The organism is Antricoccus suffuscus, from assembly GCF_003003235.1.
Taxonomy (GTDB): domain Bacteria; phylum Actinomycetota; class Actinomycetes; order Mycobacteriales; family Antricoccaceae; genus Antricoccus; species Antricoccus suffuscus.
On record NZ_PVUE01000016.1, the window covers coordinates 56,837 to 113,852 of the forward strand.

Below are 57,016 nucleotides of genomic sequence, written 5' to 3' on the forward strand. Positions count from 1 at the left end.
CGGGTTCTCGTCGTACTTCGCCGCCGGCAACCGTGGGAAGCGCTCGCTAGCCGTGGACTTCTCCAGTCCCGACGGCCTCGAGATCATCAGGCGGATGGCCAAAGAAGCCGACATCCTCGTCGAAAACTACAAGGCCGGCACGCTGAACCGGTATGGCCTCGGCTACGAAGATCTGAAGAAGATCAACCCACGCCTGATCTACTGCTCGATCACCGGCTACGGCCAGACCGGACCCATGGCGCCAAAGCCCGGCTATGACTTCGTCTTCCAGGGCGCCGGTGGCCTGATGAGCTATACGGGGCAGCCGGATGGCCGGCCCGGTGCCGAACCGCTGCGTTGCGGGATATCGGTGATGGACATTTCCACGGGCCTGTATGCCACCTCGGCAGTCCTCGGCGCGCTGTTCCAGCGCGGCCGGACCAACGAGGGCCAGTACATCGATTTCGCGTTGCTCGACGTCGCCGTCGCGATCAACGCCAACCACGCTCAGAACTACCTGATGACCGGCGTTCCGTCTAAGCGGTTCGGTAACGCGCATCCGACGATCGCGCCGTACGAAGTCTTCCCGACCTCGGACGGGTTCATGATTCTCGCGGTCGCTAACGACTCACAGTTTGCCAAGTTCTGCGAGTTCGCGGGCCGCCCGGACGTTGCCGCGGACGAACGGTTCGCGAAGAACGCGGGCCGGGTCGCCCACCGCGAGGAGCTGCGGCCGATCGTTGCGGAGATCATGCAGACCCGCAGCCGGGACGAGTGGGGCAAAGGCCTTGAAGCAGTTGGCGTGCCGTGCGGGCCGATCAACGACCTTGCGGACGTGTTCAACGACGAGCAGGTCGTGCATCGCGGAATGCAGCAGACTTCGGTGCATCCGATCACCGGTCCGATCCCGCAGGTCCGCAACCCCATGCTGTACGGCGCGCCGTACAAGGTCGACTCGGCTCCGCCGCTCAACGGTGAGCACTCGGTCGACGTACTCAAGGACCTGGGCTACAGCGACGACGAGATCAAGGCGCTGGTCGATTCTGGCTCCGTCGGCGTCTGGTCATAGGGCAACGGCGGCGGCAATAACGCGTTAGGCATACTGCGTTAATGACTGAGACGACTGATATTCCAACTGAGGAGCGCGTGACCTACACGGTCACCGACGGAATCGCCGACGTACGTATGGTGCGCGCGGACAAGATGAACGCTCTCGACGACGCGATGTTCGACGCGCTCATCGAGACCGGTAAGAAGCTGAAGAACGACCCGACGGTGCGCGTCGTGGTCATCTCCGGTGAAGGGCGGTCGTTCTGCGCCGGACTCGACGCGAGCCGACTTAGCGGCATGGGCGACGGCACGGCAAAGGCGCGCGATCTGGACGGGATCGAGCCGGTCGGACCCGCCAAGGCAAAGGGCCAGCAGGCGGCGTACGTCTGGATCGACCTGCCCGTCCCGGTCATTGCAGCAGTTCACGGCTACGCGCTTGGTGGCGGTCTTCAAATCGCGCTCGGTGCCGATATCCGGATCGCGACACCGGACGCGAAGCTGTCGGTCATGGAGACGAAGTGGGGACTCATCCCCGACATGATCGGCACGACGATCCTGCCCGAGTTGGTTGGGCGCGACGTCGCTAAGGAACTGACGTATACGGCGCGGATCATCAGCGGCGAGGAAGCCGATCGCATCGGACTGGTGACGCGGCTTTCCGACGACCCGCACAAGGCCGCCCTCGAGTTGGCTGCCGAGATCAACACGCGTAACCCGCACGCCGTACGGCTGGCGAAGGAGCTCCTTGAGTCGTCCGGTCGAGTGAGCGTCGAGGAGCAGCTCGACGCCGAGCAGGTCGCGATCAAGGCGCTGATCGGCACGCCGAATCAGCGTGAGTCGGTCGCCGCGGGCATGGCGAAGCGCGCACCGAAGTTCGCCGACGTCGAATAAGCACTCCGCACGAAGAGAGCGGTGCTCGCCACGGATCCCCGTGGCAGCACCGCTCTTCTCGTGCGTGCGTGATTAGCGCGTGCTCGAGCGTATCTCCGCGAGCTCTTCGGCGCTCCTCCGATCGTGCGCTGCGAGCAATTCCCGGGCCTTCTTTGGACTCCATGGACCGCGCAGCAGCGGGGTCACGATCATGAAGAAAACGGTACCTGCGACGCAGATCCATAGCCAGGTCTGCCACTCGCCATGGACATCAATCGCGGCCTTCGCGACGGCGGCTTTAGGTTGCGTCGCCGCTTCGAGCAGTGTCGTCGCCGAGGTCACGATGTGCGGAATGATCAGGAACGAGATGAACGCGATAACCCGGATGATCCAGCCCCAGATCGCGAGGCCGGTCGCCATCAGCGCGGGGTTGCGCTCCTCGACTGTCTCGGTGAAGGCGGCGTAGAACGCGACAGCGGCAAATCCGAACGAACCGGACATGAACGCCATGATGACCGACAGCTGAGTGAAGCTCAATGCCGTGTTCATGTTGAACAGCAAGATCAACTCGAAGATGATCGTCAGCACGCAGCCGATAAGGATCCACGGCTTGCGGATCTTGCTCCAGTCGAACAAGAACCCGATGAGGACAGTGACCACGACATTGGCGCCCCATGCCCAGGCCGCAATGCCGTTTGCTTGGCTGGCGTTGAAGCCGAATGCCGTCGCGTAGAGCACCGGTGAAAACCCGACGAGGGTGAAGTAGAGCAGCAGCAGCGTGCCGAAGCCGACCGACGGCCAGATGATGTCGGCCTTCCACATCTGCCGGAACGGCTTATGCAAGTTGACGGCGACTTGGCCGCTCGCCGCACGGGCCTCGATCAGCTCGCGGTCTTTAGGGTCGACCATCAACTGGTCGCGCAACTTCGGGGACAGTTCCTTCAGGAACAGCAGCGCGAGCACGAACATGACCAGGCCGATGATGCCGGCGATGACGAACTGGCTGGTCCAGTGGTTGTGGAAGTGCTCAAGGGTCGCGGAAGCGATGATCGCGACGACGAGTGAGCCGGCCACCGGACCGACGTTCCAGATGCCCATCGCGGCCGCGCGGCCGACCTGCGGGCTGTAGTCGCGGACCAGGGCGGGGGTCGCAACCAAAAGCATGCCCTCGACGAAGCCGATTATCGCCAGGATGATGCCTAGCACGAGTTTGTTGGTGACGGCTGGTACGACGAACGTGGTGAGGAGGCCGACGAGCAGCAGACCCCAAATGACCATGTTGGCCCGGCCGAGGCGGTCGCCGATACCCGCGACCAGCGATCCGAACGCGCCAATCAGATTGACGATGGCGAGCATCGTTACGAGGTAGATAAACGAGATCCCCAGTTGCTCGGACAGCAGTGTTGAGACGCCACCAAGTGCATAGTTCTCGATGTAGAGAACGATCGTTGCGAGCACGGAGAGTGCTAGCAAGAAGTATCTGTGCGGTCCTCTGGGATAGCTGTAGAGCTTGCGGTCCCACAGCCAGTTGCCCTTTTTGTCAGGCTCCGCGGGCGCGGCGGGACGTTCAGAAGTCGTAGTCACTGAGCACACTTCCTCTCGTGAGGTCTGCTGATCGCACCGGGCCAGCGAGAGGAGGCCGGAGTGCATCCGCGTGATATCGCAAACGTACGCCGGAGGGATGTTTAGTTTCTGTAACGAACGGACCCGTACCGTCGCGATGTTTCCGAGATGTAATCTGTCAATTCGCGCGTGTGCGACATGCAAAGCGAGCGGCATTGCCGACGCTAAAGGGATGTTCGTGATTCTAAGGCCGCAAATTAACCACGGGATTTGAGGGGTTAATTCGAGGCTTCGATGGGCGTTGGGAGGGCGCGGCGTGGTCGGTAGATTCCTAGGAGGAGCGTTACGTAATCACCAACCGGGGAGCAACCAAAACATGACGTCGATTTCGAAAGTACTGATTGCTAACCGCGGAGAGGTCGCGACGCGCGTCGCTCGCGCCGTCGCGGGACTGGGCCTGCGTTCGGTCGGGATCCATTCGGCCGACGATGGCGACTCGCTTCATTTGCGGCACTGCGATGAGATAGTCGCGCTCGACGGCAGCGGGCCGTCGGCGTACCTCGACGGTGAACAGATCGTGCGGCGCGCGGTCGAGATCGGTGCAAGCCACATCCATCCCGGTTACGGGTTCCTCAGCGAGAACGCAGACTTCGCGCGCGCCTGCGAAAAGCACGGAATCGTGTTTGTCGGCCCTGCGGCCGACGTACTTGAGGAGTTCGGCGACAAGAGCAAGGCTCGGGCGCTCGCGTTGGCGCATGATGTCCCGATCCTGCCCGGTACGCCGCACGCCGCGACCAAAGAGCAGATGCGCGATTTCATCGACGGGCTGGGCGCCGCCTTTACCGAGGGCAAGGTTGCCGCCCTGATTAAGGCGGTCGCCGGTGGCGGCGGCCGCGGGATGCGGATCGTACGACGGCTCGACGAGCTTGAGGCGGCGTACGACCTCTGCGCCGCCGAGGCGCAGGGTGCGTTTGGGTCACCCGACGTCTATATAGAGCAGCTGCTCCCGAGCGCGCAGCACATCGAGGTGCAGTTGATCGGCGACGGCACGGGGGCAGTCAGCCACATCTGGGACCGAGACTGCAGCATCCAGCGACGCAACCAGAAGCTGATCGAGATCGCGCCGTCACGAATCGTCGATGCCGAACTGCGCCAGCGCATTCTGTACGCCGCCAAGCGGTTGGCCGGAGCTCTCAACTACCGCGGCCTCGCGACGGTCGAGTTCCTCGTCGGCGAGGACGGCGACTACTACTTCATGGAGACCAATCCGCGACTACAGGTCGAGCACACCGTCACCGAGGAAGTGACCGGTCTCGACTTGGTCCGCGCGCAGATCCAGGTCTGCTGCGGACTTACGCTCGATGATCTCGGCCTCGAGCAGGAGCAGATTCCGGAGCCTCGGGGCTACGCCGTACAGGTCCGGCTCAACGCCGAAATCATGCAGCAGGATGGTACGACGATCCCGCAAACGGGTCGTATCAGCGCCTTCCATCTCGCGTCCGGCCGCGGCATCCGGGCCGACGCCAACGCGTACGCCGGCTACAGCGTCAATCCGCGGTTCGATTCGCTGCTGGCGAAGTTGATCGTGCACAGCAACCTGGATGACTTCGAGAGTGTCGCGGCCATCGCCGACCGCGCCCTTGCCGAGTCGCAGATCAGCGGTGTTGAAACCAACATCAGCTTGCAGCGTGCCATCCTCCGCTCGGCCGAATTCCGCAGCGGTACGGCGCGGACTAACTTCGTTGACAGCAACATCCAAACGCTTCTTGAGGCCGTACCGGTCGCACCGGCCCTGTTCGCCGACCACGCGGCTACCGGGCAAGTCACGCACGCGGCGGTCGCGGTGCCCGAAGGCGTGATCGGTGTCGAGTCGCCGATGAGCGGCGCCGTCGTGTCGGTCGATGTGGCTCCCGGCGACACCGTACGCGCCGGTCAGACATTGCTGGTCTTGGAGTCGATGAAGATGCAGCACGTCATCGCGGCGCCCGAAGCCGGTGAGGTGCGCGAGATCTATACGAGCACGGGCGATGTCGTGGATGCCAACGCGATCGTGGTGGCTTACGAGCCGCGCAACGCCTCCGGTGGTGATACGGCCGAACAGCGGCAGATCGACCCGGACTACATCCGACCCGATCTCAACGCGCTCATCGAGCGTAAGAAGTTTCTCTGGGACGAAAATCGGCCGCGTGCGGTGGAGAAGCGGCACAAGCTGGGCAAACGGACCGTCCGCGAAAACGTCGAGCGCCTGGTCGACCCTGGCACTTTCGTCGAGTACAACTCGCTGGTAATTGCCGCGCAGCGCAAGCGTCGTAGCCTCGATGACCTCATCGAGAACACCCCCGCCGATGGGTTGGTCACCGGACTCGCGCGGGTGGGTGAAGCGACGTTCGGCCGCGAAAAGTCGATGTGCGCGGTGTTCGCGTATGACTACACGGTATTGGCAGGCACCCAGGGCTACTGGAACCACAAGAAGACCGACCGCATCTTCGATGTCGCGTATCGCCAGCAGCACCCGGTGATCTTGTTCTGCGAAGGCGGCGGCGGCCGCCCGGGCGACGTCGATCCGGACAAGGTGTCCGGACTAAGCAACCCCTCCTGGCTGTGGCTCGGCAAGCTCAGCGGAACGGTCCCATTCGTCGGTATCACGTCGGGCCGCTGCTTTGCCGGCAACGCCGCGATGTTGGGTGTCTGCGATGTCGTCATTGCGACCTCCGACTCCAACATCGGCATGGGTGGCCCGGCGATGATCGAAGGCGGTGGCCTAGGGGTGTTCGCGCCGGAGGAGATCGGCCCGATCGACGTACAGACTCACAATGGCGTCGTCGATATCGAGGTCGAGGACGAGGACGAGGCCGTCGACGTCGCCAAGAAGTACCTCTCCTACTTCCAGGGCGACCTGCCCGACTTCCAGGCGCACGACCAACGGCTGTTGCGGCACGTCATCCCCGAGAACCGCAAGCGGGTGTACGACGTACGCCAAGCCATCGAGTTGCTGTTCGACGTGGACTCGGTGCTAGAGCTGCGACCGAAGTTCGGTACGACGATCGTCACGGCGCTCGCGCGTCTCGAAGGCCGCGCCGTCGGGGTTATCGCCAACAACCCGAAGGTGCTCGGCGGCGCGATCGACTCGGACGGGTCCGACAAAGCCGCCCGCTTTATCCAGTTGTGCGATGTTTTCGGTATCCCGATCGTCTCGCTGTGCGACACCCCCGGCTTCATGGTCGGTCCCGACTCGGAAAAGACGGCGAGTGTGCGTCACATGAGCAGAATGTTCTTACGCGGAGGCAATGCGTCCGTTCCGATCGCGATGGTCGTGCTGCGCAAGTGCTACGGCCTGGGTGGCATGGCGATGGGCGGTGCGAGTACCTTCGTGCCAATGATCGGCTTGGCCTGGCCGACATCGGAGTTCGGCGGAATGGGGCTGGAAGGCGCCGTGCGATTGGGGTTCCGCAAGGAACTCGAAGCGATCGACGATCCCGGCGAGCGCGAGACGCGCTACCAGGAACTCGTCGACGGGATGTATGAGTGGGGCGGGGGCATCAACACTGCAACTCACCTGGAGATCGACGATGTCATCGATCCGGCCGACACTCGCCGGTTGCTGACGCTGTCGCTTGGTGATGTGGAAAAGGGAAAGTGGACCAATAGTCACTCGAACCCGCTGATTGACGCCTGGTAGTAATACTGCGGCGAGTATTGCAATCCAAACGAGAAGGATCGGTTAATGACACTCGACGAGACGCGCAACCAGGGGGTCCAGGAACACGTGGAACAGCACGCAACACAGTCAGAAGAGCAGATCCTGGCCGACATTGCCCGCCGTCAGCAGGAGTCCTGGCCGGCTAGCGTTCCGCGCGAGGTGACTTACGAACTGGGCGAGATCCCGCTGTCGGACTATGTGCGGGAGCGGGCACGGCTGACTCCCGACGCCATCGCGATCGTCTTCTACGGCTACGAGATGACCTTTGCCGACCTCGACCGCCAGAGCGACCAGGTCGCGGCGTACCTCTTGGCCAACGGGCTGGTCGGGGGTGACCGGGTCGCTGTCATGATGCAGAACTGTCCGCAGTTCATCGCGGCCTTTTACGGAATTCTCAAGGCCGGCGGCGTGCATGTACCGGTCAATCCGATGTTCCAAGAGGCGGAGCTGATCTACGAGCTCGAAGACTCCGGTGCCGAGATCATGTTTGCCCTCGACTCCGTAGCCGGGCTGGTCGCAAAGGTCCAGGACCGCACCCCGCTTCGCATGGTCGTCACGACGTCGATCGACGAGTTCGTGCCTGACGAACCGTCGATGCCTTTGCCAGCAGGGTTTACCGATGCGGTGCCGCCGGTGCACGGAATGGGTCGCTGGGCCGACGTACTCGCGACGCCGTTGCCCGAGTCCTGGCCCAAGATCGACCTGGATGCGCTCGCCGCGCTCAACTACACCGGCGGTACGACGGGCATGCCGAAGGGCTGTGAGCACACGCAGCGCCACATGCTCTATACCGCCGCGGCGAGCAAGTCGAGTCGCTTCTTCGGTGAAAACGAAAACTCCGCGACCGTGAGCTTTCTACCGGTGTTCTGGATTGCCGGCGAGAACGTCGGCGTGCTCAATCCGGTCTACTCCGGCACGACGTGTGTGTTGCTGACGCGCTGGGATCCGCTGGCCGTGCTCACCGGCATCGACCGCTACAACGTCGGTGTCACGATTGGTACCGTCGACAACTACATCGAGCTCATGGAGCATCCTCGGTTCGGCGACTTCGACCTGAGTTCGGTCACTGCGCCGATGGCGATGTCGTTTGTGACGAAGATGGGTCCGGAGTTCCGTGACCGATGGCGCGACCTGGTCGGTGGGCAGAGCGTGCTGCACGAGGCGGCGTACGGGATGACCGAGACGCACACCTCCGACTCGTTTGTGCACGGTTTCCAAGACGGCAACTACGACTTGAACCAGCGACCGGTTTTCTGCGGTCTGCCGATGCCGGGTACGGCGTTCAAGATCGCCGACTTCGAAACCGGAGCAGCGCTTCCGGTCGGCGCCGAGGGCGAAATCTGCGTCAAGACGCCATCGTTGCTGACGAGCTACTGGAACAAGCCCGAGGCGACGGCCGCCGCGCTACGCAACGGCTGGCTGCACACTGGCGATATCGGTCAGATCGGTGAAGACGGTTGCCTGCATTTCCTCGGCAGAAGCAAGGAGATGCTCAAGGTCAACGGGATGAGCGTGTTTCCGTCCGAGATCGAGGTACTGCTCTCGAAGCATCCGGACATCGAGGCCGCGGCCGTCATCGGTACGCCGGACCCCAAGCGCGGCGAGATGCCCGTCGCGTTTCTTTTGTTGGCCGACGGAGCCACCGCCGACCCGGAAGCGATCAGGGCATGGTGCAAGGAGAATATGGCTACCTACAAGGTGCCGCTGATCGAGATCGTCGACAAGATGCCGCTTACCGATACGGGAAAGATCAAGAAGCACGTCCTCGCCGAGCGCTACAACGCCCCCGCGTGACGAGCCGCGATCGTCGTCCCGTTATGCCTCACCGCCGAACGGTAGGCTTCGATGCGGCACGAAAGGAGCCCGCATGACAAGCACCGGCCAGCAGACGCTCGCCAGCAACGGAATCGCGATCGCTTACGAAGTGCGCGGACCCGAGGACGGCCAGCCCCTGCTGCTCGTCAACGGACTCGGCTCGCAAATGATCGGCTACCGCACCGAGCTATGCGACAAGTTCGCCCGGCGCGGCTTCCGCGTGATCCGCTTCGACAACCGCGACGTCGGCCATTCCACGTATTTCGACGATCGGCCGCTGCCCGATATCCGCGCGATCTTGAAGGGCGATCTGTCCACGGCGGCGTACACGCTGTCGGACATGGCCGCGGACGCCGTCGGCCTGCTAGACGGGCTTGGCATCGAGGCCGCACACATCGTCGGGATGTCGATGGGCGGCATGCTCGTGCAACGGATCGCGATCGATTTCCCCGAGCGGGTGCTGTCGATGACGTCCATTATGTCGACGACGGGCGAAAGGTCGGTCGGCCGCGCGACGCCGGAGGCAAATGCGCGGCTCATGCAGCCGCTGCCGGCAGACCGGGAGGAGGCGCTCGACAAGCTCACCGAGGACAGCCGTGTCATCGGCTCGCCCGGGTTTGTCTTCGACGCGGCGAAGATCCGCGCGCAGCATGTCGAGGCACTCGACCGGGCGACACACCCGGCGGGCACGGCGCGTCAGCAGGGCGCCATCTTCGCCGACTCCGATCGCACTCCGGCGCTGCGTGAGCTGAGGTTGCCGACCCTCGTAATCCACGGCGCCGACGACCCGTTGATCGGCGTTTCCGGGGGTGAGGCGACCGCGGCCGCAGTATCAGGAGCGCAACTCAAGATCTATCCGGGCATGGGCCACAACTTGCCCGAGGACCTGTGGGATGACTTCGTAGCAGATATCGCCGGTATCGCAGGAATGCCGCCTGCATAAGGCGCCGCCGCAGCGACGATGACCCCGAGATTGGTGTCTACGTCGTACCGGCCGCAGGCGACCGCGCGATCCAGGCCTTGAGTATCTGCACTAGCTCATCGGGCACGGTCATCGGACCCATATGTCCGGACCGGGTCTCGGCGTACTCGATATGCGGGGCCTGCAGCGTGATCGGCGGCATCGAACGATCGTCGGTACCGCTGACGAACAGCACCGGGATATGCGGGTGGGCCAGGATTGCTTCGCTGCGGTCGGCGCGGTCACGGATTGTCATCAGCGCGAACCGCGCTGCGTCCACGCTCGCAGACTTGGTGATCTGCACGGTCTCTTCAAAGATCTCCGGCGGATCGTAGTCAGCGACGTACACCGGGAACAAGTCGCGTACGACGCTCTCCCACGGCTCATTTTCAAATCGGCTGATAGCTTCGCTGCGAGCCTGTTGCTTCTCCGGTGGGTCGGCGTACGGCTGAGAGTAGATGATCGCCGCAGCACTCAAAGTGTGCGGGAAGCTTGCGATGAGCTCCGCGGTGACGTAGCCGCCCCACGAATGGCCGACGACAATCGGGTCAGTGAGACTGAGCCCGGTAATCATGTCGGCAAGCTCGGCGGCAGCGTCGTACATCGTATTGGCGCCGCCCGGGAGGTCACTTCCACCATGCCCGGGCAGGTCCACGGTGACGACTTCGTATTCGTCGGCCAGCAACGGCACGACTCGCGAGAATATCTGCTGTGATCCCAGCAGTCCGTGGATAAGCACGATGGGTCGTCCGGAGCCGGTGCGCTGATGCTGAAGCATGACCGACTATAACTTGCGCGGATCGTCGGGCAGGTTTTCGCGGATCGTGAGGTTAATGGACGCGACGTTCGAGACGGTTGCGCTTTTTGAAGTGATCGCTCATCGCGCGTTCGATCTCGCGGTTGGCGTCTCGGGCGGCGAGCGTCTGCCGCTTGTCGTACGCGGTCTTGCCGCGGGCGAGCGCGAGCTCGATCTTGGCGAGTCCGTCGAGGAAGTACAGGCTCAGGGGGATAAGTGAGGAGCCATGATCTTGCAGCGCGAGGCTCAACTTGGTGATCTGCCTGCGGTGCAGGAGAAGTTTGCGTTTGCGCCGAGCCGAATGATTGGTCCACGTGCCCTGCGAGTATTCGCTGATGTGTACGCCGTACATCCAGACTTCGTCGTTTTCGATCACGGCGAACCCGTCGACGAGCGACGCCTTCCCCTCACGGAGCGCCTTGACCTCGGTGCCGGCCAGTACGATCCCAGCCTCGTAAGTGTCCAGGATCGCGTAGTTATGGCGTGCCTTGCGGTTGGCGGCGATCTGTAGACGTCCTGAGCGGTCTCTCATAGCTCCTATTTTGCAGTGTGCAGGACCGCGCTGCCGAGGAACTGACACGCCTGTAGTGCCACCTCGACGTCGAGCCGGTCGACGGTCAGTGGTCGGCCGCGTTCTTCGAGCGCCTTGGCGACTCGGTATTTGACCGAGTTTCGATGCAAATGCAGCAGCTCGGAGGACTGGGTGTAGCTGCCGCCGGTGCGCAGGAAGCATTGCAGGGTCTCGCGCAACCGTTCGTTACTAGGGGTGTTATCGGCGAGCGGGCCGAGCACCTCATAAATCCAGGACCGCGTGGTATCCAGATCTCGGGTGAGCACCGAAACTATCGCCACGCCCGGGTCGCCGTAGCTGACCGGATTGGGCACGTGACCCGCCGACGCAAGGCTGAGGATCTTGGTGGCCTCGGCCTCTTCATGAGTACGTCGAAACCCGGACACCCCGTAGCCGGGGAGCCCGATCGAGACTCGTCCACCGTTGGTGCGCTCGACGAGGTCGCCGATCTCCGCCACCGTGACTGTCTTAGCCGTCTTGCCCATTGGAAGCCACGCCCACCCGGTGTTTCGATCGATGGCGGTGAAGATTGGCGGTGAAGAAGTCTGAGCCTGAGTGGCGAGATCGCGCGCAAATCTCTCGAGCATCATGACCTCCTCATGCGCCGGGTCGGCACCAGGCGTCCACAGCACAATGCCCACGTGGAACTGGTCAAGCGAGTAGCCGGTTTCTTTGGCGAAGGTGGCCACGTTGACCGCCTCATTCGACAGAATCTTGTGGATCAACGAGGCGCTGACGTTGCCGGTCGTCGTACTCCACCGGCGTTGCTCCTCCTCGTAGACATCGAGCAGGTAGACGCAGATCCAGTCGATGTACTGATAGAGCACGCTCGAGACGTAATGCATGACTTCGACCTTCAGGTCGGCATCGCAGTCGAGCCGCTGTGACTCGTCGAAGAACGCGGCGAGCAAGTTGTCCTGGCCCATGTGGTAAGCGCGAATCAGCGAGTTAGCGGAGATGCCGCGCTGCGCCAACCTCAACGCATATTCGACCGCGGCAGTCGAAGCCTGCAGATGATCGATGGGGATCTGATTGGCGATCACGTGGAAGATCGTCTTGACGTTGCCTTCGATGCTGGCCTGCATCAAATCGCGCAAGTGCTGGTCGGCGACGAGATACTCGATTCCGGCGAGCAGCTCGGTCATCGAGTCGGTGATGTCGGTCTGGCGCGCGTTGAGATTGCCGGCAGCCTGCGCGGCAAGTCTGAGGATCTCCGGCGGAGGATCGCCGCCCAAACTGATCTGACCGTCGTCTGTCGTCGTCATCGCCCAGCCCCCTAATCGCGCACCCGAACGAGTCAAACCTACCCGAGGGCCGCCAAAGCGGCGTTCGCGCCGCACATTCCGTGTACGCCGCCGCCAGGTGGACTGGCCGATGAGCACAAAAACACCCCGGGAACCCCGGTTGCGTACGGATTCGGTGCGATGCGTGGCCGCATCAGGATCTGAAGAGCGTCGTTGCGTCCGGCGCTGATGTCACCTCCGACGTAGTTGGCGTTGTAAGCCTCGAGATCAGCCGTGCTGCGCACGAATGTGTGCCGGATCCGGTTACGAAAACCTGGGGCGAACCGCTCCACCTGCGCGATGATTGCCTCGGTCGCGTCGCCGGCGTACCCGTGCGGGACATGCGCGTAGGCCCAAAGAGGGTTTATATCGCCGACCGAGCGCGAAGGGTCGGCGAGATATTGCTGTCCGATGAGGACAAATGGTTGTGCAGGCATGACATGTCGTGCGATCTTGGCCTCCGCGTCCGCGACTTCGGCGAATTCCCCTGCGACGTGGACGGTGCCGGCGCGGCGTACGAGTTCGTTGGTCCACGGCACGTCGCCTTCGATCGCGAAGTCGACCTTGAACGCCGCCGGTCCGTACCGAAATCGTGAGTATGCGTGTCGCACGTGTGCCGGCAACCGATCGCCGAGGATGCGGATCGCGGCATCGGGCGCGGTGTCGAGCATGACGATATCTGGATTGTCGAGTTCGGCAATGTCTCGGACGGTGACACCGGTTTCGATTGTGCCGCCGAGGGTAGTCAGCTTTTTGGCCATGGCCTGGGTAATCGCGCCTGTCCCTCCTTTAGCGACCGGCCATCCATAGGCGTGCGCCGCGGCGGTGAGCAGCAGTCCTACCGAGCTCGATAGCGGCGTCGTCAGGGGGTTGAATGCGTGCGCGGCGACCCCGCCAAACAGCGCCCGCGCCTCTGGGGTTTTCCAGCGGCGTACGAACAAGGACGCCGGCAGCAGAGACCGCGCACCGAACCGGGCCAGTTTCAACGGATGCGCCGGGATGTGCACGATGGGGCGGAAAATGTCCTCGGCGAGGTCGTCGAAATCGCGGCCCAGTGCACCGAATAGTCGTCGCCACGACGGGCCGTCCGGGCCGAGGCGTTGCGCCGTACGGTCGACGTCACGCCACAGGATGCCCGCGCGGCCATGATCGAGCGGGTGTGCGAGGTCGATTTCCGGCCAGCACCATTCGAGTCCGAACTCGTCCAGGCCCATCGACTGCATGACCGGGGACCCAGCACCTGTCGGGTGAAACGCGGAGCAGTCGTCGTGAATCAGGCCGGGGATCGTGTTTTCGCTGGATCTGGCGCCGCCGCCAATCGTGGGGCGGGACTCAAGGATCCGGACATCAATGCCATGCTCGGCGAGGGCGATGGCGGCAGTGAGCCCGTTAGGCCCACTGCCGACCACTACTGCGTTTGTCACGCATCCACCCTTGCACTTCGCTCGGGGGCGCGAAGTGGCCGGGTAGTTCATACACGGACTTGTGGTCCGGCTGAGACTGCAATCCACTGGCCGGCACCCGCCCTCGGGGGGAGTGTCACCAAACTGCGCGGATGACAAGGCGGGGCCGAAGTCCAGCAGGGATTGAAGTCCCAAAACAAAGCGTAAGCGCGTCGGTCTACGAGACCAACGTGCGCGCGATACGAAGAAGTCGACCAGCTTTGTGCGACGCAACCAACCGTGGTGCGACCGGCACCAAACTGGGGTGATTCCTTGTTCGTTCGGGCCAACGCGGTGTGCAATTCGGACGCTACGACCCGGTGAGAAACCGCTGCACTTCGCGATCGGTGAGTTGTGGAAACTTCTCGTACCACCGGCCAACCGAGCCAAAATGCTCCGGCGTGTGTAGGCACAGCACGCTGTCGGCTAGCCGATCGAGCATCTCGCGCGAGTCGCGAGCGCCCACCGGCACCGCTGCGACCAGCTCTTGCGGGTGTTGTTGCCTGAGCAAGGTGAGTGCCGCACGCATCGTCGAGCCCGTCGCGAGTCCGTCGTCGATGACGATTACCCGGTGGTCTCGAATCGGAGGAGCGAGTCTTTCGCCGCGGTACTCAACTTCCCTGCGTCGTAGCTCCGCAAGCTCGGCACGGAAGACCTCATCGAAGGTCGCCTCAGTCACCCGGGCCCGATCAAGCACAAACTCGTCGCGGACGATCGTGACCGAACCACCGACGGCAGCAATCGCGCCCATGGCAAGTTCGGGTTGCTCGGGCAGTCCCAACTTGCGTACGACCAGCACGTCCAAGGCGGCTCCGATTGCGTCCGCGACGACCGCGGCAACTGGCACGCCGCCGCGCGGAAGCCCCAGCACGAGCACATCGTCGAGCCCGGCGTACTGCTTGAGTTTTTGGCTCAGCAGGCGCCCGGCTTCGGTGCGGTCGGCGTACGTCGTGCTCTCGGGTTTCATCGCCATTAACGCTACCCTCGGGCGCCGTATCGATGACCGTTCCGCGGAGGCGTCCGCCCGGCGAGAGGCTACCTGCACATGTCGACGACGTCGGCGGCGCCGCCCCAGGAAAGCATGACGCCGACGCCGCCGTGTCCGTAATGGTGGATCACCCGGCTGGAGCCGATCGTGGCTTCTTCGAGCCGGATCGGGTCGCGCGCGGGACGGCTACCGACCTCGATGCCAAGTACGTCGGCCTCGCCGAGACGTGGTTCGATGCGGATGCATCGGGCCCGGATCTGCTCGGCGACCGCGGGGTCCGGCTCCCGACTCGAATCGCCCTCGAGGGAGATGCCGCCGAGCAGGACGTGGTCGCGGTGCGACACATAGCTCGTCCACTGTCCTTCGGTGCCGCCCTCGAAGAAGAAGTCATCGATTCCGGGGTTGGCAACCACGACGTGCATCCCTTTGACCGGCCGCACGAGCGGATCGTCGGCGAGGTCACGCGCCGCTACGCCGGTGCAGTTGACGACAATCGATGCGCTCGCCGCAGCTTCAGACAAGCTTGCGACGGGATTGACTTCGAGCAGACCACCTGCGGCGGCGTACCGATCGGTCAAGTAGCGGAGATAGATCCGCATGTCGACGATTGGCAGTTCCGACCAGAATGCCAGTGTGTAGCCGTCCGGTTTGTCCTCGCCCGCGCATGGCACAAACCCCGGAATGTCCGCAGCCCAGGGCGGAAACTCGTCGCCGAAGTTGCTGACCAACCGGCCGCGGGCAATTCGTACGCCGACGTCGCTCGCGGACACGGCAAGTTCGCGGAATCGCTTGTCCGATGTACGCGCCCAGCGGTCCAGCCGTTCGTCACCGGACGGGATGAGTGGCCCGCACAACGCACCGGCCACGGCTGAGGTCGTCGCTTCTGGCAACTCGCGGGTCCGGACTAGAACCTGATGCCCCGCCTCGACGAGCCCAATCGCTGTGGTGAGGCCGATGACGCCTGAACCGAGTACGAGCACATCCGACATGACTTCCTCCAATTACCGTGACAGTTTCATCATGGCGTCTCGGGGTCGCCCCGGCTTGGACGAATGGGATCGCCAGCCATAGCCGTGGTCGTTATGGAGTGAGTGTGAGGACAACGATGTTGGATGCCGTGCGCACTTCCAGGGTCGAGATTTGGTCGCTGGTCAGGGAGGTCGACGCTTCGACCACGGCCTCCTTGTCCGGTACGACGTTCCACGTCGCGATCTGCTGGTTGCTGCCCGAGGGGTCGATGATGACGAGCCGGTACGGGCCGAGCGGGTACGCCGCTGCGCCGCTATACATGCACTGCAGCTTGATCTGCGTGCCCCAAGCGCGTTCGGTGAGTTGTGCGGAGGCGGTGAGCGGTCCGGACGCCGCGCTGATCGCGGACGACGTCGGAGTGGCGGCCAATTGCGCTGCCGGGGGCTGGGGACCGAGGCCGACGACGAGCGCGAGCGCCAGGCACGCGGCCGCGGCGATTCCGCCGACCGCAGCGAGCCAGCGGCGTCTTCGGCGACGGCGCTCGACCGCATCAAGTAGTCGGGGAAGGAGTGACTCGGGGACGGGAGGAACGTCGTCCGACGTGAGAGTGTCGATGTCGGGCATCCGAGTCAGCAGTCCTGGCACGCCGGAAATCTGTCCGAGCGCCGTACGGCAGTCGGGGCAGCCGATCAGATGTTGCTCGTAGTCGCGCCGATCTTCGGGCGAGAGTGCGCCGATGAGGTACGCCGCGTCGTACGTCGAGTACTTGTCGCTCATTGCCCAAACCCCATCTCGTTGAGTATCAGCCGCAGAGCGTGCAAGGCGTAGTGCAGTCGTGACTTGACGGTGCCCGCCGGTACGCCGATCCGAGCAGCGGCTTGAGTAACGGTGCGTCCGGCGAAGTAACACTCGACGAGCACTTCGCGATGCGCAGCCGAAAGCCGCGAAAGCGCGTCGCGCACGACCCACGCCTGCACGATCTCGTCGGTGCCGTCGATGGCCGACTCGAGGTGGTCTTGGCCGAGTATCTCTGGCCTGGCCTTACGCCCGCGCCACTGGTCGATCGCCACGTTGTGCGCCACCGTGTAGAGCCAACCGCGCGCCGATCGTTGCGACTGGTCGAGCACGGCCGGCCGCCGCCACGCGCGTAGCAGGGTCTCCTGAACGATGTCCTCAGCGCGTCCTTGATCCCCGCCGGACAACCGCAGGGCGTACGACATCAACGCGGGCGCATGCTCGTCATGGAGCGCCCGCATCAGGTCGACCTCGTCAGTCGTCACCGCGTCCTCCGTGATCATGATCCACCCTCGCGCCTGCCATTTACACGCGTGCGCGATCGAAAAGGTTCACGTCGGGAGACTTGTGTCGCCAGGGTCCATGAGTCGCTAGGGTCAAAGGGTGGCAGTCGATCAAGTGGAGCAGAAGTCCGGGATCTCGCTGACCGTCGTCATTGCGTTTGCGGCCAACCTGCTTATCGCGGTGGGAAAGTCGATTGCCGCTGTGGTCACCGGATCGGCCTCGATGACTGCCGAGGCGGCGCACTCTTGGGCCGATGCAGGCAACGAGATCTTCCTGTTTGTGGCCGAACGCCGCGGGTCGAAGCCGCGCGACGAGCGCCACCCGATGGGCTATGGCCGAGAAACATACGTCTGGTCGATGTTTGCCGCGTTCGGGCTGTTTACCGTCGGCGCTGTCCTGTCGATCCAGCATGGAATCGAGTCCCTCACCGCGGACCCTGGCCCCGAGAACTACCCGGTCGCATACATCGTGCTGGCGGCGGCCGCGCTTCTGGAGGGAACGTCGTTTGCGCAGGCATTCCGAGAGGCACGACGAGGTGCCCTTGGGGCAGATCGGGGCACTCTTGAGCACGTGCTCGAGAGTTCCAATCCGACGTTGCGGGCGGTATTTGCCGAGGATGCGGCCGCGCTAGTCGGGCTCGCGATTGCCTTCCTCGGAATTTTCCTGCACCAGATGACCGGTATTGCGGCGTACGACGCGGTCGGCTCCATCCTGATCGGCGTACTGCTCGGGGTGGTCGCGGTGATCTTGATCGACCGCAACCGACGGTTCTTGATAGGCGAAACCTCTGGCAAGCGGTCCGAGCAAGCGGCCGTACGGTTCCTGCTTGAGCGCGCGGAGATCGACCGAGTGACCTACGTGCACTTGGAGTTCGTTGGGCCGAGTCGGGTCTATCTGGTCGCGGCCGTTGACATCCGAGGCAACAACGATGAAGAGCACGTCTCGACGGACTTGCGTCGGGTCGAACGAGAGCTCGAGACACACGAGTTCATCGAGGAAGCCGTACTGACGTTGGCGACGAAAGACGAAAAATCACTGCCCATCGGTTGAGCGGCTATTCCGCGAGGTTGTCGCTGACGACTTCCAGTGTGATCGACTTGGCCTGTGCCGCCACGTCGCCGAGATGGATCGTCAGTGCGGCGACAAGACCTTCGAGCAAGATGACCTGCGGGATCCGCGTGGTCACGGTGATCTCGTCCTTAAACGAAAGGTCCGGCATGCCGACCACCAGAGTGATATCGGCGAGTGAAACCAACGGCGAGTGCGAGAACGACGTGAGCAGTACGACGGTCGCGCCAGCCTCGTGTGCTGCTATCGCCGCCTGCATCGTCGAGCGGTTTGCGCCGCTGCCGCTGACGACGAGCAGTACGTCGGCGGCGCTGAGCTGACGCGCGGTCACCTGCTGTCCGATCGCGTCGAGCAATACTTCGGCGGGACGGCCGATTCCAGACATTCGGGCTGCCGCGTCGGCGGCCACCGGTGCGGAAAAGCCGTTGCCGATGAGCACCACCCGGCGTGCTTCGGCAATCGCGATGACCGCGCGGTCAACGTCGGCCGGATTGAGTAGCGCGGTCATTGCGGAGACCGACTCCCGCACATGCGCGAATGTGCCCGCGACGACGGCGGCCGACCCGTCTAGATCGAGCACCGGACTTTCGTTGGCGGCGACAGCGTCGCGCGCGATGAGGACCCGCAGCTGTTGGTATCCGCTGAACCCCAGGCTCTGGCAGGTGCGTACGACGGTCGGCCGCGACGCCCCGGCAAGATCGGCAACCTGCTGCGAGGTGAGTTCGACAATTTCACTGCTGTGTTGGAGAAGTACGTTGGCGACCGCGCGTTCGGTCGGCTGCAGAGACGGGGCCTGGGCGCGGATGCTTGCGATGACCCCGCCCGGGCGGTGGTCACTCACCGGTGGCCTCGGCAAGGCGCTGCTCCCAGTCTGGCGAGCCGAGATTTCGCGCTATACCCGCCATTTGTTTGCGCGTGAGCAGGTTCAGCACGTGGTCCTCTTCCGTGCCCGGGACGTGAAAACTGGTCGCACGGAAACCCGTCGCGGCGAGCTCGACGAGCGTGCCGCCGCTGGCGACGAGGGTGCGTTGGACGTTGGGCGCGGCCGTGGGATCTGTGCAGTTCGCGACGCCCGGCGCGACGAGGACCGGCGTACCGCGCAATGAGCCGGCGAACTGATGGTGGAAATGCCCGGCCAGGATCAATTGCACGTCGGTGCCGTCGAGTGCGTCGGCCAGCAAGTCGGGGTTGAATAACTCCATCGTGCGCAGCAACGGCGTGCACGCCGGGACCGGTGGATGGTGCAGGACGACGATGCTGCCGCGAGGCGCCGGAGTCGAGAGTTGAGCGGTGAGCCAGGTGATCTGCGCGTCGCGTAGCTCACCGTAGGCCTTGCCGCCCGGCACGGAGCTATCGAGCGTAATCACGCGCACGCCGTCGACGTCGCTTATGCCGTCGATCGGACCTTCGACGCCGTCGTACACCGCAGCGGCACGGTGACCATCGCCGAGGACAGCGCGGAATCCGGCACGTGCGTCATGGTTGCCCATCGCGTAGATCGCCTGTGCGCCATGTGATGCGGCGTACTCCCCGACGGCTTCGGCGAGGATGCGGTACGAGGCCGGCGTACCGTCGTCCGAGCAGTCTCCAGAGACGATGACCAGGTCGAGCGGTCCCAGATCGGCGGCGTGTTTCAGCACTCTATGCAGCGCACCGGTCGTGTCGACGCGCCCGTAGTGCAGCGTGGAGTCACCGAACAGGTGCGTATCTGAGATATGCAGGATGCGCAGCACGTCGTTCGTCACTCGTTTAGCCCCTCTCGCGTCGCGTTGTTTTTCGTGGCCACGTTAAGTGACTTGCGGCGGCGTCCGAAACCGACGATTTTCCAACTGCCGTAGATGATTCTGTGCCGGATCGCGCCCGAAATCTGGTCGATTATCATGGTGACCACGATGACGATGATCAGCAGAATACCGACCGCATTCCAGATCCGGTACTGAGTGTTGTCGGTGAGCATCTTTCCGATCCCACCGGCGCCGATGAGGCCCAGGATCGCTGAGGCGCGAACGTTGATCTCAAAACGGTAGAGCCAGAACGCGAATACCTCGGGCTGAGCCTGCGGCCATACTCCCCAGCGCATGATCTGCCAGCGTGACCCTCCGCTGGCGCGGACCGCTTCGAGCGGACCGGGCTCAACGGACTCAAACGACTCGTAGCCCCATTTACCTAGCGTGCCAATGGATCCGACGCCGAGGGCCAGCGCACCTGTGAACGGTGTCAGCCCGGTGACGGACAAGATCAGTACGGCGATCACGACTTCCGGTACGGCGCGGATGATCGCGAACAGGCCGCGCATCGGCCAGCGCACAAAGATTGGCGCTAAGCCGCGGGTGGCAAGGAAACTCAACGGGAAGGAGACGATGATCCCGATGACCGAGCCGATCCACGCCATCTGCACCGAAAGCAGGGTGGCATCGAGTGCCTGCCCGGTCTTGGACCAGTCCGGCGGCGCGAACAGTAGCTTGAGGTACTTCCACGCGTTGGCAGGGAAGTTGGTCAGCGACGCCCAGTTGATGTCGACATTCCAGAACGCCACGACGACGATCACCGTGACGACGAGCCAGACGATTTTCGTGCCCCACCGGCGCGGCTTGACGGGCCGCTCCATCGGGGAAGCCACGTTCCGTTCCGGCTTGAGTGCGGTGCTCATCTGGCCAGCCTGTTGCGCAGCGTCGAGGACACAAACTCGATGACGACGACGAGGATCAGAATCTCCAAGATGATCAGGCTCAGGTAGTGATACAGGTAGAACGTCCGGACGTTGTCGATCAGGACGCCGAGGCCGCCGGCGCCCACGAGCCCGATCACGGTGGAGGCGCGGATGTTGAGCTCAAACGTATAGAGCGTCTGGGATACGAAGGCGGGCATCGCGAGCGGCAGGATCGCGACTCGGTCGGCTTGCACCCAGGTGCCGCCGGCCGCGAGGGAGGCTTCCTGTGGGCCGCGATCCAGGCCGTCGAGAGACTCCGAGACGAGTTTGACGATGATCCCGATGTCGAAGAGGATCAGCGCGATCACGCCGGAGATCGCGCCGGTACCGACGACGGACACGAGGATCGCGGCGTAGAGGATGTCGGGTACGGCGCGTATGACGTTGATGACCAGGCGGGTCGCGGCCAGCAGCGGACCGTGCGGGTTGGTCGCGCGGGACGCGAGAAATGAGATCGGTAGCGAAATAACTGCGCTGACCGCGGTCGCGATGACCGCCATCTCCACCGTCTCGCCGAGAGCGGTGAGCGTCTTGGGGAAGAATGCGTAGTCCGGCTGGGCGAGTTGCAAGAGCGTGCCGCTGGCGTTGTTCCAGTTACGCGCAATCGCGCCGAAGTCAACCCCTACGCCAATCGCGCACCAGACCGTGATGACGGCGAGCGCGATGAGGGCGAGCACGGCTTTCCATGCAGAGCGGGGTTTTTGCGGTCGCTGCAAGGCATGGTCCGGCGTACGCCGCGTCGGGGTGCTCATGATCAGGATTCGTCCAGCACCGGTTTGGCATCCATGACGTCTTCGGCCGTGAGCGAGCGTCCGTAAATGCTCTCGAACACGTTTTCATCGGCGTCGGCGCCGATGCCGTCGAAGACGAGTTTTCCTGAGCGCAGGCCGACCAGTCGGTCGCAGTAGCGCCGCGCAAGGTCGAGGAAATGCAAGTTGGTGATGACGGTGACGCCCAACTCCTGGTTGATGCGCTGTAGGTCGCGCATCACGACGTGTGAGGTGGGTGGGTCCAGCGAGGCGACCGGCTCGTCGGCGAGGATGACGCTCGGGCGCTGCGCCAATGTGCGGGCGATCCCCACGCGTTGCTGCTGGCCACCGGAGAGCTCTGATGCGCGCGTGTAGGCCTTGGGCAGGATCTCCACCCGCGCCAACGCGTCCATCGCCAGTTCAACGTCGTCCTTCTTCCAGGCGCCGATCAACGTGCGCCAGGTCGACGTGTGGAAGAGCCTTCCCACGAGCACGTTGTTGAGGACCGTCGTGCGCTTTGCGAGGTTGAAGCCCTGGAAGACCATGCCGACGTTGGAGCGCAGCTCGCGCATCCCGGCACCTTTGATCGTCGAGAGCTGTCGCTCGCCGACGGTGATCTCGCCGCCGGTAATGCGCACGAGACCGTTAATCGACCGGACAAGAGTCGACTTGCCGGCACCGGACAGTCCGACAACCCCGACCATCTCGCCCGCGGGTATGGACAAGTTGATGTCGTCGAGCCCCTTGAAACCGTTGGGGTAGACGACATCGACGTGCTCGAAGCGGATGTCAGCCTTGGGCGGCGTACCGACGCCCAAGGCTGCATCCGTGGTGCTGGGGGTCATCGTGGTTACTTACCCACGCCGATGGTCGCGGCGACGTCGGCCGTTTTCTGGAGCGCCTTCGGGTTAGCCGGCTGCAGGCCGGTGATCTGGTAGATGTCACCGAGCGCGGCGGCGCCTTCCTTGGTGCCTGCATATTTCAGCATCGCGTCCTTGATTTTCGTCTGCCACTTGGGGCTGAGCTTCGAGGAAAGCGAAACGCCGTCATTGGGGATCTCGTCGGTGAGCGCGAAGACGACGACCTTCTGGCCGACATCCGGGGTGTCCTTGGCGACTACTTCACGGGCATCCCAGTACGACGTGCCCACTTCAGCATCACCGTTGTAGACGGCGAGGACCGACGCGTCGTTGGCGGTGACTTGGATCGGGTTGACATCGGCAGGAACGTTGATGCCGTCCTTCTTGAGCGCGGCAACCGGGAAGATGTAGCCGGCGGGGGAAGCGGGCTGCAGCAGGGAGATCTTGGCGCCCTTCACCTTCTTGATGGAGTCCAGCCCGGCCGGACCGTTGCCGGACTCGGTGCCGTTGCAGTAGAGCATGCCATTAGGGCCTGCCTTCGGCTTGTCGGCGCAGTACTTGTCTGGGTTGTTTGTGAAGAACTGTGCGGCGTAAGAACTCTTGTCCTTGCGGACCGTCTGCAGCGCTGGCACGGCACCGTACTTGTCGCAAGCCTGGCTCATCTGCAGCGACGGCAGCATGCCGATCTGCACCTGCCCGGCGCCAATGCCTTCGACCGCGGCCTGGTAGTCAGCGGTGATCACTCCTTTGACGGGGATGCCGAGCTCTTTGGTGAGTGCATTCTCGAGCGGCTTGACCGACTCAACCAGTTTGCTGGCATCGCCGCTGGGTACGAGAGCTAACGTCAGTTGAGTGGGGTCTTTTGCGGATTTATCACCGCTCCCGGTGCAGACTTTGCTGCTGTTGCTCGACGACGCCGAGTCCGAGCCTTGGGTGGCGCCGCAGGCGCCGAGTGCGGTGGTCAGCGCGACGCTGATCGCGGCGACCGCGAACGCCGACTTGCGGGTGATCTTCATGGCTGGTCCTTTGCTGGTGCGGTGGCGCTGGGATGGGGTTGGCGCGCGTAAGGGGTGGGCAGGGGACGCGACCGCAGGAATTGCTCAGGGTCGCGCGCCCAGGCGTGGATGCCGTCGTACATCTCCTCGAACCGGGCGCCATGCAGGTGCGAGGGCCCGGGATTGTGTCCGAAGCGGTTAATGAAGGCTGTGGCGCAGCCACTTTCGAGGGGGATCGCGATGTCGTTGTCGTAGACGTCGCCGACGCTGAGCAAGTGACTTGCGGGCCGGCCGTCCCGCAGCCGTGGGAGCAGGTCACGAAATCCGGCGGGTTTTTTGGCATCGGCGATGATCGCGTCGATGACGTCCGTCAGGCCGAGGGTTGCCAGCGTCTCGGTGACCCCGTCGTACGGCGCATTGGTCACGAGCACCCGTGCAACGTTGTCGAACTGGTCAAGGAAGTCATGCAGACCCTCGGGTGCGCGTACGTCGCCCGGCAGGGTTGCGAGGGCCTGACGACTCTCGGCGTACGCCGCGTCGAGAGCGTCCGCGTCGAGATGGGCCGCGGCCAGATCCGCGACCGCGAAGTAGCCGTCCTTGTACGCGGCGGCGCGAGCGCCAGCGGACAGAAAAGTGGTGAGACGTTCGCGCATCTGGTGAGTCGCGCGAACGTCATTGATGCGGCCGAACGCGGCATTCGCGTACGCCCACACCGGGCCGTCGCCTAGGCACACGGTGCCGTCGAAGTCGAGGACCAAGACGGAGGCCGCCGCGGGATCTACCGCGGCGAGCCCGTCGGGGGAGTTGCTGTTTTGCACATGAGCACAGTAAGGCCTTCATGAACCAAATGTCCATAAATGTGGTCTACATGAAACAAAGGTTCATCACACGTTAACCGCTTCGCTGGAAAGTTTCGTGCGCTGAGCGCATCGAACTGTCCGAGCTAGCCGAGTTCGAGCAGGATGTCTGCGAGCTCCTGAGGGCGATTGGTGGGGATCAGGTGATTGGTGTCGACCTCGCGGTAGCGCCACCGGTCGCCGGTCTTGGCGCGTTCGGCGGCGGCCCAAAACGCGCTCTTGCCGATGGGCTCATCCCGCAATGCTTTGACGTAAGTGCGACTGAATGGGAAGTCTTCGACGGGTTTATCGACGTGGACCGCCTCGTCGAAGCAAGCCGCCGGGTGCGGCGTACGACGCCTCGACGACCACTCCGCGTCGGCCGGGTCGTCGTACTCGCGGGGCGCAGCCGGCACCAGCCAGGTCGGCTCGATCTCGATCGGTCGACGAGCGCCGCGGCCGGAGATGTCGTTGACCGACTGCCCGTCGTTGGGCACGAACGCGTCGAGATAGACCAAGTGGGAAACGCGGTCCCCGATGTGCTCCAGCGAGCCGGTGACCACCATGCCGCCGTACGAAAATCCGAGCAGCACGATGTCGCGGAGGTCTTCGTAGAGGACCGTGTTGACGACGTCGGTGATGTGCGTGGACAGGTTGACCTGTGGGCTGGTCAGATGTGAGCGTTCGCCGATTCCGGTCAGGCACGGAGTGAACACTTCGTGTCCGGCCGCATGGATGAGGCGGCGTACCTTGCCGAACTGATGTGGGCCGCTCCATGCGCCGTGCACGAGTACATAGGTCGTCATCGTCTGGTCTCCGTCTCGCTGATTGGTCCGTTAGTTGATTGCAATCCGCGCGGCGGCGGCGAAGAGCTCGTGCTCTCGTCCCGCTTGCCCGACGAGCTGAGCGCCGACCGGCAGGCCGTCCAACTCGCCGATGGGCACGACGATCGTCGGTACGCCGATGAGGTTCCAGGTGCGGGTAAACCGCGGGATCGCCTCGAGGGTGGCTAGCTGCTGACCGTCGACCATGCTCGTCCGCTCGCCGATCTCGGGTGCGACAAACACGGTTCCCGGAGTCACGAGGATCTCGCCGGGCTCGACGGTGCCGAGCCAGTCGGCGGTCAAACGTGCCTTGGTGGCCAGCGCCGACTGGTAGTCCGCGTCGGTTATCGACGCCGCGGCAATGAGTCGCTCGGACGTCTCGGTCTGGTACTTGTCGGCATCGGTCTTGAGGTGCTCGGCATGCACCCGGTGCGCTTCGTAGTGGAAGATCGACAGCATCGCCGCCTTGTTGTCCTCGATGTCCGGGATCTCGCGGCGTGGCGGGTCATCGCCGTACACCTCAGCAACCCGTTGCTGGACCATCGCGAGAATCCGTCGGTCGCAGGCAAAATCGCCGGTCGGCTCGAGGAGCGAAATGCTCGGCTGCCCGGTAGTGGCGGCGTACGACGGGTCCATTACCGAGTAGAGAAGCTCCGCGTCTTCGACGGAGCCGGTCATCGGACCGACGGTGTCGAGTGAGCTCGCCAGCGGAAAAATGTCGTCGACGGGGAGTACGCCGTACTGTGGCTTGAAGCCGACATGTCCGCAGAAGGCCGCAGGTAGGCGGATCGAGCCGCCGGTGTCGGTGCCGAGCGCGAGCGCCACGAGACCGGCCGCGACAGCGGCGCCGCTACCGCCGCTGGACCCACCGGAGATGCGCATCAGGTTGTGCGGGTTGTGCACGGGGCCATGGACGGAGATGTCGGCCGTGCCACCGTGCGCGAACTCGTGGGTCACCGTCATGCCGATGATGATCGCGCCTGCCTCGCGCAGCCGAGTGACGATCGGTGCGTCGTGATCGGCGATCCGTCCGGCGTACAGCCCCGAGCCGCGTTCGGCGGGCAGGCCCTTGACGTCGATGATCTCCTTGATGCCCACCGGGATGCCGTGCAGCGGGCCACCCGTCGTACCGCTTGCCTGGAGCGCGTCGAGCTCCGCTGCCCGCCGGAGTGCCCCCTCGTGGTCGACGTACGAGAACGCGTTGAGCTGCGGGTTGGCGCGATCGATCGCCGCGAGAGTCTTGGTGACCACCTCGACGGCCGTCACCCGGCCGGACATGAGGTCCTCGACCGTCGCACGCGCACTGCGGCCGAAGAAGAATCCTTGAAGATCAGCGGGGACCGGCATCTAACACTCCAGCGATTGAGGTGGTTAGTAGACACGCTACCGACCGGCCAACGCGCGCGGCACGTGGTGTCGGTGTTGGCGATGATTGTGGACTGGTGATCTAAATCGCGATGGGTGCCTACGGTGGCGACAGGATGGACTGCCGCCGCCTACTATTAGTCGGCTCAGTGAAGTTCGGTCTCACCGGCGTCGTACCGTACGAACGCGGGCCGTAGGCAGGAAGCGTGTACATGGACAACGACAGTGCCGCTCCCGAGTCCGCGGGCAAGCGAGAACGCAACTATGCCGCCACGGTCGAAGAGATCAAGACGGTAGCGCTCAGCGAAATCCGCAAAGTCGGGCCCGAGCGCATGGCCATGCGCGCTATCGGTCGGGCGATCGGGATGACTCCGTCAGGTCTCTACCGATACTTCGCGAGTCGCCAGGACCTGCTGACGGCTTTGCGCCTGGATATCTATCGGGATCTCGACGCCATACTCGGCTATCGAGAGGACGAGGGTGACCCGCTGTCGCGGCGTTGGATGGGTATGGCGCAGCGCTTCCGTTCGTGGGCGCTGGAGCATCCGGGCGAGTTCAGACTGTTGCTCAGCGGCGAGGCACGCGACGGGCGCGGGACCGAAGAGGCCGTCGAGATTCTGACTCGTGCCCAGGAGGTCCCGAGACAAATCATCCAGGACGCGATACGCGCCGGCGACCTCGTGAGTCCGGTTCCCGATGCGGATAAGTACGCCGGTGAAGGGTTCAATGCGCTACCCGATGTCGGCGTAATTATGTCGCTTGCAGTGCTCGGTTACGTTCAGCTCGAGTCGCAGGGGTATGTCGAGCGGGTGATTGGTGACCCGAAGGACGTTTTCGAGGTCTATCTCGCTACGGTCATGCGCAACAGCGGTTTCACCCTTCGCTGACCTGCGGCCGATGAGCTACTTCTTCTTGGCTTGCCGTTTCTGCGCGGCGGCCCACTCGTCGCGGAGTCCAACGGTGCGGTGGAAGTAGCCCGGCCGGTCGGGGTCGCTCGCGAAATAGCCGAGTCGCTCGAACTGCAGCACCTGTCCTGGTGCGGCGTCCGCGACGGCCGCCTCGGCGAGCGCATCGCTGCGCAACTCCCGTGAGTCGGGATTCAGGTCGTCCAACGGCTCACCGGACTCGTCGCCGGGGACCGTGGTTGTAAACAACCGTTCGTAGAGCGCCGCCTGCACCGAGACCGCGTTCGGCACGGAGACCCAGTGCATAGTCGACTTCACCTTGCGTCCGTCCGGCGCCGAGCCGCCCTTGGACTCCGGGTCGTACGTCGCGCGCACCTCGACGACGTTGCCGTCGGCGTCCTTCACGACCTCTGTGGCCGTGATCAGGTAAGCGCCGCGCAGGCGCACCTCCTTGCCGGGGGAGAGCCGGAAGAACTTCGGCGGCGGCACCTCGGCGAAGTCGTCGCGTTCGATGACCAGCTTGCCAGTGAACGCAATGCGGCGCGTGCCGTCCTGCGGATTTTCCGGGTTGTTTGCGACTTCGAAATATTCGACGACCGGGTTGCCGTCACCGTCGGTCGGCCAGTTGTCGAGCACCAGCCGAAGCGGGCGCAGCACGACCATTCGCCGTTGCGCGGTCAGGTTCAGTTCACGTCGTACAAAAGACTCCAGTAACTCGATCGACTGCCGCGCGTTGGCGCGGGTCGTGCCGGTCTCGATGCAGAACGCGCGGATTGCGGAGGCCGGGTAGCCGCGGCGCCGCAGACCGCTGATCGTCGGCATCCGCGCGTCGGACCATCCCTCGACGATGCCTTCCTCGACGAGCTTGCGTAGCCGACGCTTCGAGGTGATCGTGTGGGTGATCTCCATCCGCGCGAACTCGGTCTGCTTCGGGGTGTCATTCGGTAGCGATAGCTGGGCGAGCAGCCAGTCGTACAGCGGCCGGTGTGACTCGAACTCCATCGTGCACAGCGAATGCGTCACGCCCTCGATCGCGTCGCTCTGCCCGTGCGCCCAGTCGTACGTCGGGTAAATCGGCCACGTGTCGCCGGTGCGGTGGTGGTGGGCCTGGCGGATCCGGTACAGCACCGGGTCGCGCAGCCACATGTTCTCCGCACGCATGTCGATCTTCGCTCGCAAGCATCGCTCGCCATCGCCGAACTCGCCGGCGCGCATCCGCCGCAGCAGGTCGAGGTTCTCATCGACCGACCGATCACGGTACGGCGAGTCGACGCCTGGTCTGCTGTAGTCGCCGCGCTGCTCGGAGATGGTGTCGCCGTCTTGGTCATCGACGTATGCCTTGCCTTGCTCGACGAGATACTCCGCCCATGTGTAGAGCTGCTCGAAGTAGTCGGAGGTATACAGGATTTTGGCCGGCTCGTAGCCCAGCCAACGGATGTCGCTCACGATCGACTCGACGTACTCGATGTCCTCGGTCTCGGGGTTGGTGTCGTCGAAGCGCAGGTTGCAGGTGCCCCCGAAACGATCGGCGGTGCCGAAGTTGACCACGATTGCCTTCGCGTGCCCGATGTGCAGATAGCCGTTCGGCTCCGGAGGAAATCGGGTCTGGACGCGGCCCTCGAATGTGCTGGCGGTGTTGTCCGCGCGAACGATCTCACTGATGAAGTCGGTAGGTTCGATCGCGGGCTCAGTCATGCGCGCAAGATTACCAATGACCGTTCACGGTGACCCGACGGACGTTCTTGGGGTGTATCTCGCTACGGTCAAGCGCAACAGCGGTTTCACACTTCGATAGCGAGGTTCCTTAGTGCCGAAGATAGTTGACCACGAGGAGCGCCGCAGAGCGATCATTAGAGCGACATGGCAGGTAATTGCCCGGCAGGGCATTGCCAACACGACGACCCGCGAGATTGCCAAGGAAGCCAACTATTCGAGCGGTGTTCTGGCGCATTACTTCAAGGACAAGGCCGACATCATGGCGTCGGCGATGCGCGCTGCACATTTAGAGGTGCTCGAGCGAGTGTCCGGAACCAAGCTCACTGGGCTGGCTGCGCTGCGTGAATACCTGCTCGAGTGCCTCCCCCTCGACAAGCGACGTCGACTGCTGGCGACCATAGAAGCGAGCTTCTGGGGGCAGGCGGTGGGTGACAAGCGTTTGATTGAAATCAACGGGCGCGAGCTAGATGCCCTACGGGGCCGTATCCGTGACCGATTGGCGGAGGCATCTCAGCTCGGCGAGCTGAAACCGGACATTGACATAGAGCAGGCCATTAGAGAGTTTCATGTCCTGATCGACGGTCTGAGTGTCCAAGCGACTCTCTACAAGGGGAGTGCCTCGCGCGATGAACAGATCAGAATGCTTGACCGCGTGATAGAGAGAATCGCCGCAGACCCGCGATGAAATCGTGAGATCGGGTGTGGCCCACGGTTGCTATCGGATCGGTAACGAACCGATAGGGCACCCTTGGGTTTCTGCCGCCGATCTGTCATATTCTATATTCCACTTAACGCAGACTTAACGGTCTGACGCGGGAAATTGCCGACAAAAATGTGCCGCGGCGCTGATGTTCCGACGCTGCGATGCGCGCTGTAATCGCCTCGAAAAGGAGCACGAATGAAACGCGCACCAAAGATTTTGGCCGGACTGATCTGTGCGGGGCTGGTTCTATCCGGCTGTGGTGCCGCGCCGGATCGGAAGTCGGCCGCCGACACCGAAAACTACGGCAGCGCCATCAAGTTGGCGAAGGACTATGACCCTAACGGGCACTTCGAGTTTGCCTACACGAGCTATCCAGCCAGCTGGGATCCCACGAAAAGTATCAATGGCTCGGACATCACCTTGTATGCGCCGGTCTACGATCGGCTGCTCTTCGAGGACTCAGAAGGAAGCGTCCATCCAATGCTCGCCGAGGAGTTCACCCCCTCAGCGGACAACAAGACCCTCACCCTCAAGTTGCGCGCCGGCCTGACGTTCTCGGACGGCACGCCGTTTGATGCCGATGCGGTCAAGTTCAACCTCGATCGGACGCGCGATAAAGAGAGCCGCCTTGCCGGCGAGCTGCACCAGATCGAATCGGTCGAGGTCATCGACCCGTCCACCGTCGACGTGCACCTCACCGGTGGCCTCGGCTCAATCGTGATTGGGCTTGCCAGTCGTGCCGGCATCATGGTGTCTCCCGCGGCCGTCGAGGCCGGCGGTCTAGACGCGAAGCCAGTTGGTATCGGCGCCTACCAGGCCACGAACATTCAGACTGGCAGCAAGGTGGAGTACGAGAAAACGCCAGACTACTGGGATCCGGACGCGCAGCGGGTCGCCACAATGACCTATCACTACATGCCCGACGACCAGACGCGTATCAACGCGCTGAAGTCCGGGACGGTCGACGGCGCCAGAATCAACCCTGACGAGGCCGACCTAGCATCCGAAGCCGGAAAAACGCCCGTCATTAGGCCGAGCACCTTGTTTATTTACTTCATGGTCAACACGGCCAAGGGGCCGTTTGCGGACCCCGAGGTGCGCAAGGCGCTGAACATGGCGATCGATCGCAAAGCAATCTCAGAGGGTCTGTACGACGGTTACTGCACCCCACAGATCCAACCCTTCCCGGAGACGAGCCCCGGATACAGCGAAAAGATCGGCGACGGCCTCGACGTCTTTCCCTACGACCCCGACGCGGCCAAGAAAATCATGAAGAAGGCGGGCGTGACGAAGCTGGACATCGCCACCGCCGCCCCGAACGTCACGATTTACACGAAGTTCGCGGAGGTCGTGCAGAGCCAACTCGCCGACATCGGCATCACCATGGAGATCCACTCCTTGCCTCCGAACCCGCAGGTGCAGGAGTTTGCCATCGACAAGACGACCGAGACGTTTACCTCCATCTACACCGGGATGAACGACCCTGACACCGTCATGAGCCGGTACCTAAGCCCCACGGCGCTGTTTAACCCTGGCGCAATGGAATACCCCGAGCTGGTGAAGTACGGGGCGGAGGGCGCCGCGTCGATGGACCCGGCCGAACGCAAGCCCGCGTACGAAAAGTACATGGATGCCTGGGTCGAGAGTCCGCCGCACCTGATCCCCGTGTGCATGATCCATCAGGCCGCGGCGTACGCCGATAACGTGTCGGGCGCCTCTCAGAAGGCCAACGGGTATCCCAACCTGCGCGGCGTCGCCGTTGCCAAAAAGTAGCACGATGGAGTAGCGCAGCAGGCCGAGTTTCGGCTCAGAGTTATCGCTTTCGACGGCACCGCTCAGATCTATCGCTGGATCTGAGCGGTGCCGTTGTTTGTGCGTGACCGCCGTTCGTAGTACCACCAGTGGATATTGAACGAGCGGCGTATTAAGGCTGCCGATCGAAGTGAGATCTGTCGTTCGCGGAGCGTGCCGATCCAGCGGTAGTCGGGCAACTTTGCAATCAGACCGTAACTTTGAGGCAACAAACATTCTGTAATGTGCTCTTTAGTATTTCGGACGATTGATGCAAAATAGCGAGATGGCCCGGACCGAGGAGTGTGTAGTGCCCCTGCTCGAAGTTTCAGATTTTCGTGTCAGTCTCGAAGAACCAAGTAAGACGACCGACCTCGTTCGCGATGTGGCGCTGGCTGTTGAGCGGGGCAAGACGTTGTGCATCGTTGGAGAGTCGGGGAGCGGCAAGACCGTAACGGCGTTGTCCATCCTTCGTCTGCTCGAGTTCACGTCGTCTGTCGAGGTGTTCGGCCGTGCCGATTTTGACGGCCAGGATCTGGTGGCCCTCGATCAGCTCCAGATGGCTGCTGTTCGCGGTCGCCGAGCGTCGGTGATCTTCCAGGAATGTATGGAAGCCCTTAATCCGACAAAGCGAATTGGACCCCAGCTCGTCGAGGCCGCCCGTGATCTGTCCGAGGATGCGGCCCTTGAGAAGGCCGCGAAATTGCTTGCTCAAGTTGGCATTCCTGACCCCGCCGGCTGTCTAGAGCGGTATCCGCATCAGCTATCGGGCGGGATGCAACAGCGCACGATGATTGCGATGGCACTCATGTGTGATCCCGAGCTGCTTATCGCGGATGAGCCGACGACGGCGCTTGACGTCACGATTCAGGCGGAGATCCTCACCCTGTTGGTGAAACTGCAGCGTGAACGAAACATGGCAATTGTCTTGATTACGCACGACATGGGGATCGCCGCAGAGATAGCCGATCGGGTGGCCGTGATGTACGCCGGCCGACTTGTCGAAGAAGGCCCGTGTGAGGAGATTTTGTCCAGGCCGAAGCATCCGTACACGAAGGCGCTGCTGGAATGCGTGCCGCGCCCGGATCACGGCGGCGGACGCGAGCTGCGCACGATACCCGGATCGGTGCCATCGCCGTCCGACGAAATCGCCGGATGCCGGTTCATGGCACGGTGCGGTCTCGCGACCGAGAAGTGTGCCGTCAATGAGCCGACCCTCGTCGAGGTGTCGACCGACGTACGTCCGGATGGTGCGACGATCGCGAGTCCGATCGGCAGCCACTTGGTCTCGTGCTGGAACTTTCTGACCTACGATGCGCGCCGGAACTCGATTTATCGCCCAGAACGTGACGCCGCTCCGCCTTCGTCGCAAGACGCCCCCTTAGGACGTCAAGATTTCCTGGTCGTTGACGATGTTTCAAAGGTCTACTCAACAAGTGCGCGTAGCGAGTCGATCGGATCTAAGAAGGCAGGGAATTCGATCCGGGCGGTCGACCAGGTCAGTGTCGAGCTGCGAAGTGGCGAGTTCTTCTGTCTCGTTGGAGAGAGCGGTTCCGGAAAGACGACCTTGGGGCGCCTGATCGCGCGGCTCGAGCCAGCGAGCGATGGCTCGATCATCCTCGACGGAAGCGAGGTCACGCACCTACGTGGGCGAGCGGCGGACCGAGAGTTCCGTCGGGACGTGCAGATCATCTTCCAAGACCCCAACGGCTCTCTTGATCCTCGCCAGACTATTGGGCAGGCAATCGCCGAGCCGCTGAAGTCGCTGCTCAAGCTCAAGAAGCCCGCGATTAACGAGCGCGTGAACCAGTTGTTAGATGAGGTCAACCTGCCGCGCGCATATGCGCAGAAACGCCCATCGGAGCTGTCAGGCGGACAGCGACAACGGGTCGCGATCGCCCGTGCCGTAGCAACCTCGCCGAAACTCATCGTCGCCGACGAACCGACCTCCGCCCTTGATGTCTCGGTGCAGGGCCAGATTGTCAATCTCCTTCGTCGGCTGCAGGACGAGCACGGCCTGACGTATCTGTTCATCACTCACAATTTGAGCTTGGTGCTTTCGGTGGCTCATCGCGTCGGAGTGATGTATCTCGGCGCCCTGGTCGAGATCGCGTCGGCGGAGGCGTTGTCGTCGGGGCCTGCGCACCCATATACGCAGATGTTGCTGAATGCGAACCCTGATCCATACAACCCTCGGTCGCGAGATGACCGGGCCAAGTCGACCATCGGCGGCCTGGACGCCGAGACGGGCGCGGTTGATCGCACCGTTGGCTGCCGTTTTCGCGATCGCTGCCCACGACGACAGGACCTGTGTGATCGCGAAGCGCCGTCGCTCACGCCCATTGTCTCCGGCCAGCTGGCCGCGTGTCACTTCCCGCTCAAGCCGGTCCAACAGTAACGAGCATAAATAGGCGCCCGCGCCGAACAACCCTAGTTCCCCTATGAAGTGGAGTAACTCATGAGGATGCATCTCCCCCGAGTCCGAAAGGGCCGCGCGAGCGTCGGCCCCAAGATCGCCGCGATCGCGGTCGCGGCCGCATTGACAGTCGGAGGCTGTAGCGGCGCCGGAACCAGCGACAGCAGCAGCGCGAGCGGCGGCAAGCCAGTAAAGGGGGGCACCGTCGTCGCGGCACTCTCAGGTGACCCGCAGACGCTGGATATGGCCCAGAACAGTGGTTCGTTGACTATTCGTGTTGCGATGAACGTCTTTGAGCAGTTGTTCGCCTTGGACAAGGACTACCAGCCGGCGCCGATGTTGGCCGAAAGTTACACGAAATCCGACGATGGGCTTAACTACACGATCAAGCTGCGCACCGGCGTGAAGTTCCAGAACGGTGATCCGATGACAGCCGCCGACGTCGTCGCGAGCCTCAAGCGCTGGGAGTTGGTTTCGGGCACCGGGAAGTTGGCGGCCAAGGACATCGCGTCGATTGATGCACAGGACGACTCGACCGTCGCGATCAAACTCAATAAGCCGCGCTACTCACTGATTGGCGATTTGGCGTACAACGTGCAAGCCGCGATCATCGTCCCGGCGTCCGTTGCAGAATCGGCCGGTACGTCTCCGATTGCCGATGACAAGATCATCGGTACCGGCCCCTACAAGCTCAAGGACTACAAGCACGGTCAGTCCGTCGTCCTCACTAGGTACGACGACTACAAGAGTGTCGATGGCAAGTCCAGTGGTGTCGCCGGGGCGAAGACGGCGTATGTCGACAACATCGACTTCCGCTTTGTCGCCGACCCAGCACAGCAGCTGAACGGGCTGAAGTCAGGCCAGTTCCAGTGGGCGCAGGCGGTGAGCGCCGATGAGTACGACGCACTCAAAACTGACCCGTCGGTCGATTCCTCCGTCTCGGACACGGGCCTCGTCGCGACCGTGTTGATCAACCACAACGCAAATAGCGCCTTCAAAGATCTCAAGGCGCGCCAGGGTCTCAACATGCTGATTGACAAGAAGGCAATGTCGCAGGCATCGTTCGGGCCCGATATTTTCTGGACCCCACTGGATGGCGCGATGGTCTTCTCGGTCGACAAGCCCATGTACTCGCAGGCTGGTGAGGATATCTACAAGAAGCACGATGAGAAGCAAGCGAAGAAACTGCTTGAAGGAGCCGGTCTGTCTGCCGACAAGCCGATCCGGATCTTTACGACGCAGACCTACCCGAAGTACTACCAAATGGCCGTCGTGCTGCAGGCCGAACTAGAGAAGATCGGGCTCAAGGCCGACGTCCAGGTGTATGACTTCCCGACCATGATCTCGAAGCTCACCTCGGACCCCACGGACTGGGACATCAGTTTCACGTCGTTCAGTGGGACCGTCACCTCACCGAGCCAGGTGCTTCCACTGACCCCCACGTGGCCGGGCGAGTACAAGTCCGACAAGTTGGATGCCCTGATGGACAAGTACAGCGCAGCGAAGGACGCGAAGGAGGCAAAGGGCGTTGTCGATGAGATCCAGCAACTTGTGTGGGACGACCTTCCGGTGATTTCGGTGGCTCCGAACAAGACGTTCGTAGTCAACTCCAAGAAGCTGAAGGACGTGTCGCCGTTCACGCAGGGAATCTTCTGGAACTGCTACCTGTCCGCGTAAACGTCACGAGCTAAAGGAACCGGTAATGGCACGCCTGATTCTCAGACGGCTGCGCGATCTCGTCATTGTGCTGCTACTTGTGGGCACCGCGATGTTCTTCATCATCCATCTGATTCCGGGAGAGCCGGCCGCCGCGCTGCTCGGACCGTATGCGACCAAGTCTCAGATCGATGAGTTGACGCATGCGATGAACCTCGATGGGCCGTTGATCCTGCAGTACTTCACGTGGCTCGGGAACGCGGTCGTCGGGGACTTCGGCAAGTCGATTACGTTTGCTCAGCCGGTCCTGAAGGTGATTGTCGATCACGCGTTACCGACGATCTTCATGGCGTTGGCCAGCACCGTGCTGAGCGTGGTTCTCGCCGTCCCCCTTGCACTCAAGGCGGCGGCGAAACCACGCTCACTATGGGCCAGGCTCCTAACGCCGATCACGGCGTTCGGGCTGGCGATGCCATCATTCTGGCTCGCGCTCGTCCTCGTGCTGATCTTCGGAGTGTTTATCCAGATCTTCCCGGTGAGCGGGTACGTCGATCTGCTCAGCCATCCGTTTGAAGGCTTGCAATACCTCGTGCTACCGATCATTGTGCTCGCGTCGCATCAGGTAGCCCTCTTTGTCGCGACCCTGCGCGAGAGCATCTCCGGCGAGTTGCTCAATCTCTACCTCCGCACTGGACGAGCTAAGGGGATCAAAGAAAAGACACTTCTGTATCGGCATGTGCTTCCCAACGCACTACTGCCCGTAATCACAGTGGTGGGCGCGAGTTTTGGTTATCTGCTGGGCGGCGCGATCGTGCTGGAGATGGTGTTCGTCATCCCCGGATGGGGCCTGACTCTCTATAACGCGATTCAGGCGAGAGACTATCCGCTGATTCTCGGTCTGACACTGACCATGGCTGTCGTCTTCGTGATCGTGAACCTCATCGCCGATCTGCTGTACGTGCTCGCCGATCCGAAGGTGCGTGTCCAATGACGGTGGAATCTGACGCCTCGGTCGACCGAGCCATCTCGGACGATCCGACGAGGGGACGCGCGGACAAGGTGCGCGCCGGAGTGCGCGGCCTCTGGCGGCGTGACGCGCCGACGCTCGTGTGGGGAGCCATCTTCGTCGCGATCCTCGTGATATCTGCGGTCGGACCGTTCGTGCTTCAGTCATACAGCGCGATCGACCCGAGTAATCGTCTGCAGGGACCGAGTGGGGCACACCTGCTTGGCACCGACGAGTACGGCCGAGATGTTCTCGCAAGAATTGTGTACGCGGGGCGGACATCTCTCGGGATCGGCTTCGCGATCACCGGTATGGCACTTGTGCTCGGGACTTTGATCGGGACGGTGACGGGCTACTACGCCAAGATGTCGGGGCCTTTGATGCGACTGATGGACGGGGTCATGGCGTTCCCGCCCATTGTCCTTGCTATTGCGTTACTTATCGCATTGCGCTCAGGCGTGTGGGGCGAGATCATCGCGCTCGGCGTCGTCTTCACTCCTCATATCGCACGCGTAGTACGCAGCCGAGTGATTTCACTCAAGGAGAAGGGATTTGTCGCGGCGGCCCGCTCGTCTGCGGTCAGCGGACCAAAGATATTGCTGACGCACATTTTGCCCAACTCGGCGTCCACTATCCTCGTCCAGACCGTGTTCATCTACGCGTCCGCATTGCTCGCGGACAGCTCTCTCAGCTTCCTCGGACTCGGGGTGCAGCCACCGACCCCGACATGGGGAAACATGGTGGGCGAGGCAAGAGCCTTCATCACTGTCGCGCCGACGTTCATCATCTTTCCCGGAATCGCGATCGTCCTCAGCGTGATGTCGCTCAACTTGCTCGGAGAAGGCCTTCGTGGGCTGATTGACCCCCGGGCGCGTGCGATTCTCGACCTCGAACGCAGTCGCAAGGACCGGCTCGGGCGAGCCAAGAAGGAGCTTCGCGCAATCCGCGAGGCCAAGACGACCAGGAGCGAGCGATGAGTACAGAACTATGGCGTCGTACGGCGACCGACCTCGGCACGATGATCCGTGCCCGAGAGGTACTGCCGTCGGAGATCTTAGATTCGGTGCTCGAGCGCATCGACGCTCACGATCCTGACGTCCACGCTTTCATCACCCGTACTGACGATCTTGCGCGGGAGTCGGCGTCGCACGCAGATGATCGGGCCCGCAGCGGAAAGTTAATCGGTCCGATGGACGGGATCCCCTTCTCTATCAAGGATCTCGACGACACGGCCGGCATCCGAACGACAAAGGGTTCAAAGTTTCTCGAGCACAATGTCCCGACACAGGACAGCGCGACCGCCGAGCGACTGCGCCAGTCTGGCGGGCTGCTCTTGGGAAAGACAAATACGCCGCACTTTGGCTACAAGGACATGTGCGACAACCTCGTCGCTGAGACGACCGTCAATCCGTGGAAGCTGGACCGGACGGCCGGTGGGTCATCGGGCGGTGCGGCCGCTGCCGTCGCGGCGGGTTTCGGACCGTTCGGGCAAGGCGGCGATGGCGCGGGCTCAATACGTATTCCGGCGGCCTTATGTGGCGTAGTGGGGTTCAAGGCCTCTTTCGGTCGGGTCTCGATGTATCCGTACCGAGAGTATTGGACGCATCGCACTCACAACGGCCCGTTGGCTCGTACCGTCGCTGACGCAGCGATGATGCTGTCTGTGCTCGCCGGACATGATGTGCGTGACCCTGCCACGATCACGAGCCCGCTGGAGCCGTTTGAAGTGCTGCCCGAGGGCGATCGGCCCTTGGCAGGCACGAGAGTTCGATGGAGCGCCGACCTCGGATATGGCCCGGTCGAAGACGAGATAGTCGAGATCGTCCAGGACGCGGTCGACGTGCTCGCCGAGCTCGGCTGCCTGGTCGAGGATGCCGCACCGGGGTGGGAGGACACGTCCGAATTCCATCGCGCCATCTATACGACTCAGATTGCAAATGGAATCGGCTCGGTAGTGGAATCGAACCCCGACTGGGTTGAGGACACCCTCCAGGAGATGATCGAGGCGGGGAACCAGTATTCCGCGGTCGAGCTTCGTAGGGCAGAAGCCAAGCGGGGCGCACTCTACGCCAGTTCCGTGAAGATGTTTGAAGAAGTGGACTTCTTCGTCAGCCCGACCATGCCGCTCGAAGCGTGGTCGGCATTTCCGGGGCGCGATTCGAGCATCATCGACGGACGTGACTATTTCGAGGGTCAGGAGAAGTACGCCGGTTTCGGCCGTTCCTATGCGCTGAACCCGTTCAACCTGACCGGCCAGCCGGCTATTTCGTTGCCGTGCGGCTGGACCAAGTCCGGCCTGCCGGTAGGCATTCAGATCGCCGGTGCGCTCCATCGGGACATAGCGGTTCTGCAGGTCGCCGAGGCACTTGAGCGCCGGCTGGGCATTATGGATCGGTGGCCGGCCTTTACGCGCTAAGTAACGTCGAAGGTCGTAGACAACGACCCGGGCTGAAGGCTAGCCCCGTCCAGGCCGCAGCACCGTCCGCGCGGCGGATGTTGCGATCGCATCCCAGCTATAGGTCATCGGAACCATCTCACAGCGCGACCATTTCTCATGCTGGTCAAGATAGTGAGGACTTGACGGATTTCCCGATGAACCGCTGACGACGATCCAGGTGCTGGCATCCCAGTTGCCGACGTCGAACACGTAGCGCGAGATCGCGCCGTACGTCGCACGCAGGCCGCCGACCGCCGTGCATCCGTTCGCCCACACCGTCTCGTTGTCGCCGCCGAGTCGTGCGCCGGGCGGGCTGAGTGCCGCGGCAGCGTCCTCGAAGTGACGACCAAACGGATGCGCAAGCATCGCGCTGTGCTCCTCCTGCCATGGGCCGGGCATGCCGTTCGATGCTGCGACGCGCAGTGCCTCCGTTAATGCTTCATCCCAGTTCCAGCCGCCAAACATGCTCGCGTCGTCGTTGCGCAGCAGCGTCGGCAGCATCCACCACGCCTGGTTGGCCGGCGAGACCCCCGGTGGTACCTGAGTCAGGGGGTCGCTCAGGGTCTTGCCCAACCCAGATCGCTCGACAAGCAGCGCGGCCAGAGCCCAGCGCACGCGGGTGTAGGCCCCCGCCGCAGATGAATCAGCGTCCAACCGGGCATCCCAGTCCGAAATGAGTTGTTGGAGTCGACGTGCGGGTTCATCGGTCAACGAGAGGGCCGCAATGCGGTCGCGGAACATCGCCGCCGGCGCGCTCGCGGTATCGGCGTGAATATGGGACATCTGATCGAGGCTAGCCGACGGCATCGCTGCGATAAGCTGCTCGATCCGGCTCGCCCGATGCGGGGGATGGCTGTCGGTGCAGAAGTAATCGCCCGTCTCGGCGATTGTGTCCACTACGCGATTATTGGCCGTGACGATGTATCCACGTTCGGGGTTGTCCACCCGTGGCATGCGCTCCCACGGGATGACGCCATCCCACTCGTAGTCACCGGTCCAGCCGGGTACCGGTAGCCAGCCGTTGAGGGCCGGCCGTCGTGGAACGAGAGCGCGGACCAGGTGACCGATGTTGCCGTGAGTGTCCGCGGTGACGAGGTTATGGTCGATCAGCCCCCATCCCTTCGTGCTTGCGTAAAAGGTGTCACAGCTCGTCGACCGAAGCATCGGCAACAGTGTTTCGAACGAGCGGTCTGTGCCCTCCATCTGAATCGATTTCAGCGTGAGCGCCACGCCCTGGCCCGCGTCACCGGCGATGACGGAGCCGTGCTGAGTGCGGATGATATCCACGGTCACGTCGGGACCGCCGCGTACGCCGATCGTCTCTTCGGAGATGTCGGCGTCGAGCCACTGGTCTCGAAAGAGATAACGAGACGGATCCTCTACGTCGAAACGTTCGACGTACAAGTCATGGATATCCGCGAACGTATGCGTGACACACCACGCGACAGTGCCGTTGTGCGCAAAGTGTGGGAATGCAGGGACACCCGGCACAGTTAGGCCAATGGTGTCGAACTCATCGCAGGCGAGGTGCATTTGCGCATACATGCCGGGCATTTCGAACTGACGGTGCGGGTCGCCCGCCAGTAGCGGACGTCCGGTAGCAGTTCGGCTTGGCGCGATTGCCCAGTTATTGCTCCCGCCGCCAGTCGAGTCCTCTTGTTGAAGTTGCGCGACCGCCTCGACCGCGGGCGCAAGCTCTTGCAGAGAAGCGATCCAGCGTCTTGCATCCGTGCCAGGAGGAATGCAGAGACGCTCACTGCCGCCATCGTCGTACCTCAGCTTGGCAACTTGCTCGGGAGGCAAGACCGCGAGTGCGGCCGTGCGCCAGAGTTTGAACCAGACAGATCCCATGAGGAATCCACGCTGCCGCATGGCGGCGATGCAGTGCCAGCCCTCCCATCTTTCTGGTGCCCCGCCGACCAGCTGGTATTCGAGGGGGAGTGGGCGCTTCTCGTCGAGAAAGGCATTGACGCCGGCAGCGTACGAATCCACCATCAGACGCGCTTCGTCGCCGAGCGCAGCGTAGTCACGTCGAGAGGCCGCTGCCGCCTGAAGCCGGCGGGCTAGTTTGTCGGCCGCTACGCCGCTTGGGCCGACCCATTCGGCCCAACGGCCCTCCATTTGACGACGGGCCGAGTCCATCTGCCAGAGCCGATCCTCGGCGTGCGCGTATCCCTGGGCAACGAATGCATCAGCAGCGGAGGCGGCTTGGATGTGCGGGATGCCCCACTCGTCGCGGAAGACAGTTACCGGTTTGCTTAATGGATCAACAGTGAGTTCGGGGAGGCCAGGCGTGGGATGGCCATCAGTGCTCGACATGAGTCTCCGTCCGTTTCAAACGACATTATCAGGCGGACGTCCGAAATAGTATTGTCCTTCTTTGGTATCTAGTTATGCGCGATCGCCTGCCGTAGTGTCAGATTCTGCCGGTCGTCGACCGATGATCTGGACCGATCGAAAGGTGAGCACTCGTATGACCCGCGATGAACCCTTACCCGACTACTCCTCGCTGCCCGAGTTGCCCGGTGGTGGGCGGAGCGGTTGGGGCCTGTTTGGTGCGGACGACAATGTCGGCATGTTCAACCTGCAGACGCCCGAACGCGTCACTGCCGCCGCGCGGCTCGTACGCAAGGGCGCTGTCTTCTCGATGAACGCGCCAATGGACGTGATCAGCCCACCGATGTTCGATCGAAAGGCGCTCCGTCGTACACCGATCGTGCCGGCTCACGGGCGTTCTATGGATGACATCTTCGACGAGTTCTCCCCGCAGTCCTCCAGCCAGTGGGACGCGTTGTCCCATGCGGCCTACGCCCCGGGCAGCTTCTATAACGGGGTCACGACGAGCGAGATCCTCGATGAGGGTCGCAACGCCATCCATCACGTCGCCGAGCGAGGAATTGCCGGCCGCGCGGTGATTGTGGACCTGGAAAGTGTGTACCGGGCAGAAGGCGCGGACTACGATCCGACAGTTCCGCGTGCGGTCACGGTGGAGGACTTGTCGGGGTGCCTTGCCGCGCAGAACGTCCAGGTCGAGACCGGAGACGTGCTCATCATTCACACCGGATTCCTCGAGTGGTACCGGCGCCATGATGATCCGGCGCTCCGCGAACGTCTCGCGTCGCGAGAGACGTTGCAGACCCTGGGCCTGCAGCGGTCCGAGGCGATGGCTGAATTCATCTGGAACCTTCACGTGAGCGCTGTGGTGACAGACCTACCCGCGCTTGAGCAGTGGCCGCCGACGTTTGACTATGACGAAAACCCGTTTGGCTTTTTACATCGTTTCATCATCGGGCAGTTTGGAATCTCGATCGGCGAATTCTGGGACACCGCGGCACTCACGCAGGATTGCCGCGACGACGGCCGTTACGAGGCCTTTCTCGTTTCAGCGCCGCTGCATGTACACGGGGCGGCCGGCTCGCCGGCTAACGCGATAGCGATCAAGTAGTGCCCAACATCGACGAGGAGCACGCGATGGACGACCTCTGCTTTATGACGGCCCGGGAGTTGGCTGGCGCGATCCGGTCTCGCCAGATCTCAGCCCGGGAGGTAATGCAGGCGCATCTGGACCAGATTGAGCGAGTCAACCCGGCGGTAAACGCGATCGTCAGCGCGATCGAGCCGGATGAAGCTCTTCGTCTCGCCGACGAGGCCGACGCGAAGGTCAGCTCGGGAGCAGAAGTCGGTGCGCTACACGGCCTGCCAATCGCACATAAGGACCTCGAAGAAACGGCGGGCCTGCGCACCACGTTTGGGTCGCCGATCTATAGCGACTACGTTCCGACGTTCGACACGTTGGTCGTCGAGCGGCTCAAGGCGGCCGGTGCCCTCACTATCGGCAAGACGAACGTGCCGGAGTTCGGAGCCGGATCGCATACGTTCAATCCGGTGTTCGGCGCGACTCGCAATCCGTACGACCTGACGAAGAGCGCAGGCGGCAGCAGCGGAGGGGCGGGCGCCGCGCTCGCCGCGGGCATGATCCCGATCGCTGACGGCAGCGACATGGGTGGATCGCTGCGCAACCCCGGCAACTTCAACAACGTGGTCGGGTTTCGAGTCTCGCCCGGCCGGGTCCCGACGTGGCCGGCGCAAAACGGCTGGAATGGCCTGGCGGTTAAGGGGCCGATGGCTCGCACGGTGGGCGATGTCGCGCTGATGCTGGAGGCGATCGCAGGGCCCGACGCCCGTTCGCCGATCTCGATCGATTCTCCGGCGGCCGACTTCGCTCGCCCCCTTGACCGATCCTTCAAGGGTGTACGTGTCGGGTGGTCCCCGGACCTCGGCGGACTACCAGTGGATCCTGCCGTGACGGCAGTGCTGGAGAGCCAGCGGCACGTCTTCAGCGACATAGGGTGCGAGGTCGAGGAGGCTGCGCCCGACTTCGCCGGCGCCGACGAGGCGTTCCACGTGCTGCGTGCGGCTGGCTTCGCGCTGTCCGGGAGCGATCGACTGCGCGACCATCGCGCGCTGCTCAAGGACACCGTTGTCTGGAATATCGAGCAAGGCCTGAAGCTCACCTCGTTAGAGGTCGGCAGGGCCGAGGAGACCCGCACGAAGATTTATCATCGTGCGCGCGAGTTCTTTCAGGGCCACGACTTCCTGATCTGCCCGGTCAACCAGGTGCCGCCGTTCGACGTTGAGATCGATTACCCCACCCAGATCAATGGCGTGGAGATGGAAAGCTATGTCGCGTGGATGAAATCGGCCTGCTACATCACGCTCACCGGCCTGCCGGCGATCTCCGTGCCATGTGGCTTCACCGACGATGGGCTGCCGGTGGGCGTGCAGATCGTCGGTCGTTGGCACGATGACTTCGGCGTACTGCAACTGGCGGCCGCGTTTGAGGCGGCGACTTTGGTTGGCCAGCGTCGGCCTGACGTTGCGCGCTAGGGGGTACGGCGCTTGAGTGTCATCGCGCCGAGGAGTAATGCGGCGATCGCGAATGCCAACACGACAACCAGATCGACGACGACGTCGCCGGTAGCATCGGTTTTGGTCGATACGGTCGTCATGGCGTCGACGGCATAGGACAGCGGCAGGATATTGGAAATCCAATGCAGTACATCCGGCATCTGATCGCGGGCCACCAAGAGTCCGCACAACAAGAACTGCGGGAGAACGAACGCCGGCATGAACTGAACTGCCTGGAACTCCGTTTGGGCAAACGCGCTGACGAACAGGCCGATCGCCGTACCCAGCAGGGCATCTACCACCGCGACAACGACCAGTAGCCACGCTGGACCGGCAGCGTTGAGACCGCACACCCACACCGCAAAACCGGTAGCGATCAGGGCCTGCAGGATTGACATGACGCCAAACGCGATCGCGTACCCGAGCAGGAAGTCGGCCTTGTTGAGCGGTGTAGAGAGCAACCGTTCGAGGGTTCCGGACGAGCGCTCACGCAATGTCGCCACGCTCGTCACCAGAAACATGACCACGAACGGAAAGATGCCCAATAGCGGCGCACCGATTTGATCGAACACCGGCGTGGACTTAAAGATCCAGGCAAGCAAGCCGATGAGGACGCACGGCACCACGAGCATGAGCGCCATGGTGCGACGGTCGGCGAGAAGTTGACGCATCACTCGCCCTGCCGTGGCGAGCGTAAGTGTCGGGTTCATTTCGCGCTCTCCTTGCTGATCAACCGTAGGAATGCTCCTTCGGCATCGGTCGCGCCAGTCTTCTCAAGCAGACCGTTCGGAGTTTCGTCAGCGAGAATTTTCCCTTCCCGCAGTAGAAGTAGCCGGTGGCATCGAGTCGCCTCGTCCATGACGTGACTTGAGACCAGCAGCGTCGTACCGGCGCCGGCAAGGCGGTGGAACAACTCCCATAGGTCGCGGCGCAGCACCGGATCGAGCCCGACGGTGGGTTCGTCGAGGATCAGAAGCTCGGGCGCGCCGACCAAGGCGGCGCCGAGAGATACCCGAGAGCGCTGACCGCCCGAGAGGTTGGCGACGTGACTGTCGGCGTGCGAGTCGAGGTCGATTGACGACAGGACCTCGTCGACGACATTCGGTGCCGCCGAGACGAGCTTCGCGAAATAGGCAAGGTTTTGGCGGACCGTCAGGTCCTGGAAGACGCTGGGCTCCTGGGTCACATAGCCGACACGTGAGCGAAGGTTGCGCGATCCCGCGGGCTCGCCCAAGACGGTGATGGTCCCACTCTTGACGATCTGTACGCCGACGATGGCGCGCAGCAGAGTCGACTTGCCGCCGCCGCTCGGACCGAGCAACCCAACAACTTGTCCGCGTGGCACGGTCAGCGAGAGATCAGGCAGCACCTCGCGTTTGCCGCGCACGACGCGCAACTTCTCGACGACGACCGCTGCATTATTCATCATGTGATGAAATATAGACCCGGCGAACTTCGCGGGTCAACACAAACGTGAGAACTTACGGCACGAGATAGTTCTGCAGGGTGGGTCCCACTAGGGAGATGAGTTCGTCGACGGACGCATGCACGAGCGGCTCGATCATTACGACGTACCGGACGATGGCAAGGCCGACCAAGTGTGACGCGGCCAGGCTCGCGCGCAATTCGGCGTCCGCAACGCCGGACCGTGCCGCGACCTTGGTCAGCAGTTCGCGGGTGAGGAACTCACGTAATGCCGCAGCGGCCTGCTCGTTGGACAGTGCGGAGCGGATCAGCGCGACAAACCGGTCCCGCCCATCCGGCGACTCCCAGACACTAAGAAACGTACGGACCACGCGTTGTCCGAGCTCCGCCGTGGGTCCGTCATTGATGGACTTGACAATTGCCGACGTATCGAGCGGAATCGCCACTACCTCGGCAAAGAGCCCCGCTTTGCCGTTGAAGTAGTGATGCAACAGCGCCGGGTCAACCTCCGCGCGCCGCGCGATCCCGCGCAGCGTCGCCGCGTCGTACCCTCGGTCGGCGAACTCGGCGCGCGCGCTGACCACGATGCGCTCGCGGGTGCCCTCGCTAGCCGGGCGCCGACCGCGTGGACGGGGCATCACAGACCCGATCTGGAGAGTGCGCGAACGGGACGGCTATCGCAGGGCGTGCGCACTCTGATCCGCCCAACTGTCGACAACGCTGCAGTACATGCCGATGCACTCGTCGATCTCGCTGATCTCGACGTACTCGTTGTCGGCGTGCATGACGGCCGGCGTACCGGGGCCCCAGATAACGACCGGCGACGGCTGTAGAGAACCGGCAAACACCGACGCGTCGGTGAAATACGCAGCGGGTTCGTCCACCCGCGGCGCGGGCAGTGCCTGTACCCAGGGATCGCTGGTGTCCGTGTGTACGGCGGCCAGTTGTATGCGGGTAGCGACGTCGGCGATCTCCGGCTGGTTCGCCCACCACTCGCGCAGGTGCGCACCGTCGGAGATGACCCGCATATCGATTGTTGCCTGTGCGCGGTCCGGTACGACGTTGGGCGCGATGCCCGACTGGAGGAGGCCCAGGTTCCAGCTTTCCTTGCCCAGGGCCTCGTTCTGCTGCAGCGGAAGTTCGGTCTCGGCGCGCAGAAGCGCGGCCGCGAGCTTGAGGGCGGCGTTCTCGCCAAGGTGCGGGGTGCTGCCGTGCGCGTTCTTGCCGCTCGCGCTAATTTGCAGCCACAGCGCGCCGCGGTGGCCGGTGACGATGCGGTTACCGGTCGCCTCGGGCACGATGGCGGCGCCAATTCTGAGTTCGCCTAGCGAATGCAATGCGGCCGCCGCGCCGAGTGAGCCGATCTCCTCATCGCTAGTGAGCAACAAGGCCGCCGGGACGCCCGACTCCACGGCGTGCCGAAAGGCCGACGCCGCAGCGATCACGCCGGCCTTCATGTCCGACGTACCGCGACCGTGCAGGCGACCGTCCGCGATCTCGGCGGACCACGGCTCGAACTGCCACCGACCCGCATCGGGTACCGGCACGGTGTCCACGTGGCAGGCGAACAGCAGCCGTTCGGCGCGCGGGTCAGCGTCGTTGGACAGCAGCGCATACGGTTGCGCGCCGCCTACGTCGGTGACGGTTATTGCTCCGGGCGAGCCCGCGACTATGCTTTGCACCATCTGCAGCGCACGGATCTGGCTGTCGGGATTCGCCGAGACGGTGTTGAGGCGCACCAGCTCGGCCAGGGCTTCGGTTTCCACGTTTTTAGCCATCACCGCATCTTAGGGCTACCGTCAATTCATGACTTCAGAAGAGAACAAGGCGTCCACGTTTCGCGCGCTTCACGTACCGGGCGCGCCGCTGCTGATGCCGAACCCGTGGGATATTGGTAGCGCAAAAGTACTGGCCTCACTCGGATTCAAGGCCCTTGCGACCACGAGCAGCGGCCATGCGGCGACACTCGGCAAGCTCGATGGCGCGATCGGACGAGACGAGTCGCTGACCCATGCGCAGTCGCTCGTCGACGCGGTCGACCTACCGTTCAACGCTGATCTTGAGAATGGCTTCGCTGACGATTCGCAAGGCGTGTTCGACACCGTCGATGCCGCGATCCGGGTCGGTCTCGCCGGCTGCTCGATCGAAGACTTCAGCGGTGACGACGATGACCCGATCTACACCAAAGAGGTAGCGGTCGAACGAATCAGTGCGGCGGTGGACGCGGCCAAACGCGCACCAGGACTCGTGTTGACCGCGAGGGCCGAAAACTTCATTCACGACCGGCCCGATCTCGCGGACACGATCGAGCGGCTGCAAGCCTTCCAGGAGGCCGGCGCCGACGTACTGTATGCGCCGGGGATCAGCAAACTGGACGATATCCGCACCCTCGTCCGCGAGGTCGACAGGCCCGTCAACATCCTGGCTCGCCCCGGCCTGCCGTCGGTGGCCGAGCTAGCGGATGCGGGTGTGGCCCGGATATCGGTGGGAGGGTCCTTCAACAAGGCAGCCTTCGGCGCGCTCGTCGCGGCGGCCCGCGAACTCCTCGAGCAGGGCACCTATGGCTACCTCGACCTCGCGGGTGCGGGGAACAATCAGATGAGTGTCGCCTTCGATCTTGACTGACCCCTCCACCAGCCTGGCCGGACTACCTACGTGATCAGCAGACTCTCCCCGGCGACGCGGATCGGGCTTGCGATCGCGATCGCGACCGGCCTGTACGGCGTCTCCTTTGGCGCTTTGAGCGTCGCCTCCGGACTAGACCTGTGGCAGACAATGGTGCTGAGCCTGTTGTTGTTCAGCGGCGGTTCGCAGTTCGGTTTCATCGGGGTGATCAGCGCGGGCGGTTCCGGGGTGGCGGCCATGAGTACGGCGGTCCTGCTGGGCATCCGCAACGGCGTGTACGGAATGCAGATCAATGCGCTCCTGAGGCCGCGCGGCATCACCAAGTTGGCGGCGGCGCAGGTCACGATCGACGAGTCGACAGCGGTGTGCACAAGCCAAGTGGAGGTCCGTGAGCAGCAGCGCGGGTTCTGGGTGACCGGCGTCGCGATCTTCGTCCTATGGAACCTGTTCACGTTTCTCGGTGCGATTGTTGGTGACGCGGCCGGTGACCCAAAGCAATGGGGGCTCGACGGCGCCGCAGTAGGCGGATTCCTAGGGCTGCTGTGGCCGAGGCTGAAAAACGGTGAGGCGTGGGCGATTGCCGCCGTTGCTGCGGTGACCACGGTCATGCTCACGCCGTGGATCCCTAGTGGACTGCCGATCCTCGCGGCCGCGCTCGTGGTCGCGGCGATTGGATTCGTCAAGAGCCGGCACCGGGTCCAGCGGCCAGAGGACAGCGCACCGGTCATCGACGACGCCGACCGACGAATCGCGGGTGAGGGACAGTGACCCTGTGGTGGTGGATCCTCGGGACCAGCGTCCTGTGCTTCGGTACCAAGTGCCTCGGATACGTCGTGCCGAGCAAGATCATGGACAACCCCCGGATTGCCTATATGTCAGGGATTGTGACCATCGGTCTGCTGGCGGCACTGACCGCTGCGAATACCGTCTCCAGTGGCCAGAACGTCGTGTTCGATGCTCGGATCGGGGGGCTGGTGGCCGCCGCGATTGCCTTGAAACTCAAAGCTCCCTTCATCGTCGTGGTCATCGTGGGGGCGGCGGCCACCGGCGTACTTCGGCTGATCTAGGTACGGCGTCTCCGTCCGGCTGCGGCGCAGACGATCCCGCCGACAATCAGCCCGGTGGCGACGGCGAGCGACTCGGTGGCGTTGAGGCCGGTATATGCGAGTTGGGGCTGCTCCGCGACCGCCTGCACGGGAGCAGCGATCGGGGCGGGCATCGGCGGTGTGGGCCGTGGGACCTCGACGGGCTGAGTGACAGGGGCAGGTGGCGGCGGCGTCACGTCTAGTGGGGGCGGCGGCGTCGGCGCCGAAGGACGTGGTTTCCAGGCCACCGGGATCTCGGCGTGTACGTCGATCGCCTTGACCGCGGCCACTGCGAGCAGTTGTGTCGCTGCCGGAGTGGTCGTGACCGCTGGCGTGAACAGTCGTCCGACCTGCGCCGTAGCCGTGGCCGTGGTGGTCCCGGAAACTGTCACGGCGCCTCCGGTCGCGTCGCCCGGTACGTCGAGATACACCTCCGCGCCGTTGGTGACGGTGCCGGTCGGCGTACCGTCCGCGTCGACGAGCATCGCGCCGTCGAATCCAACGGCGTCGATGTCGACACTCTCACCGGTGGTCGTGACCGTGATCGGACCTATCGGCGTACCGGCCAGGCCGACGGTGGTGTCGATCTTCAGATCAAGCGTGGGGTCGGGCTCGGGTTGCATCCCGGTGTTGGTCGGGCCGGTGAGGTATCCGTACATCGCCGCCACGTCGGCTTGTTCGGCGGGCGTGCCCTGCACGTGCGCGCCGTCAAGCGTGATTCCATCCGAGAACAGCCAGACCGCAGCCTGGGTCGCGGCGATCGCCTCGGCATCGGACAATCCGTCGTTGAACGCCAACCCGGTCGTCGACTCGACCTCGGTGAGCGCGAGATGCGGGTAGGAATGGTGCATCGCCCAGCTGATGTACGCGCCGTTGGGCGTGAGCGAGGCAAGATCGGACCATGGAGCCTCCTGAAGAGGTACGTCAGGGTGATAGCTGTTGTGGAAGTCGACGCAGTAGGCGATCAGATGCTCCTGACCGTCGCCGGTATCCACGTCGTAGAGGTAGGTGCCGTAGGACTCGTCGTCGACCAGCAAGCTGAGTCCCTGTCCTACATGGGGTCCGGTCTTGGGATAGCCGGGGCTGAATGGTGCTGCGTCCGCGCTGGAGGTCGCAAGTATTGGGCAAATGATCGCCAACGCGCCGATCAGGGCGGCCGTCGACAGCCCTCGAGTTGTACGCCGTTTCATGCAAGTTCCCGTCGCTTGAGATGGAGGATTTCAAGCAACGTAAGGAAGAATTCGGCGTCCGTGTGGTTCGTATCAGAACCTGTGGACGGCACCTGCTGGCTGTGGACGTTGGTTTGACAGCAGGCACGGCGTGGGCTAGCCGGCGTACACGTCTACCTCGGTGGCCTTGACGCTCAGCCATACCCGATCGCCCCGTGCGAGGTCGAGCTCGGCGACAGCTCCGGCGGTGACATCGATAAGCGCCGAGGGCGTACCGTCCACCTGCACCCGGATCCGATCGGTCAGCAGCTCCAAGCCGGCAACCGTTCCCTCCCAGGCATTTCGGGGGCTTGAGTGCTCGGGCCGCGTCGCGTGGATCGCCACCGACGTCGGCCGTACGGCGACCAGCGCGCGGGAGCCGACTGGCGGCAGTTCCGCGCTCATGTCGCCCGCGGCGTACGCCGAACCAAAAAGCTTCCCGCCACCGTCGAGCTCGACTGCGGCATCGGGCCGTACGACGCCGGCGTAGAGGTTGAGGCCGACCAGGCGGGCAATGTACGACGTCGACGGCCGTCGCGCGACGTCCGCGGGAGCGCCCTGTTGTACGACGCGACCGTGCTCGATGACGAGCAGCCGGTCGGTCATCACCATTGCCTCGAGCGGATCATGCGTGACGATCAAGGTCGGTCCACCGAAGTCGCGCAGGTGGTCTCGTAGTCCGTTGCGCACCTCCAGCTTGGTGCGGGCGTCGAGCGCGGACAGTGGCTCGTCGAGCAACAAGATCCCGGGATCTGCCGCCAGCGCGCGCGCCAGCGCCACCCGCTGCGCCTGGCCACCGGACAGCTGCGCCGGCTTGCGGGAGGCGAACTCCGACAGGTCCAGCCGGTCGAGCCACGTGCCCGCACGCGCTCGCGATTCCCGGCGCCCGGCGCCTTGAGCGCGGGCCGCGAAGGCGACGTTATCGAGCACCGACAAATGTGGAAACAGTCGGTAGTTCTGGAAAACCAGTCCGACAGGTCGGCGTTCCGCGGGATAGAAGACATCCGCGGCCGGGTCGTCGTACACCTCGTCACCGAGCGCGATCGACCCTTCGGTAAGAGCCGAGAGACCGGCCAGCGTGCGCAGCAGTGTGCTCTTGCCGGCTCCGTTGGGGCCGATCACGCCGAGCACTTCACCTGGGGCGACGGTGAAGTCGACGTCCAATACGAAGCTGCCGCGCTCGACGGTCGCGTTTACGTGCAACGGTCTCGGCGACGCTGTCGTCAGCTGCATGGTCGTATCGCTCATATCGTGGCCCCGCTTCCACGTAACCATCGCTGCCGCATGCTCGCCAGCACGACCACCGCGACCAAGAGCAGCACAAGGCTAAGTGCGATGGCGGCATCGGGATCGGTCTGCAACGCGTTGTAGACCGCGAGCGGCATGGTCTGCGTCGTACCGGGGAAGTTACCGGCAAAGGTGATGGTGGCGCCAAACTCGCCGAGAGCGCGGGCCCAGCACAGCACCGAGCCGGCCACCAGCGACGGCCCGATCAACGGCAGCGTCACTCGCCTGAAGATCGTCGTACGAGAGGCGCCGAGCGTGGCCGCGGCCTCGTCGAGTCCGCGGTCGGCCGACCGCAGGGCGCCTTCGACGGTCACGATCAGGAATGGCATGGCCACAAATGCCTCGGCAACGATGACGCCGGGCGTCGTGAACGGCAGGAAGAAGTCGAACCAGTCGCCGAGATACCGCCCGACGATCCCGTTACGGCCGAACGCCATCAGCAGCGCCACACCACCGACGACCGGCGGCAACACCAGTGGCAGCGTGACAAGCGCTCGCAGCAGGCCAATCCCAGGCACGTTGACCCTGGCCAGCACCCATGCGAGGGGTACGCCGATGACCAGCGAGATCGCGGTTGCCGACGTGGCGCAGATCAGCGAGAGCCGCAACGCTGTCAGGGCATCACTGTTGCTGAGGATCTGGCCGAGACCGCTCCACGGTGCCCTGATGATGAGCGCGACAAGCGGGATCAGCAAGAACAACACCGCGACAGTGGCGGGAATGCCGATAATTGCGGGCGCTCCAGTCTTATCGACGCGCCGTTGTTTCGTCGTACGACGTGGTTGCCCCACTGCTATCTGGTCACCCCTGGTCGAGCTGCTACGGCTTCGCGAATCCCGCTTTCTCAAGAACCTTAATGCCGTCGGCCGACAGCACGTAGTCCATGAACGCCTTGGCGCCGTCGGCGTTGGGGGCCTTCTTCATCGTTGCAATGGGGTAGTCGGTCGTCGCGTTGACGTCATCGGGGATTTCGATGCCCTTGATCTTGTCGCCGGCAGCCTTGACGTCGGTGACATAGACGACCGCGGCATCGGCCTCATTGAGCTCTACTTTGGTCAGCGTGCTCTTGACGTCCTGCTCCAATGTGACAGGCGTGACCTTCAGGCCAGCGTTGGTGAACACCTTTGCGGCAGTCACTCCGCACGGCACTTGGGGCTGACAGAGCGCGACCTTGACGTCGGGCTTGGCGAGGTCGGCGAGCTTGGTGATCTTCGCCGGGTTCGATGCGGGTACGGCGATCTGCATCTTGTTCTGGACAAAGGTGGTCGGAGTCTCGGCCTTGCCGGTGTCGGTTACGGCGGTCATGTTCTTTGTCGACGCAGACGCGAAGACATCGACGGGGGCGTCCTGGTTGATTTGCTCAGCGAGCGCCGAGCTGCCGCCGTAGCTGATCTTTACCGTGGTGCCGGGATTGGCCTTCTCGAACGACTTGGCAATGGTGTCGAACGACTCCGTCAACGATGCTGCAGCGAGGACTGTGATGGTGCCGGTGACCTTCGATGCCGAACTGTCGTTGCTGTTAGACGACGCAGAGCCCGAGTCTTTGCTCGACGAGCAACCGCCGACGAGGGTGGTGAGCGCGGCGATCGCTGCTATGGCCAGCGTGGTACGACGACGCATATGGACTCCTTTGTTGATGCTTGGCGGATTTATGGCTGAACGGGCACTTCGATGACAACGTTGGTGGACTTGACCGAGGCGACCGCGAGGGTGCCCGGTTTGAGCTCGAGCTCGTCGGCGGCCTCGCGACTCATGAGGGACACGACTCGATGCGGCCCGGCCTGCATCTCGACCTTCGCCATCACGGTGTCCTTGACGACGTTGGTCACGAGGCCGACGAATCGGTTGCGCGCGGATTCCCGAATGACTGGCTCGGGTGTGGGGCGGTCGGTGGAGCGGGCGAGTTCCTCGGCGAAGCGGGCGAGGTCTGCGCCCTCAATAGCGAGGCGGCCGTTTTCGGTCATCGTCGCGACTCGTCCGGCGTCAGCCCATCGCCGAAGTGTGTCGTCGCTGACGCCCAGGAGGTTTGCGGCCTCACGAATCCGAAACTTTGTCATGCGACAAATATAGCCGCAAGTGTGTCTGCACCTGCGTCTAGGAGCGGCGTACGCGGGACCCGGACTGTTTTATCTCCGCAACTGCGGACACTGCTTGGCCCGGATGGTGAGGTGAGCGGATGGACCATAATGGCCTTCGGGGCAGATCCGAGGAGTTAGGTGACCTGATGCCAGAGCACGTTGTCTCGTTGAACACCGATATCGGAGAGGGGTACGGCGCGTGGCGGATCGCCGATGACGCCGCCCTTCTGGGCGTCGTAACGGATGCCAACATGGCTTGCGGGTTTCACGCCGGCGACCCCGACATCATGCGCCAGACGTGCGAGACGGCCGCGGCAAACGGCGTCGGTATCGGTGCCCAGGTCGGCTTCCACGACATCATCGGTTTTGGGCGTCGCTTCATCGAAATCTCCCGCGCCAGCTTGACCAACGACCTCATCTACCAGCTCGGCGCGTTGTCGGCGTTCGCCGAACTCGTCGGATCGCCGGTCGCATACGTAAAAGCGCACGGCGCGCTTTATCACGCCGCGGTCCAGCACGAGCAGTACGCCGGCGCCGTGATCGACGCGATTCGGTCGTTCGATGCGTCGCTGCCGTTTCTGTGCCAACCGGGCACATCCTTCTCGGCGCGCGCCGAGAAGGCCGGTCTGCGCACCGTCCGCGAGGGCTACATTGATCGTGCCTATCAGCCGGACGGGCTGCTCGTTCCCCGCGGAACGCCGGACGCGGTCATCACCGACATCGACGAAGCGTGCCGCCGCGCGGTCGCGATGGCACAGTCCGGCGAGATCACTGCCATTGACGGCAGCGTGATCGCGATGCCCGTCGACTCGGTGTGCATCCATTCTGACTCGCCGGGTGCATCCGAGGTGGCCCAGGCGGTTCGGGCGGCGCTTATCGATGCCGGCATCGCCCTAAGCCGGATCGAATAGGCATGAGCGCGCTGTCGATGTGGTCCGTCGGCGAGGACGGACTGCTCATCGAACTCCCGGATGTGGGGGCCGTGCATATGCTCGCCGATCTCATCCGCAGCCACGAGTACGCCGACCGGCTTGTCGAGCTGATACCCGCGGCTCGGACGGTCATGCTCGTCGGTCCGCGGGAGGTGCTGCGGCGTATCGGCGACGACGTAAGGACTTTCGAACCAGGCACCGCGCCGGGGGGCGAACCGCGCACCGTCGAGATTCCGATCCGGTACGACGGTGTGGATCTCGACGACGTCGCGTCGAGGACCGGCTTGAGTGTCGAGGAGATCGTTTCCGCGCACAGCGGCGCCGCGTACAGCGTTGACTTCTTCGGGTTCTCGCCCGGGTTGGCATACATTTCCGGTACGCCGCAGGCGATCCGGATTCCACGCCGGGACAACCCGCGCACGCGCGTGCCGGTCGGCGCGGTCGCGATCGCCAATGAATACACGGTGATCTATCCGGCCGCTACGCCTGGCGGATGGAGCATCATCGGCACGCTCGAGGGACCACCGATGTGGGATACCAATGCGGACCCACCGACTCGGGTGGGGCTCGGTGACCGGATCATGTTTCGGAGGGTCGGATGATCGAGATCGTGGCGACCGGTCTGGAGGCGACGGTTCAAGACGTGGGCCGAAGCGGCTGGGCGCACCTCGGCGTACCGCGGGCCGGCGCCGCCGACCTCGCGGCATACGACTTGGCCAACCGGCTGGTCGGCAATCCGGCCGATGCGGCCGCGGTGGAATTCCTGCTCGGCGGGCTCGCGGTCCGGTTCACCGAACCGACGTCTTTTGCGCTGACCGGCGCGCCCGTCCCCGTCACGCTCGATGGGCGTGGCGTAGACATGGCGACGACGACGTACGCCGCCACTGGCCAAAAACTTGTTACTGGGCGGGCGATCTACGGGTTGCGCACGTATCTGGGTGTCGGCGGCGGCATCGATGTGGAGCGCGTGCTGGGAAGTCGCTCGTCGGACACGCTTTCCGGCCTTGGCCCACCGCGGCTCACTGACGGCGACACCCTACCTATTGGCCGTCACAGTGGTACCTCTGGTACGCCGACAGACGTGGTCGTCGACACCGCAAGCGCCACCGACGAGATCGAGGTCCGGTTCATCCGCGGCCCGCGTGCCGACTTCTTCAGCGATCAGGCCCGTGAACTGTTTGAGGCTGCACGGTGGACTGTGTCTTCCGATATCAACCGAGTCGGCGCGCGTCTCGAGGGGCCGCGCCTTGAGTACGCCGGCGATGTCCAATTGCCGAGCGAAGGCATGCTCGTCGGCTCCGTCCAGGTGCCGCCGTCTGGGCAGCCGATCATTTTCCTAGCTAACCATCCACCGAGTGGTGGGTACCCGATTATCGGTGTCGTGATCGGCGCCGATGTCGGGAAGGTCGCCCAAGCCGAACCCGGCAAGACCGTTCACTTCCGCGCCGTGTCGTAACCGTCGCTTCCTTGACAGCTGGAATTCGCCGAAGTCGTCGGCACCGCGCAGGTGCCGCAAGCGAGTGGTCAGTTCTTGCGGCCGCTGCCGAGCGCCCAGACTGCCGCAGGCACGGCCTAAAAAGCAACAGACTCCTAGACGCACCTTGTCTACACACGAGATCCGCGCTCGCGCTCCGGCGGGAGCGCGAAACCCGCGCCGCAATGTTGAGCGAGCGTGCTAATCGACACCACCTGGTGCGGCAGTGTCCGGTAGTGCGCTCTGGCGGAAGTGTTCCGCTTGTCGGCGTTGACCGTGATGCAGGACGTCCTAGCCAGGTTTGGCGGTTCGTGTGTAGAGGATGGGCGCTATAGACGCCCTTTGTCTACACACGAGATCCGCGGTCGCGCTCCGGCGGGAGCGCTGCGTTTCTATGCGACGGCTACGACGTCGGATTGTTGCTGGTCGAGTTGTTCGGCGTTGTCGAGGAGAGCATCGGCCGCGGTCCGGCCGCCGCCGGCCTCACCACCCCAGGTCGGTCGGATCGCGTCGGCGTACGGGTGTTCCATGTCGGTGACATCCGCGATCAGGTCAGCTAGCAGTGCCCGTTCTCCGTACCGGGTCTCGTTCTCCACGTCATAGGCGATGGTGCGGGTGGTCTGTGCGGCGGTGATGCGCTGTCCACCGATCCGGGTGAACGTCCACCGGTC

General features: G+C 63.4%; 52 protein-coding genes (1 of these 52 only partly in view). 22 read left to right on the top strand and 30 right to left on the bottom strand.

Annotation, left to right across the window (positions count from 1 at the left end; all coding sequences use genetic code 11):
• Window positions 1-1,048, top strand: partial view of a CaiB/BaiF CoA transferase family protein gene (locus CLV47_RS16485; protein ID WP_177557564.1) — the 3' portion only. Its footprint begins 182 nt before the window's first position; 1,048 of the gene's 1,230 nt are visible here — the last part of the coding sequence; its start codon lies beyond the left edge, outside the window; it ends in the stop codon at window positions 1,046-1,048.
• Between the two features lie 41 nt (window positions 1,049-1,089).
• On the top strand, window positions 1,090-1,920 hold the full coding sequence (locus CLV47_RS16490) for a crotonase/enoyl-CoA hydratase family protein (protein WP_106350155.1): 831 nt from the start codon (window positions 1,090-1,092) through the stop codon (window positions 1,918-1,920).
• Window positions 1,921-1,992: 72 nt separating this feature from the next.
• Here CLV47_RS16490 and CLV47_RS16495 read toward each other — a convergent pair whose 3' ends face one another.
• Window positions 1,993-3,483: an MFS transporter gene (locus CLV47_RS16495; RefSeq protein ID WP_170111120.1), complete on the bottom strand. Its 1,491-nt coding sequence runs from the start codon at window positions 3,481-3,483 to the stop codon at window positions 1,993-1,995.
• Between the two features lie 355 nt (window positions 3,484-3,838).
• Between CLV47_RS16495 and CLV47_RS16500 the strand changes: the two genes are divergently transcribed.
• The 3 genes from CLV47_RS16500 (at window position 3,839) to CLV47_RS16510 (ending at window position 9,920) form a co-directional block, all read left to right on the top strand.
• Window positions 3,839-7,141 (top strand): carboxyl transferase domain-containing protein, encoded by a 3,303-nt coding sequence (locus CLV47_RS16500; protein ID WP_106350157.1) that lies wholly within the window; start codon window positions 3,839-3,841, stop codon window positions 7,139-7,141.
• Between the two features lie 45 nt (window positions 7,142-7,186).
• On the top strand, window positions 7,187-8,956 hold the full coding sequence (locus CLV47_RS16505; protein ID WP_106350158.1) for an AMP-binding protein: 1,770 nt from the start codon (window positions 7,187-7,189) through the stop codon (window positions 8,954-8,956).
• A gap of 73 nt (window positions 8,957-9,029) precedes the next feature.
• Complete coding sequence (locus CLV47_RS16510) at window positions 9,030-9,920, top strand: alpha/beta fold hydrolase (RefSeq protein ID WP_106350159.1); 891 nt, start codon at window positions 9,030-9,032, stop codon at window positions 9,918-9,920.
• Window positions 9,921-9,957: 37 nt separating this feature from the next.
• On the opposite strand, the gene CLV47_RS16515 is transcribed toward CLV47_RS16510, so the two are convergent.
• The 8 genes from CLV47_RS16515 to CLV47_RS16550 all read right to left on the bottom strand — a co-directional run bounded on the left by CLV47_RS16515 (window position 9,958) and on the right by CLV47_RS16550 (window position 17,285).
• Entirely contained in the window at window positions 9,958-10,716 is a 759-nt protein-coding gene (locus CLV47_RS16515; protein WP_106350160.1) for an alpha/beta fold hydrolase, read from the bottom strand.
• 52 nt (window positions 10,717-10,768) lie between these two features.
• Window positions 10,769-11,266 (bottom strand): SsrA-binding protein SmpB, encoded by a 498-nt coding sequence (gene smpB / locus CLV47_RS16520; RefSeq protein WP_106350161.1) that lies wholly within the window; start codon window positions 11,264-11,266, stop codon window positions 10,769-10,771.
• Between the two features lie 5 nt (window positions 11,267-11,271).
• Window positions 11,272-12,570: a PucR family transcriptional regulator gene (locus tag CLV47_RS16525; protein ID WP_106350162.1), complete on the bottom strand. Its 1,299-nt coding sequence runs from the start codon at window positions 12,568-12,570 to the stop codon at window positions 11,272-11,274.
• A gap of 38 nt (window positions 12,571-12,608) precedes the next feature.
• A complete protein-coding gene (locus CLV47_RS16530; RefSeq protein ID WP_106350163.1) occupies window positions 12,609-14,012 on the bottom strand; it encodes a phytoene desaturase family protein in 1,404 nt (467 codons plus the stop codon).
• 328 nt (window positions 14,013-14,340) lie between these two features.
• Complete coding sequence (locus tag CLV47_RS16535) at window positions 14,341-15,003, bottom strand: phosphoribosyltransferase (RefSeq protein ID WP_238145479.1); 663 nt, start codon at window positions 15,001-15,003, stop codon at window positions 14,341-14,343.
• Between the two features lie 62 nt (window positions 15,004-15,065).
• Window positions 15,066-16,007, bottom strand: coding sequence for an FAD-dependent oxidoreductase (locus tag CLV47_RS16540; RefSeq protein WP_106350164.1), 942 nt, complete (start codon window positions 16,005-16,007; stop codon window positions 15,066-15,068).
• 91 nt (window positions 16,008-16,098) lie between these two features.
• Complete coding sequence (locus tag CLV47_RS16545) at window positions 16,099-16,764, bottom strand: anti-sigma factor family protein (protein ID WP_106350165.1); 666 nt, start codon at window positions 16,762-16,764, stop codon at window positions 16,099-16,101.
• Window positions 16,761-17,285, bottom strand: coding sequence for a sigma-70 family RNA polymerase sigma factor (locus tag CLV47_RS16550; protein WP_106350166.1), 525 nt, complete (start codon window positions 17,283-17,285; stop codon window positions 16,761-16,763). The genes CLV47_RS16545 and CLV47_RS16550 overlap by 4 nt, the downstream gene beginning before the upstream one ends.
• A gap of 100 nt (window positions 17,286-17,385) precedes the next feature.
• Between CLV47_RS16550 and CLV47_RS16555 the strand changes: the two genes are divergently transcribed.
• Window positions 17,386-18,336 carry a cation diffusion facilitator family transporter gene (locus tag CLV47_RS16555; protein ID WP_106350167.1) on the top strand — a complete coding sequence of 317 codons (951 nt, stop codon included), beginning with the start codon at window positions 17,386-17,388 and terminating at the stop codon, window positions 18,334-18,336.
• Window positions 18,337-18,340: 4 nt separating this feature from the next.
• Here the strand turns inward: CLV47_RS16555 and CLV47_RS16560 are convergent, their stop codons facing one another.
• The 9 genes from CLV47_RS16560 to CLV47_RS16600 all read right to left on the bottom strand — a co-directional run bounded on the left by CLV47_RS16560 (window position 18,341) and on the right by CLV47_RS16600 (window position 26,675).
• The gene (locus CLV47_RS16560) at window positions 18,341-19,195 is read right to left on the bottom strand and encodes a MurR/RpiR family transcriptional regulator (protein WP_146135411.1); all 855 of its coding nucleotides are present in this window, start codon (window positions 19,193-19,195) and stop codon (window positions 18,341-18,343) included.
• Window positions 19,188-20,099, bottom strand: coding sequence for a metallophosphoesterase (locus CLV47_RS16565; RefSeq protein ID WP_106350169.1), 912 nt, complete (start codon window positions 20,097-20,099; stop codon window positions 19,188-19,190). Before CLV47_RS16565 ends, CLV47_RS16560 begins: the two co-directional genes overlap by 8 nt.
• On the bottom strand, window positions 20,096-21,004 hold the full coding sequence (gene phnE / locus CLV47_RS16570) for a phosphonate ABC transporter, permease protein PhnE (protein ID WP_106350170.1): 909 nt from the start codon (window positions 21,002-21,004) through the stop codon (window positions 20,096-20,098). The genes CLV47_RS16565 and phnE (CLV47_RS16570) overlap by 4 nt, the downstream gene beginning before the upstream one ends.
• Window positions 21,001-21,816 carry a phosphonate ABC transporter, permease protein PhnE gene (phnE, locus tag CLV47_RS16575; RefSeq protein ID WP_106350171.1) on the bottom strand — a complete coding sequence of 272 codons (816 nt, stop codon included), beginning with the start codon at window positions 21,814-21,816 and terminating at the stop codon, window positions 21,001-21,003. The genes phnE (CLV47_RS16570) and phnE (CLV47_RS16575) overlap by 4 nt, the downstream gene beginning before the upstream one ends.
• 2 nt (window positions 21,817-21,818) lie before the next feature.
• A complete protein-coding gene (gene phnC, locus CLV47_RS16580) occupies window positions 21,819-22,658 on the bottom strand; it encodes a phosphonate ABC transporter ATP-binding protein (RefSeq protein ID WP_106350172.1) in 840 nt (279 codons plus the stop codon).
• A gap of 5 nt (window positions 22,659-22,663) precedes the next feature.
• Entirely contained in the window at window positions 22,664-23,689 is a 1,026-nt protein-coding gene (locus tag CLV47_RS16585) for a phosphate/phosphite/phosphonate ABC transporter substrate-binding protein (protein WP_106350173.1), read from the bottom strand.
• Window positions 23,686-24,486 carry an HAD family hydrolase gene (locus CLV47_RS16590; RefSeq protein WP_106350174.1) on the bottom strand — a complete coding sequence of 267 codons (801 nt, stop codon included), beginning with the start codon at window positions 24,484-24,486 and terminating at the stop codon, window positions 23,686-23,688. Before CLV47_RS16590 ends, CLV47_RS16585 begins: the two co-directional genes overlap by 4 nt.
• A gap of 125 nt (window positions 24,487-24,611) precedes the next feature.
• Window positions 24,612-25,310 carry an alpha/beta hydrolase gene (locus tag CLV47_RS16595; RefSeq protein WP_106350175.1) on the bottom strand — a complete coding sequence of 233 codons (699 nt, stop codon included), beginning with the start codon at window positions 25,308-25,310 and terminating at the stop codon, window positions 24,612-24,614.
• A gap of 30 nt (window positions 25,311-25,340) precedes the next feature.
• A complete protein-coding gene (locus tag CLV47_RS16600; protein ID WP_106350176.1) occupies window positions 25,341-26,675 on the bottom strand; it encodes an amidase in 1,335 nt (444 codons plus the stop codon).
• Between the two features lie 230 nt (window positions 26,676-26,905).
• On the opposite strand from CLV47_RS16600, the gene CLV47_RS16605 reads away from it, so the two are divergent.
• Entirely contained in the window at window positions 26,906-27,580 is a 675-nt protein-coding gene (locus tag CLV47_RS16605; RefSeq protein WP_106350177.1) for a TetR/AcrR family transcriptional regulator, read from the top strand.
• 15 nt (window positions 27,581-27,595) lie between these two features.
• Here the strand turns inward: CLV47_RS16605 and CLV47_RS16610 are convergent, their stop codons facing one another.
• Complete coding sequence (locus tag CLV47_RS16610) at window positions 27,596-29,293, bottom strand: glutamine--tRNA ligase/YqeY domain fusion protein (RefSeq protein WP_106350178.1); 1,698 nt, start codon at window positions 29,291-29,293, stop codon at window positions 27,596-27,598.
• A 112-nt stretch (window positions 29,294-29,405) separates the two neighbouring features.
• Here CLV47_RS16610 and CLV47_RS16615 point away from each other — a divergent pair, with 112 nt between their 5' ends.
• The 7 genes from CLV47_RS16615 to CLV47_RS16645 all read left to right on the top strand — a co-directional run bounded on the left by CLV47_RS16615 (window position 29,406) and on the right by CLV47_RS16645 (window position 39,302).
• Complete coding sequence (locus CLV47_RS16615; RefSeq protein ID WP_106350179.1) at window positions 29,406-29,999, top strand: TetR/AcrR family transcriptional regulator; 594 nt, start codon at window positions 29,406-29,408, stop codon at window positions 29,997-29,999.
• A gap of 213 nt (window positions 30,000-30,212) precedes the next feature.
• Window positions 30,213-31,790 carry an ABC transporter substrate-binding protein gene (locus CLV47_RS16620; RefSeq protein WP_106350180.1) on the top strand — a complete coding sequence of 526 codons (1,578 nt, stop codon included), beginning with the start codon at window positions 30,213-30,215 and terminating at the stop codon, window positions 31,788-31,790.
• A 328-nt stretch (window positions 31,791-32,118) separates the two neighbouring features.
• Window positions 32,119-34,206, top strand: a complete 2,088-nt coding sequence (locus tag CLV47_RS16625; RefSeq protein WP_170111121.1) for a dipeptide ABC transporter ATP-binding protein — start codon at window positions 32,119-32,121, stop codon at window positions 34,204-34,206.
• 60 nt (window positions 34,207-34,266) lie between these two features.
• Window positions 34,267-35,901 carry an ABC transporter substrate-binding protein gene (locus CLV47_RS16630; RefSeq protein WP_106350182.1) on the top strand — a complete coding sequence of 545 codons (1,635 nt, stop codon included), beginning with the start codon at window positions 34,267-34,269 and terminating at the stop codon, window positions 35,899-35,901.
• A 25-nt stretch (window positions 35,902-35,926) separates the two neighbouring features.
• A complete protein-coding gene (locus tag CLV47_RS16635; RefSeq protein ID WP_106350183.1) occupies window positions 35,927-36,871 on the top strand; it encodes an ABC transporter permease in 945 nt (314 codons plus the stop codon).
• Window positions 36,868-37,863 carry an ABC transporter permease gene (locus tag CLV47_RS16640; protein WP_106350184.1) on the top strand — a complete coding sequence of 332 codons (996 nt, stop codon included), beginning with the start codon at window positions 36,868-36,870 and terminating at the stop codon, window positions 37,861-37,863. Before CLV47_RS16635 ends, CLV47_RS16640 begins: the two co-directional genes overlap by 4 nt.
• Window positions 37,860-39,302 carry an amidase gene (locus CLV47_RS16645; RefSeq protein ID WP_106350185.1) on the top strand — a complete coding sequence of 481 codons (1,443 nt, stop codon included), beginning with the start codon at window positions 37,860-37,862 and terminating at the stop codon, window positions 39,300-39,302. Before CLV47_RS16640 ends, CLV47_RS16645 begins: the two co-directional genes overlap by 4 nt.
• Before the next feature lie 39 nt (window positions 39,303-39,341).
• Here the strand turns inward: CLV47_RS16645 and CLV47_RS16650 are convergent, their stop codons facing one another.
• Window positions 39,342-41,642, bottom strand: a complete 2,301-nt coding sequence (locus CLV47_RS16650; RefSeq protein WP_106350186.1) for a penicillin acylase family protein — start codon at window positions 41,640-41,642, stop codon at window positions 39,342-39,344.
• Between the two features lie 154 nt (window positions 41,643-41,796).
• Between CLV47_RS16650 and CLV47_RS16655 the strand changes: the two genes are divergently transcribed.
• A complete protein-coding gene (locus tag CLV47_RS16655) occupies window positions 41,797-42,768 on the top strand; it encodes a cyclase family protein (protein ID WP_170111122.1) in 972 nt (323 codons plus the stop codon).
• Window positions 42,768-44,210, top strand: coding sequence for an amidase (locus tag CLV47_RS16660; protein WP_238145480.1), 1,443 nt, complete (start codon window positions 42,768-42,770; stop codon window positions 44,208-44,210). Before CLV47_RS16655 ends, CLV47_RS16660 begins: the two co-directional genes overlap by 1 nt.
• Here the strand turns inward: CLV47_RS16660 and CLV47_RS16665 are convergent.
• The 4 genes from CLV47_RS16665 to CLV47_RS16680 are packed head-to-tail and all read right to left on the bottom strand — an operon-like array spanning window position 44,207 to window position 47,434.
• Complete coding sequence (locus tag CLV47_RS16665) at window positions 44,207-44,941, bottom strand: ABC transporter permease (RefSeq protein WP_106350188.1); 735 nt, start codon at window positions 44,939-44,941, stop codon at window positions 44,207-44,209. The genes CLV47_RS16660 and CLV47_RS16665 overlap by 4 nt on opposite strands.
• Window positions 44,938-45,660 carry an ABC transporter ATP-binding protein gene (locus CLV47_RS16670; protein ID WP_106350189.1) on the bottom strand — a complete coding sequence of 241 codons (723 nt, stop codon included), beginning with the start codon at window positions 45,658-45,660 and terminating at the stop codon, window positions 44,938-44,940. Before CLV47_RS16670 ends, CLV47_RS16665 begins: the two co-directional genes overlap by 4 nt.
• Before the next feature lie 52 nt (window positions 45,661-45,712).
• A complete protein-coding gene (locus CLV47_RS16675; RefSeq protein ID WP_106350190.1) occupies window positions 45,713-46,294 on the bottom strand; it encodes a TetR/AcrR family transcriptional regulator in 582 nt (193 codons plus the stop codon).
• A gap of 36 nt (window positions 46,295-46,330) precedes the next feature.
• Complete coding sequence (locus CLV47_RS16680; RefSeq protein WP_106350191.1) at window positions 46,331-47,434, bottom strand: M20 family metallopeptidase; 1,104 nt, start codon at window positions 47,432-47,434, stop codon at window positions 46,331-46,333.
• Window positions 47,435-47,462: 28 nt separating this feature from the next.
• Here CLV47_RS16680 and CLV47_RS16685 point away from each other — a divergent pair, with 28 nt between their 5' ends.
• From CLV47_RS16685 to CLV47_RS16695, 3 genes are read left to right on the top strand one after another with little or no spacing between them, the layout of a single operon-like run.
• Window positions 47,463-48,281: an isocitrate lyase/PEP mutase family protein gene (locus CLV47_RS16685; protein ID WP_106350192.1), complete on the top strand. Its 819-nt coding sequence runs from the start codon at window positions 47,463-47,465 to the stop codon at window positions 48,279-48,281.
• A 30-nt stretch (window positions 48,282-48,311) separates the two neighbouring features.
• Entirely contained in the window at window positions 48,312-49,049 is a 738-nt protein-coding gene (locus CLV47_RS16690) for an AzlC family ABC transporter permease (RefSeq protein WP_106350193.1), read from the top strand.
• Window positions 49,046-49,348 (top strand): AzlD domain-containing protein, encoded by a 303-nt coding sequence (locus CLV47_RS16695; RefSeq protein WP_106350194.1) that lies wholly within the window; start codon window positions 49,046-49,048, stop codon window positions 49,346-49,348. Before CLV47_RS16690 ends, CLV47_RS16695 begins: the two co-directional genes overlap by 4 nt.
• On the opposite strand, the gene CLV47_RS16700 is transcribed toward CLV47_RS16695, so the two are convergent.
• The 5 genes from CLV47_RS16700 to CLV47_RS16720 all read right to left on the bottom strand — a co-directional run bounded on the left by CLV47_RS16700 (window position 49,345) and on the right by CLV47_RS16720 (window position 53,918).
• Window positions 49,345-50,556: a thioester domain-containing protein gene (locus tag CLV47_RS16700; RefSeq protein WP_106350195.1), complete on the bottom strand. Its 1,212-nt coding sequence runs from the start codon at window positions 50,554-50,556 to the stop codon at window positions 49,345-49,347. The two genes, CLV47_RS16695 and CLV47_RS16700, sit on opposite strands and share 4 nt — an antisense overlap.
• A 135-nt stretch (window positions 50,557-50,691) precedes the next feature.
• Complete coding sequence (locus CLV47_RS16705; protein WP_238145481.1) at window positions 50,692-51,822, bottom strand: ABC transporter ATP-binding protein; 1,131 nt, start codon at window positions 51,820-51,822, stop codon at window positions 50,692-50,694.
• Complete coding sequence (gene modB / locus CLV47_RS16710; protein ID WP_202862648.1) at window positions 51,819-52,652, bottom strand: molybdate ABC transporter permease subunit; 834 nt, start codon at window positions 52,650-52,652, stop codon at window positions 51,819-51,821. The genes CLV47_RS16705 and modB overlap by 4 nt, the downstream gene beginning before the upstream one ends.
• Window positions 52,653-52,680: 28 nt before the next feature.
• Entirely contained in the window at window positions 52,681-53,481 is an 801-nt protein-coding gene (modA, locus tag CLV47_RS16715) for a molybdate ABC transporter substrate-binding protein (RefSeq protein WP_106350197.1), read from the bottom strand.
• A gap of 29 nt (window positions 53,482-53,510) precedes the next feature.
• Entirely contained in the window at window positions 53,511-53,918 is a 408-nt protein-coding gene (locus CLV47_RS16720) for a TOBE domain-containing protein (RefSeq protein ID WP_106350198.1), read from the bottom strand.
• Window positions 53,919-54,085: 167 nt separating this feature from the next.
• Between CLV47_RS16720 and CLV47_RS16725 the strand changes: the two genes are divergently transcribed.
• Genes CLV47_RS16725 through CLV47_RS16735 form a run of 3 tightly spaced genes read left to right on the top strand, consistent with a single transcriptional unit; the run spans window position 54,086 to window position 56,327 of the window.
• Window positions 54,086-54,850, top strand: coding sequence for a LamB/YcsF family protein (locus tag CLV47_RS16725; protein WP_106350199.1), 765 nt, complete (start codon window positions 54,086-54,088; stop codon window positions 54,848-54,850).
• 2 nt (window positions 54,851-54,852) lie between these two features.
• A complete protein-coding gene (locus CLV47_RS16730) occupies window positions 54,853-55,473 on the top strand; it encodes a 5-oxoprolinase subunit B family protein (protein ID WP_106350200.1) in 621 nt (206 codons plus the stop codon).
• Complete coding sequence (locus CLV47_RS16735) at window positions 55,470-56,327, top strand: 5-oxoprolinase subunit C family protein (protein WP_106350201.1); 858 nt, start codon at window positions 55,470-55,472, stop codon at window positions 56,325-56,327. Before CLV47_RS16730 ends, CLV47_RS16735 begins: the two co-directional genes overlap by 4 nt.
• A gap of 410 nt (window positions 56,328-56,737) precedes the next feature.
• On the opposite strand, the gene CLV47_RS22095 is transcribed toward CLV47_RS16735, so the two are convergent.
• Window positions 56,738-57,016 (bottom strand): hypothetical protein (locus CLV47_RS22095; protein ID WP_170111123.1); only part of this gene is annotated, 279 nt, incomplete at its 5' end.

Coding starts and splice junctions, on each gene's coding strand:
- CLV47_RS16510 (WP_106350159.1), top strand. CDS start 9,030: ATGACAAGCACCGGCCAGCAGACGCTCGCCAGCAACGGAATCGCGATC.
- CLV47_RS16540 (WP_106350164.1), bottom strand. CDS start 16,007: ATGTCGGATGTGCTCGTACTCGGTTCAGGCGTCATCGGCCTCACCACA.
- CLV47_RS16515 (WP_106350160.1), bottom strand. CDS start 10,716: ATGCTTCAGCATCAGCGCACCGGCTCCGGACGACCCATCGTGCTTATC.
- CLV47_RS16650 (WP_106350186.1), bottom strand. CDS start 41,642: ATGTCGAGCACTGATGGCCATCCCACGCCTGGCCTCCCCGAACTCACT.
- CLV47_RS16685 (WP_106350192.1), top strand. CDS start 47,463: ATGACTTCAGAAGAGAACAAGGCGTCCACGTTTCGCGCGCTTCACGTA.
- CLV47_RS16635 (WP_106350183.1), top strand. CDS start 35,927: ATGGCACGCCTGATTCTCAGACGGCTGCGCGATCTCGTCATTGTGCTG.
- CLV47_RS16585 (WP_106350173.1), bottom strand. CDS start 23,689: ATGAAGATCACCCGCAAGTCGGCGTTCGCGGTCGCCGCGATCAGCGTC.
- CLV47_RS16705 (WP_238145481.1), bottom strand. CDS start 51,822: ATGAGCGATACGACCATGCAGCTGACGACAGCGTCGCCGAGACCGTTG.
- CLV47_RS16735 (WP_106350201.1), top strand. CDS start 55,470: ATGATCGAGATCGTGGCGACCGGTCTGGAGGCGACGGTTCAAGACGTG.
- CLV47_RS16655 (WP_170111122.1), top strand. CDS start 41,797: ATGACCCGCGATGAACCCTTACCCGACTACTCCTCGCTGCCCGAGTTG.
- CLV47_RS16640 (WP_106350184.1), top strand. CDS start 36,868: ATGACGGTGGAATCTGACGCCTCGGTCGACCGAGCCATCTCGGACGAT.
- smpB (WP_106350161.1), bottom strand. CDS start 11,266: ATGAGAGACCGCTCAGGACGTCTACAGATCGCCGCCAACCGCAAGGCA.
- phnC (WP_106350172.1), bottom strand. CDS start 22,658: ATGACCCCCAGCACCACGGATGCAGCCTTGGGCGTCGGTACGCCGCCC.
- CLV47_RS16725 (WP_106350199.1), top strand. CDS start 54,086: ATGCCAGAGCACGTTGTCTCGTTGAACACCGATATCGGAGAGGGGTAC.
- CLV47_RS16550 (WP_106350166.1), bottom strand. CDS start 17,285: ATGATCACGGAGGACGCGGTGACGACTGACGAGGTCGACCTGATGCGG.
- CLV47_RS16505 (WP_106350158.1), top strand. CDS start 7,187: ATGACACTCGACGAGACGCGCAACCAGGGGGTCCAGGAACACGTGGAA.
- CLV47_RS16535 (WP_238145479.1), bottom strand. CDS start 15,003: ATGGCGATGAAACCCGAGAGCACGACGTACGCCGACCGCACCGAAGCC.
- CLV47_RS16675 (WP_106350190.1), bottom strand. CDS start 46,294: ATGCCCCGTCCACGCGGTCGGCGCCCGGCTAGCGAGGGCACCCGCGAG.
- CLV47_RS16670 (WP_106350189.1), bottom strand. CDS start 45,660: ATGATGAATAATGCAGCGGTCGTCGTCGAGAAGTTGCGCGTCGTGCGC.
- CLV47_RS16645 (WP_106350185.1), top strand. CDS start 37,860: ATGAGTACAGAACTATGGCGTCGTACGGCGACCGACCTCGGCACGATG.
- CLV47_RS16720 (WP_106350198.1), bottom strand. CDS start 53,918: ATGACAAAGTTTCGGATTCGTGAGGCCGCAAACCTCCTGGGCGTCAGC.
- CLV47_RS16490 (WP_106350155.1), top strand. CDS start 1,090: ATGACTGAGACGACTGATATTCCAACTGAGGAGCGCGTGACCTACACG.
- phnE (WP_106350170.1), bottom strand. CDS start 21,004: ATGAGCACCGCACTCAAGCCGGAACGGAACGTGGCTTCCCCGATGGAG.
- CLV47_RS16665 (WP_106350188.1), bottom strand. CDS start 44,941: ATGAACCCGACACTTACGCTCGCCACGGCAGGGCGAGTGATGCGTCAA.
- CLV47_RS16595 (WP_106350175.1), bottom strand. CDS start 25,310: ATGACGACCTATGTACTCGTGCACGGCGCATGGAGCGGCCCACATCAG.
- CLV47_RS16630 (WP_106350182.1), top strand. CDS start 34,267: ATGAGGATGCATCTCCCCCGAGTCCGAAAGGGCCGCGCGAGCGTCGGC.
- CLV47_RS16680 (WP_106350191.1), bottom strand. CDS start 47,434: ATGGCTAAAAACGTGGAAACCGAAGCCCTGGCCGAGCTGGTGCGCCTC.
- CLV47_RS16620 (WP_106350180.1), top strand. CDS start 30,213: ATGAAACGCGCACCAAAGATTTTGGCCGGACTGATCTGTGCGGGGCTG.
- CLV47_RS16700 (WP_106350195.1), bottom strand. CDS start 50,556: ATGAAACGGCGTACAACTCGAGGGCTGTCGACGGCCGCCCTGATCGGC.
- modA (WP_106350197.1), bottom strand. CDS start 53,481: ATGCGTCGTCGTACCACGCTGGCCATAGCAGCGATCGCCGCGCTCACC.
- CLV47_RS16500 (WP_106350157.1), top strand. CDS start 3,839: ATGACGTCGATTTCGAAAGTACTGATTGCTAACCGCGGAGAGGTCGCG.
- phnE (WP_106350171.1), bottom strand. CDS start 21,816: ATGAGCACCCCGACGCGGCGTACGCCGGACCATGCCTTGCAGCGACCG.
- CLV47_RS16730 (WP_106350200.1), top strand. CDS start 54,853: ATGAGCGCGCTGTCGATGTGGTCCGTCGGCGAGGACGGACTGCTCATC.
- CLV47_RS16545 (WP_106350165.1), bottom strand. CDS start 16,764: ATGAGCGACAAGTACTCGACGTACGACGCGGCGTACCTCATCGGCGCA.
- CLV47_RS16600 (WP_106350176.1), bottom strand. CDS start 26,675: ATGCCGGTCCCCGCTGATCTTCAAGGATTCTTCTTCGGCCGCAGTGCG.
- CLV47_RS16525 (WP_106350162.1), bottom strand. CDS start 12,570: ATGACGACGACAGACGACGGTCAGATCAGTTTGGGCGGCGATCCTCCG.
- CLV47_RS16610 (WP_106350178.1), bottom strand. CDS start 29,293: ATGACTGAGCCCGCGATCGAACCTACCGACTTCATCAGTGAGATCGTT.
- CLV47_RS16605 (WP_106350177.1), top strand. CDS start 26,906: ATGGACAACGACAGTGCCGCTCCCGAGTCCGCGGGCAAGCGAGAACGC.